The organism is Pseudomonas sp. GL-B-19, from assembly GCF_019956415.1.
Taxonomy (GTDB): Bacteria; Pseudomonadota; Gammaproteobacteria; order Pseudomonadales; family Pseudomonadaceae; genus Aquipseudomonas.
This window is the reverse complement of sequence record NZ_JAHBDK010000012.1, coordinates 1-55,903: the sequence shown is the minus strand read 5'-3', so window position 1 is coordinate 55,903 and position 55,903 is coordinate 1. Positions and strand designations below refer to the sequence as shown.

At 57.4% G+C, this 55,903-nt stretch carries 58 protein-coding genes and 4 tRNA genes; 11 read left to right on the top strand and 51 right to left on the bottom strand.

Annotated features, from left to right (window positions below; translation table 11 throughout):
* The first annotated feature begins 146 nt into the window (after nt 1-146).
* A complete protein-coding gene (locus KGB06_RS01950) occupies nt 147-893 on the top strand; it encodes a hypothetical protein (RefSeq protein WP_223511510.1) in 747 nt (248 codons plus the stop codon).
* A 582-nt stretch (nt 894-1,475) separates the two neighbouring features.
* Here KGB06_RS01950 and KGB06_RS01945 read toward each other — a convergent pair.
* On the bottom strand, nt 1,476-1,646 hold the full coding sequence (locus tag KGB06_RS01945) for a hypothetical protein (RefSeq protein ID WP_223511508.1): 171 nt from the start codon (nt 1,644-1,646) through the stop codon (nt 1,476-1,478).
* 177 nt (nt 1,647-1,823) lie between these two features.
* Here KGB06_RS01945 and KGB06_RS01940 point away from each other — a divergent pair, with 177 nt between their 5' ends.
* On the top strand, nt 1,824-2,405 hold the full coding sequence (locus KGB06_RS01940; RefSeq protein ID WP_223511507.1) for a hypothetical protein: 582 nt from the start codon (nt 1,824-1,826) through the stop codon (nt 2,403-2,405).
* 717 nt (nt 2,406-3,122) lie between these two features.
* Here the strand turns inward: KGB06_RS01940 and KGB06_RS01935 are convergent.
* Nucleotides 3,123-3,578 carry a hypothetical protein gene (locus KGB06_RS01935; protein ID WP_223511505.1) on the bottom strand — a complete coding sequence of 152 codons (456 nt, stop codon included), beginning with the start codon at nt 3,576-3,578 and terminating at the stop codon, nt 3,123-3,125.
* 366 nt (nt 3,579-3,944) lie between these two features.
* Between KGB06_RS01935 and KGB06_RS01930 the strand changes: the two genes are divergently transcribed.
* Nucleotides 3,945-4,508: a hypothetical protein gene (locus KGB06_RS01930; protein ID WP_223511503.1), complete on the top strand. Its 564-nt coding sequence runs from the start codon at nt 3,945-3,947 to the stop codon at nt 4,506-4,508.
* 4 nt (nt 4,509-4,512) lie between these two features.
* Here the strand turns inward: KGB06_RS01930 and KGB06_RS01925 are convergent, their stop codons facing one another.
* From KGB06_RS01925 to KGB06_RS01820, 22 genes are all read right to left on the bottom strand, one after another.
* The gene (locus tag KGB06_RS01925) at nt 4,513-4,938 is read right to left on the bottom strand and encodes a cell wall hydrolase (protein WP_223511501.1); all 426 of its coding nucleotides are present in this window, start codon (nt 4,936-4,938) and stop codon (nt 4,513-4,515) included.
* Nucleotides 4,939-4,997: 59 nt separating this feature from the next.
* On the bottom strand, nt 4,998-5,609 hold the full coding sequence (locus KGB06_RS01920) for a hypothetical protein (protein WP_223511499.1): 612 nt from the start codon (nt 5,607-5,609) through the stop codon (nt 4,998-5,000).
* 37 nt (nt 5,610-5,646) lie between these two features.
* Complete coding sequence (locus KGB06_RS01915) at nt 5,647-6,348, bottom strand: acyltransferase (protein WP_223511497.1); 702 nt, start codon at nt 6,346-6,348, stop codon at nt 5,647-5,649.
* Nucleotides 6,349-6,474: 126 nt separating this feature from the next.
* Nucleotides 6,475-8,397: a terminase large subunit gene (locus KGB06_RS01910; RefSeq protein WP_263288130.1), complete on the bottom strand. Its 1,923-nt coding sequence runs from the start codon at nt 8,395-8,397 to the stop codon at nt 6,475-6,477.
* Nucleotides 8,397-8,882, bottom strand: coding sequence for a phage terminase small subunit P27 family (locus KGB06_RS01905; RefSeq protein ID WP_223511495.1), 486 nt, complete (start codon nt 8,880-8,882; stop codon nt 8,397-8,399). Before KGB06_RS01905 ends, KGB06_RS01910 begins: the two co-directional genes overlap by 1 nt.
* Before the next feature lie 159 nt (nt 8,883-9,041).
* A complete protein-coding gene (locus KGB06_RS01900) occupies nt 9,042-9,416 on the bottom strand; it encodes an HNH endonuclease signature motif containing protein (protein WP_223511493.1) in 375 nt (124 codons plus the stop codon).
* Nucleotides 9,407-9,598 carry a hypothetical protein gene (locus KGB06_RS01895; protein ID WP_223511491.1) on the bottom strand — a complete coding sequence of 64 codons (192 nt, stop codon included), beginning with the start codon at nt 9,596-9,598 and terminating at the stop codon, nt 9,407-9,409. The genes KGB06_RS01900 and KGB06_RS01895 overlap by 10 nt, the downstream gene beginning before the upstream one ends.
* Nucleotides 9,599-10,037: 439 nt before the next feature.
* Nucleotides 10,038-10,271, bottom strand: a complete 234-nt coding sequence (locus KGB06_RS01890) for a hypothetical protein (protein ID WP_223511490.1) — start codon at nt 10,269-10,271, stop codon at nt 10,038-10,040.
* A 68-nt stretch (nt 10,272-10,339) separates the two neighbouring features.
* The gene (locus KGB06_RS01885) at nt 10,340-10,528 is read right to left on the bottom strand and encodes a hypothetical protein (RefSeq protein ID WP_223511488.1); all 189 of its coding nucleotides are present in this window, start codon (nt 10,526-10,528) and stop codon (nt 10,340-10,342) included.
* Nucleotides 10,525-10,719 (bottom strand): hypothetical protein, encoded by a 195-nt coding sequence (locus KGB06_RS01880; protein WP_223511486.1) that lies wholly within the window; start codon nt 10,717-10,719, stop codon nt 10,525-10,527. Before KGB06_RS01880 ends, KGB06_RS01885 begins: the two co-directional genes overlap by 4 nt.
* Nucleotides 10,720-10,722: 3 nt before the next feature.
* Nucleotides 10,723-11,055: a phage holin, lambda family gene (locus tag KGB06_RS01875; protein WP_223511484.1), complete on the bottom strand. Its 333-nt coding sequence runs from the start codon at nt 11,053-11,055 to the stop codon at nt 10,723-10,725.
* A 140-nt stretch (nt 11,056-11,195) separates the two neighbouring features.
* Nucleotides 11,196-12,158, bottom strand: coding sequence for a hypothetical protein (locus tag KGB06_RS01870; RefSeq protein ID WP_223511483.1), 963 nt, complete (start codon nt 12,156-12,158; stop codon nt 11,196-11,198).
* Nucleotides 12,159-12,341: 183 nt separating this feature from the next.
* Nucleotides 12,342-12,905, bottom strand: a complete 564-nt coding sequence (locus KGB06_RS01865) for a hypothetical protein (RefSeq protein ID WP_223511481.1) — start codon at nt 12,903-12,905, stop codon at nt 12,342-12,344.
* A gap of 9 nt (nt 12,906-12,914) precedes the next feature.
* Entirely contained in the window at nt 12,915-13,235 is a 321-nt protein-coding gene (locus tag KGB06_RS01860) for a hypothetical protein (protein WP_223511480.1), read from the bottom strand.
* Between the two features lie 4 nt (nt 13,236-13,239).
* Nucleotides 13,240-14,520 carry a tyrosine-type recombinase/integrase gene (locus KGB06_RS01855; RefSeq protein WP_223511479.1) on the bottom strand — a complete coding sequence of 427 codons (1,281 nt, stop codon included), beginning with the start codon at nt 14,518-14,520 and terminating at the stop codon, nt 13,240-13,242.
* Nucleotides 14,517-14,948, bottom strand: coding sequence for a VRR-NUC domain-containing protein (locus KGB06_RS01850; protein ID WP_223511478.1), 432 nt, complete (start codon nt 14,946-14,948; stop codon nt 14,517-14,519). The genes KGB06_RS01855 and KGB06_RS01850 overlap by 4 nt, the downstream gene beginning before the upstream one ends.
* Nucleotides 14,945-15,148, bottom strand: coding sequence for a hypothetical protein (locus KGB06_RS01845; protein WP_223511477.1), 204 nt, complete (start codon nt 15,146-15,148; stop codon nt 14,945-14,947). The genes KGB06_RS01850 and KGB06_RS01845 overlap by 4 nt, the downstream gene beginning before the upstream one ends.
* Nucleotides 15,141-15,842 carry a replication protein P gene (locus tag KGB06_RS01840; protein WP_223511476.1) on the bottom strand — a complete coding sequence of 234 codons (702 nt, stop codon included), beginning with the start codon at nt 15,840-15,842 and terminating at the stop codon, nt 15,141-15,143. Before KGB06_RS01840 ends, KGB06_RS01845 begins: the two co-directional genes overlap by 8 nt.
* Nucleotides 15,839-16,618 (bottom strand): helix-turn-helix domain-containing protein, encoded by a 780-nt coding sequence (locus KGB06_RS01835; protein WP_223511640.1) that lies wholly within the window; start codon nt 16,616-16,618, stop codon nt 15,839-15,841. The genes KGB06_RS01840 and KGB06_RS01835 overlap by 4 nt, the downstream gene beginning before the upstream one ends.
* A gap of 11 nt (nt 16,619-16,629) precedes the next feature.
* Nucleotides 16,630-17,292, bottom strand: coding sequence for a Rha family transcriptional regulator (locus tag KGB06_RS01830; RefSeq protein WP_223511639.1), 663 nt, complete (start codon nt 17,290-17,292; stop codon nt 16,630-16,632).
* Between the two features lie 152 nt (nt 17,293-17,444).
* The gene (locus tag KGB06_RS01825) at nt 17,445-17,867 is read right to left on the bottom strand and encodes a phage regulatory CII family protein (protein WP_223511638.1); all 423 of its coding nucleotides are present in this window, start codon (nt 17,865-17,867) and stop codon (nt 17,445-17,447) included.
* A 77-nt stretch (nt 17,868-17,944) separates the two neighbouring features.
* Nucleotides 17,945-18,154 (bottom strand): transcriptional regulator, encoded by a 210-nt coding sequence (locus KGB06_RS01820; RefSeq protein WP_223511474.1) that lies wholly within the window; start codon nt 18,152-18,154, stop codon nt 17,945-17,947.
* Nucleotides 18,155-18,244: 90 nt separating this feature from the next.
* Here KGB06_RS01820 and KGB06_RS01815 point away from each other — a divergent pair, with 90 nt between their 5' ends.
* The 4 genes from KGB06_RS01815 to KGB06_RS01800 all read left to right on the top strand — a co-directional run bounded on the left by KGB06_RS01815 (nt 18,245) and on the right by KGB06_RS01800 (nt 21,552).
* Nucleotides 18,245-18,985: an XRE family transcriptional regulator gene (locus KGB06_RS01815; protein WP_223511473.1), complete on the top strand. Its 741-nt coding sequence runs from the start codon at nt 18,245-18,247 to the stop codon at nt 18,983-18,985.
* 426 nt (nt 18,986-19,411) lie between these two features.
* Nucleotides 19,412-20,146, top strand: coding sequence for a hypothetical protein (locus KGB06_RS01810; protein ID WP_223511472.1), 735 nt, complete (start codon nt 19,412-19,414; stop codon nt 20,144-20,146).
* Nucleotides 20,147-20,182: 36 nt separating this feature from the next.
* Nucleotides 20,183-20,416 carry a hypothetical protein gene (locus KGB06_RS01805; protein WP_223511471.1) on the top strand — a complete coding sequence of 78 codons (234 nt, stop codon included), beginning with the start codon at nt 20,183-20,185 and terminating at the stop codon, nt 20,414-20,416.
* Nucleotides 20,416-21,552 carry a tyrosine-type recombinase/integrase gene (locus KGB06_RS01800; protein WP_223511470.1) on the top strand — a complete coding sequence of 379 codons (1,137 nt, stop codon included), beginning with the start codon at nt 20,416-20,418 and terminating at the stop codon, nt 21,550-21,552. Before KGB06_RS01805 ends, KGB06_RS01800 begins: the two co-directional genes overlap by 1 nt.
* A gap of 109 nt (nt 21,553-21,661) precedes the next feature.
* On the opposite strand, the gene KGB06_RS01795 is transcribed toward KGB06_RS01800, so the two are convergent.
* A tRNA-Val gene (locus KGB06_RS01795) sits at nt 21,662-21,738 on the bottom strand.
* 183 nt (nt 21,739-21,921) lie between these two features.
* Between KGB06_RS01795 and KGB06_RS01790 the strand changes: the two genes are divergently transcribed.
* Complete coding sequence (locus KGB06_RS01790) at nt 21,922-23,205, top strand: NAD(P)/FAD-dependent oxidoreductase (RefSeq protein WP_223511469.1); 1,284 nt, start codon at nt 21,922-21,924, stop codon at nt 23,203-23,205.
* A gap of 183 nt (nt 23,206-23,388) precedes the next feature.
* On the opposite strand, the gene KGB06_RS01785 is transcribed toward KGB06_RS01790, so the two are convergent.
* The 23 genes from KGB06_RS01785 to leuC form a co-directional block, all read right to left on the bottom strand.
* Entirely contained in the window at nt 23,389-24,360 is a 972-nt protein-coding gene (locus tag KGB06_RS01785; RefSeq protein WP_223511468.1) for an XdhC family protein, read from the bottom strand.
* Between the two features lies 1 nt (nt 24,361).
* Nucleotides 24,362-25,597, bottom strand: a complete 1,236-nt coding sequence (locus KGB06_RS01780; RefSeq protein WP_223511467.1) for a c-type cytochrome — start codon at nt 25,595-25,597, stop codon at nt 24,362-24,364.
* A gap of 2 nt (nt 25,598-25,599) precedes the next feature.
* A complete protein-coding gene (locus KGB06_RS01775; protein ID WP_223511466.1) occupies nt 25,600-26,139 on the bottom strand; it encodes a (2Fe-2S)-binding protein in 540 nt (179 codons plus the stop codon).
* On the bottom strand, nt 26,132-28,963 hold the full coding sequence (locus KGB06_RS01770; RefSeq protein ID WP_223511464.1) for a xanthine dehydrogenase family protein molybdopterin-binding subunit: 2,832 nt from the start codon (nt 28,961-28,963) through the stop codon (nt 26,132-26,134). The genes KGB06_RS01775 and KGB06_RS01770 overlap by 8 nt, the downstream gene beginning before the upstream one ends.
* Nucleotides 28,964-29,436: 473 nt before the next feature.
* Nucleotides 29,437-29,513, bottom strand: a tRNA-Asp gene (locus KGB06_RS01765).
* A 92-nt stretch (nt 29,514-29,605) separates the two neighbouring features.
* Nucleotides 29,606-29,682 (bottom strand) — tRNA-Asp (locus tag KGB06_RS01760).
* 55 nt (nt 29,683-29,737) lie between these two features.
* Nucleotides 29,738-29,813 (bottom strand) — tRNA-Val (locus KGB06_RS01755).
* A 247-nt stretch (nt 29,814-30,060) separates the two neighbouring features.
* Nucleotides 30,061-30,837 (bottom strand): SDR family oxidoreductase, encoded by a 777-nt coding sequence (locus tag KGB06_RS01750; protein ID WP_223511462.1) that lies wholly within the window; start codon nt 30,835-30,837, stop codon nt 30,061-30,063.
* Nucleotides 30,834-32,045 (bottom strand): O-succinylhomoserine sulfhydrylase, encoded by a 1,212-nt coding sequence (locus tag KGB06_RS01745; RefSeq protein WP_223511460.1) that lies wholly within the window; start codon nt 32,043-32,045, stop codon nt 30,834-30,836. Before KGB06_RS01745 ends, KGB06_RS01750 begins: the two co-directional genes overlap by 4 nt.
* A 164-nt stretch (nt 32,046-32,209) precedes the next feature.
* Nucleotides 32,210-33,715, bottom strand: a complete 1,506-nt coding sequence (gene purF / locus KGB06_RS01740; protein ID WP_007935163.1) for an amidophosphoribosyltransferase — start codon at nt 33,713-33,715, stop codon at nt 32,210-32,212.
* A 41-nt stretch (nt 33,716-33,756) separates the two neighbouring features.
* Complete coding sequence (locus KGB06_RS01735; protein WP_046026887.1) at nt 33,757-34,317, bottom strand: CvpA family protein; 561 nt, start codon at nt 34,315-34,317, stop codon at nt 33,757-33,759.
* 99 nt (nt 34,318-34,416) lie between these two features.
* Entirely contained in the window at nt 34,417-35,076 is a 660-nt protein-coding gene (locus tag KGB06_RS01730) for an SPOR domain-containing protein (RefSeq protein ID WP_223511459.1), read from the bottom strand.
* On the bottom strand, nt 35,060-36,367 hold the full coding sequence (gene folC, locus KGB06_RS01725) for a bifunctional tetrahydrofolate synthase/dihydrofolate synthase (RefSeq protein WP_223511457.1): 1,308 nt from the start codon (nt 36,365-36,367) through the stop codon (nt 35,060-35,062). The genes KGB06_RS01730 and folC overlap by 17 nt, the downstream gene beginning before the upstream one ends.
* Complete coding sequence (gene accD / locus KGB06_RS01720) at nt 36,364-37,284, bottom strand: acetyl-CoA carboxylase, carboxyltransferase subunit beta (RefSeq protein ID WP_223511456.1); 921 nt, start codon at nt 37,282-37,284, stop codon at nt 36,364-36,366. Before accD ends, folC begins: the two co-directional genes overlap by 4 nt.
* A 177-nt stretch (nt 37,285-37,461) precedes the next feature.
* Nucleotides 37,462-38,085, bottom strand: a complete 624-nt coding sequence (locus KGB06_RS01715) for a phosphoribosylanthranilate isomerase (protein ID WP_223511455.1) — start codon at nt 38,083-38,085, stop codon at nt 37,462-37,464.
* Nucleotides 38,086-38,148: 63 nt separating this feature from the next.
* On the bottom strand, nt 38,149-38,973 hold the full coding sequence (gene truA / locus KGB06_RS01710) for a tRNA pseudouridine(38-40) synthase TruA (RefSeq protein WP_223511637.1): 825 nt from the start codon (nt 38,971-38,973) through the stop codon (nt 38,149-38,151).
* A gap of 299 nt (nt 38,974-39,272) precedes the next feature.
* Nucleotides 39,273-41,882 (bottom strand): FimV/HubP family polar landmark protein, encoded by a 2,610-nt coding sequence (locus KGB06_RS01705; protein WP_223511454.1) that lies wholly within the window; start codon nt 41,880-41,882, stop codon nt 39,273-39,275.
* Nucleotides 41,883-42,090: 208 nt separating this feature from the next.
* The gene (locus tag KGB06_RS01700; protein ID WP_223511453.1) at nt 42,091-43,101 is read right to left on the bottom strand and encodes an aspartate-semialdehyde dehydrogenase; all 1,011 of its coding nucleotides are present in this window, start codon (nt 43,099-43,101) and stop codon (nt 42,091-42,093) included.
* Between the two features lie 240 nt (nt 43,102-43,341).
* Nucleotides 43,342-44,454, bottom strand: a complete 1,113-nt coding sequence (asd, locus tag KGB06_RS01695; protein WP_007944112.1) for an aspartate-semialdehyde dehydrogenase — start codon at nt 44,452-44,454, stop codon at nt 43,342-43,344.
* Between the two features lie 68 nt (nt 44,455-44,522).
* Nucleotides 44,523-45,605 carry a 3-isopropylmalate dehydrogenase gene (gene leuB / locus KGB06_RS01690; RefSeq protein ID WP_123434394.1) on the bottom strand — a complete coding sequence of 361 codons (1,083 nt, stop codon included), beginning with the start codon at nt 45,603-45,605 and terminating at the stop codon, nt 44,523-44,525.
* A gap of 65 nt (nt 45,606-45,670) precedes the next feature.
* Nucleotides 45,671-46,438 carry a class I SAM-dependent methyltransferase gene (locus tag KGB06_RS01685; protein ID WP_223511452.1) on the bottom strand — a complete coding sequence of 256 codons (768 nt, stop codon included), beginning with the start codon at nt 46,436-46,438 and terminating at the stop codon, nt 45,671-45,673.
* Nucleotides 46,439-46,575: 137 nt separating this feature from the next.
* Nucleotides 46,576-47,220, bottom strand: coding sequence for a 3-isopropylmalate dehydratase small subunit (leuD, locus tag KGB06_RS01680; RefSeq protein ID WP_007944116.1), 645 nt, complete (start codon nt 47,218-47,220; stop codon nt 46,576-46,578).
* Between the two features lie 11 nt (nt 47,221-47,231).
* Complete coding sequence (gene leuC / locus KGB06_RS01675; protein WP_223511451.1) at nt 47,232-48,650, bottom strand: 3-isopropylmalate dehydratase large subunit; 1,419 nt, start codon at nt 48,648-48,650, stop codon at nt 47,232-47,234.
* Nucleotides 48,651-48,798: 148 nt separating this feature from the next.
* Between leuC and KGB06_RS01670 the strand changes: the two genes are divergently transcribed.
* Both KGB06_RS01670 and KGB06_RS01665 read left to right on the top strand, forming a co-directional pair.
* Nucleotides 48,799-49,689, top strand: coding sequence for a LysR family transcriptional regulator (locus KGB06_RS01670; RefSeq protein WP_223511450.1), 891 nt, complete (start codon nt 48,799-48,801; stop codon nt 49,687-49,689).
* 69 nt (nt 49,690-49,758) lie between these two features.
* On the top strand, nt 49,759-53,052 hold the full coding sequence (locus tag KGB06_RS01665; RefSeq protein WP_223511449.1) for an EAL domain-containing protein: 3,294 nt from the start codon (nt 49,759-49,761) through the stop codon (nt 53,050-53,052).
* A 62-nt stretch (nt 53,053-53,114) separates the two neighbouring features.
* On the opposite strand, the gene KGB06_RS29960 is transcribed toward KGB06_RS01665, so the two are convergent.
* Nucleotides 53,115-53,486 (bottom strand): DUF6124 family protein, encoded by a 372-nt coding sequence (locus KGB06_RS29960; protein WP_223511447.1) that lies wholly within the window; start codon nt 53,484-53,486, stop codon nt 53,115-53,117.
* A gap of 230 nt (nt 53,487-53,716) precedes the next feature.
* The gene (locus KGB06_RS01655; RefSeq protein ID WP_223511445.1) at nt 53,717-54,286 is read right to left on the bottom strand and encodes a DUF4174 domain-containing protein; all 570 of its coding nucleotides are present in this window, start codon (nt 54,284-54,286) and stop codon (nt 53,717-53,719) included.
* A 180-nt stretch (nt 54,287-54,466) separates the two neighbouring features.
* Here KGB06_RS01655 and KGB06_RS01650 point away from each other — a divergent pair, with 180 nt between their 5' ends.
* The gene (locus KGB06_RS01650; protein WP_223511444.1) at nt 54,467-54,835 is read left to right on the top strand and encodes a VOC family protein; all 369 of its coding nucleotides are present in this window, start codon (nt 54,467-54,469) and stop codon (nt 54,833-54,835) included.
* Nucleotides 54,836-54,855: 20 nt separating this feature from the next.
* On the opposite strand, the gene KGB06_RS01645 is transcribed toward KGB06_RS01650, so the two are convergent.
* On the bottom strand, nt 54,856-55,641 hold the full coding sequence (locus KGB06_RS01645; RefSeq protein ID WP_223511443.1) for a sulfite exporter TauE/SafE family protein: 786 nt from the start codon (nt 55,639-55,641) through the stop codon (nt 54,856-54,858).
* Nucleotides 55,642-55,903 lie beyond the last annotated feature (262 nt).

Here is a 55,903-nt window from a genome sequence, read left to right as displayed (position 1 = left end):
AGACATTAAGAGATGGAGGCGAAAATAGAAGTCCCGAAGCGAAAAATACACCACCCCCTCCCAATAACTGGTTCAACACTAGAAAACGGCTATCGTTGTATGTATCGGCCCACTCTGGACCAATAGTGTTCTGATGGAGAGTTTCTATGAACAGAAGGAATTTTACTGCAGCGGTCACCACCCTTCTTGCGGGAATCGCACCAACAACTTCTAGCGCTGCTACTCTTACAGATCCGATTTTTGCATTTGGCTTACTGGGAAGCTACAGCGTACTCGAATTCTCCGGACACAGAAGCTCCAACACCGAGCACATGCCGGAAGGAGGACTATTTCTCAACTACGGTAACAAAATGACGGCCCAGGCCGGCTTTGTTTGTCATGCAGAAATCAGTGGGCAATACTCTGAAAAACAAGATCAAAAAGTAAAGGACGGCCAAGCTGACTTGGATCTTGGCTGGAGGATTGCTTTGAATTCACGCAATTTTATAGATTTTTTGCTGGGCGGTGGATACAAATGGAATCGATTTGAACCTGACTCTAACAAATACAACATTGATCTCACCAACCGCACTTCTTTCGCTAAAGCAACTGCAGGCTACAATCATCAATTCAGCACTACAATCGTGCGTATTGAAGCGGGAATTCGAAAGGGAATAAATGGTGATGCGCAACTAAAACTCCATGGGGTCAGTAGCGAGACTCTGGATCTAAAAAACAGCACCAATCCTTTTATTGAGCTGAGTTTCCTGTTTAATCCGCACGAATCGATTCCGGTTGTAGCATCACTATACTTCAACCGGTTCAATTATGACCTGGATGGGCAATTTGCAGCGACCGCCTTCGACAAACAAACCAGGGATGAGTATGGCGTAAAATTAGGTATCGCCTTTTAACGCTTGGAAATCACCTGAAAAACAGACAGTTCAAGTCCCCTCGTCCGGCGTCCTGCCGACCGAACACCACTCCATCCAAATCATTTTTTCGACTAATACGCTTTCTTCGTCCACGGAGAATTAGTGCGTGCCAAATTCATACCTGCCCCCCTCCTTGCTGCTCCAGATGATCGAAAACGAACTCGCGCTCTTCAAGATGACGCTCGCGGTGCTCATGGCGCCCGAGTGAATCAGTTTTAACGGCCACCATTAGCGGGAGGCCCTAGCCTCTTCTAAGGGAAAAAACCCGTCATATAGGGCGCGCCCCTACAGACAGCAGTTTGCCTAGCTGGCTTAAATCACTCACCAGCAAGGACGCATCTCAACCCCACACTCGCACCACTAAAGGCAGCCGAGTACGATGCGTTATCTAATCTTTATCCTCATAGCCATGATCGTTGTCACCCTTGGGGTAGCGCTGTATGGCTGGTATAGCCACCTGCGAGATGACGAAGACTACACATATTCGCCCGAAAATCCTGTCAATTTAACTCCTGCACGTACGACTGGCATGCCACCAGCAGCCGGGCCGCGACAGCGAGATCACGCCGGCGCCGCCGAGTCCTTCGCCGACAACTTCAGCCGATCCGGATGGCCATTGACCCCACCGTTGATTCGCCGAGCGATGAATTTGTCGGCATCGGCCGAGGTGTTCAGCCCCTTGGCGGCCCAGAACCAGGCGGCCGACAGGCAGGCATACTGCAGCGGCTCCAAAAGCTCCGGCTGAGCAGGTTGTCGGTGAGTGTCTGCGTTCACCGCTGGTGTCGCTGTACCTGATCCACTACACCCTCCTACCTGTAACAATCCCTCCCCCATCCGTGCCAATGCCAGGGTGCCACTTTTCCACTGCTATGCTGATAACACCTGTTTCCTACACTAGAGACGAGCAGCATGGCAGCAGAAGGCAAGCGATCCCCGATCACTTTCAAGGCTATGGCCTACTCGGCCGGAGGCTTCCTTGTCGTTTGGGCTGTCACAAAGCTGCTCGACACTTACTTCGACCTGACATTGCTGGCAGATACCAAGAGCTGGCTGCTACGTGTTTGGGATTGGCTTTTGCTGGAAACGCCGATGCCGAATTGGTCGCTACTGATGATTATCGCGGCTTTAATCAGCACTCTGTCTGTAGCGATTTACTACACCCGCACCACTGACGGAGCTTACGGCGAGTTACATGAGATAGAGCGAAAAGTTTACAAAAAAAACAACCCTCAGTTTCCACAACTGACAGATAACCAAACGCTACTGATGGAAGCTTTAGCCTATCATGCAAACTTCAGAAAAATTGCAAATTTAGACTCGGTTTGCAAACTTGTCTCACTCAGCACGCAGGAAGTTGAAGCCGGCCTAAAGCAACTCGAAGCTAAACGCCTTGTGAAGCGAAGTGCGACACGAGGTACGTTTGGCTCCACCACTTTTTCACTTACCTTGGCAGGCAAGGATTATGCATTAGAGCGATTTGAGCTAACGTAGTAAAGACACACGAGACGCGGCCTAGAGGCAAGAGTAACTTAATTCACCCTGTGGGCGACATGATTCACCTTTTCACAAGATCAAGTGGACCCATGTGCGTGATGTCTACGGGTGCGAACTGACTAGTGATAGCTATCGAGGGATTTGCGAGCGAAACGAAGAAAACGGGACGGCGAAGGGATTAGATTGGAGTGACAAAAGGCGGGATGCGATGAGCAGTACAATTGAGCAGTACAAATCTGAAAATAAAAAGCCCCGTAACCCATTGAATTACAGGATTTTTAGAATAATGACGAAGGGATAGGGATTCGAACCCTTACTTCCCACGCTCACCAAAACCTCTCGACAACACAACTTCCCCTGCAACAAGAAGAATCCCAGCTCAGGACAGGTCTTATAGGCATTCACATTGCCCAGTGTGAACGAACCCTATATTTTGTAAACGTTCTGCTAGAAATCCAAAGCACAAAAAAGGGCTCACCTTTCGGTGAGCCCTTCTAGACCGCCCAGCAGAGCGGATTTTGTTTGGTAGGCGCGATTGGACTCGAACCAACGACCCCCACCATGTCAAGGTGACCCCGAAACCGACACAACCAATTGATTCGTAAGGGAAAATAGGTGATTTTCATGGGATTCAAAACCGCCACTTCACCCTATAAGAATCAATAACTTAGCGTTGTATATTCCTACAGTAGTAACCCTCTCACGGCAGATAGGTCAGGGCGCGCAAGGACCAGAACCGACGGTGTCCGATTCTTCGTTAGAAAACCTGACAGTCACTAGCTGCTTGGGCATATCTAACGTGAACGTTTTTCTTCCCAAAACTATGGTTGCAATTTCTCCTGCCACAGAAGCAAGCCTCATTTCGTTAGCCTGAGACAAACTAAAAGTGTCAATAGGTTTACCCGCATCCACAGAATCGAGATCAAGCTCTGACGCCACACAGCGGCCGGTATCCATCGCGCAATCGATGACCCAATACTCCCTATAAGCATGAGGAGAGTCATTAGCTCGTGTTCCCTTAGGCGTTTCCACCATCTCTAAAACCGTTCTGATATTCAACGATTCGCTGCCTATCATGCAGAAAGGTACTGCCTCAATTTTTCTCGGTTCTGCCAAGACCCCTGTAGCAGCAAACAGCCCAAGTGCAGCAATGATCAGTTTCGTTCGCATTGGATCGACCCTGGATTTTCTGAATAGTCTAGCTATCCGCAACGGACCGACACGCCACTAATGCAGCAGTACTATTGGGAATGACCTACAGGCCCTGCGTTTCAACGGTATGTATTGTCGATTGTCTAAAACGCTAACCCGACATAGGCGCCTTTCGGGCCAATGAAACCGAGCAAGGTCGAGGTAGTTTTAGACGGCATTTCCCCCTTCACGGCGTTTCCGCTGATCGAACACAATCCCCCTATCGCAGTAGTGAATCACGCTGGTATTCTCGCCGCCACGTTTGCCAGGCATTAAGGGATGCAGGCGAAAATAGAAGTCCCGGGGCCGCGAACCTTCGGGGCTTTGCATTTCAGGACCCTGCTCATGAAGGGCGCGACATTTAATTATGACGTCAACATGGGGTTGAGCGGGGAATCAGCCTTTGAATTCAAGCGTAGATTCCCAAAGGTTCCCCGCATTACTCCGCCCTTCCCCGAAAAATTGGCCCAAGAATTGGCCCAGACCTCTCCGGCGTTCTGCCACCCGAAAACCACTCCCCGTCGCCTCACTCTCGCGGAAATGTCTCGCCTCGATTACTGTATATATAAACAGCACGCGCAAGGCCTGAGCATGGACTCCTACGAAATCGAAGACACCAGTGACTGGCTCGGCAGCCCGACCAGGCTGGAAACCGTAAAGCATTACGCAAGCATGCTGGAAGAGGACCTTCAGGCGTTGAAACGGGAACTCCGTGCAGCGAAGGAAAATATTACGGGCCTCGTTGAAGTGAACGACCAGCTATCGGCGGACCTGACGAAAGCTCGCACCTGGCTGGCAAACCGTGAAGCTGAAACCACGGTACAGCTGGGCGAGATTCAACGCCTCACCTTCATTAATGATCAGCTTGAAAAGCAGGTTCGAGCGCTATCAATAAAAGGTACAGCATGACCTTCTACGGCACATCCTTAAAGAAGACGTGGTGACCGAGCTTAAACGTCTGCTTGGCCCTGTTGGTCCACGTCGGCGGCTTGGACATGGTGGTCGCGTAATAGTGCGTGGCGCCATCGGTAGGATCTGCCACCTTGTCATCGATCACCTGGTCAGCAGCGATCCGCGCCTGAGCCAGCTCGCGGAATGGAATCGGCTTGGCGCCACTCAGGCAGGCGAAGTTCGGGTCGTTCTTGTTCCAGCAGCTGAACTGGTACGGCTTCTGGCAAACGCCGGCATAGCCCTCGCCCCACCAGGATTTGGCTTTGCCATCGTTCACGCGGTTGCGGATCGTCCAGGCTACGGCGATCTGGCCGGCCAAAGATTCGCCGCGGGCCTCGCCCCATAGCGTTCGGGCGAGGATGTCGCGGTCGCTTTCTGTTTGAGTCATTACTTTTCTCCAGGCGTAAAAAAACCCGCACTTGGCGGGCTTAAACAAATTCAAATAAACTATATCTTTTCAAAACTTATCGTTGACACAAAAGCACAATCTTCAGAAAAATTAAAGCCATCTCCAAAACCAAGCTCTTTCCTCACCAGCCTCCGGTAGTGATTCAATTTTACCGTTGGTGATGTTGTGTCATTTTCGCAAGGAAACATAAGACTTACAAATGTGTTCACCAGCTCAGCGGAATCACACGTAAGCAACAACTTGCTGTGACATTGCCGGACATCGTTTATTGATGAATATTGTTTTGCTGCAGGAGGCTTTCCAAATTCAACCAACACGCTGCTGAAATACCCATCAAGCACGACCAAAGAACCCAATAAAGCTTCGTGCTTCAGCTTAAATTTCGTTTCAGCAATCATCCAGTCCTTTTGCATCTCTGCCTTGACTGCCTCCACCAGCCTTGTTAACTCCTGAATGTCCTCTTTGCTTGCAGTATTCTGCGCTTTGCTAGCAAGGTAAGGAGCTACAAACGCGATAATAGCAAAAACTATGGCTACGAGAAAAATCTGCCCATAGCTAAGTCCAGCAAGTATAGGAAATGCTTGCGAAATAGCACTCACCAACTCTTTCTCATCCACGCCATACACCCCATAAAATAAATCAAGCGGCAATCATGGCGCCGCATGCCACATCGCATAGCTACTGGATCTATCCAGCGTCACTCTCAGGGTCATCATCCACCGTTAAATTCCAATACGGTGTTAATGGGATAGCATCAGGGTCCTCCTTATAAAAAGGTGGTGCCAAGGTAAGATGCGGCCGCTCCCAAGCAATATTTCTGCGAACCACCTTTGCAGGTACCCCCGCAACTACGCAATTGTTTGGAAACCGCCCTTTAACAATACTACCTATCCCAACAACACAGCCCTCTTTAAGAACTGTCCCACCTAAAATCTTTGAGGATGCACCAAGCCAAACGTGATTTTTGACGACAATATCTTTCGGAAAATTTATTCTTTTCCGACTAACCACATCAAATATAGGATGCCCGTCATCAGACCTTATTTCTACTGCTCCGGCAATCATAACGTCATTACCAATGCTAACACTTGATCGCTCGGCAGTTGAAATATACGCAGGGGACGTACAGGTCACTCCCGCGCCAATCTTTACATTACAATCAAGACCGACACGAATAGTTCCGCTAAAGTGATTTTTTCCTATAATACAAGTACCATTATCGCAATCAAATAAAACCACCACATTACTAGGAACTGCTTCTCGATGGATTTCCAGCTTGTTGTTATTGCCCTTAAAAACAACCTTAATGCCAGAGTTGAAAGTGCTAGACGAGAGAATCACATTGCCTTTATCGTCCTGATAATGTCCTATCTTCGTTAACACCGTCAACTTTTTACCCCCGCATATAAAATTAAAACTTATGAAGCATCACACATAGTATATCCTCCCACGCATCTCGCTACTACCTTCATCGCTAAAAACCCTGAACACGCCAAGCGCTATGATAGTTGCTAGTTACACAGCAATCCCTAAGCGCGTCATGCGCTTGCGCATCACCGCTGCCACCTCATTGATCTCCGAATCCGTCAGATAGGCAGAGTAGATTGCTGCTGCGGAAATATCGGATTCGCCGCTGTAATCGACGGTCGCGCCTCCGATTCGGAAAAGCGCGTCGACCAACGGACGCTGTGTAATATCGGTGCCTTCCAAGCTGATGCCGTTGGTGATGTCGAAAATTTTGGTCTTGGCACCAGTCTTGGTTCGCATACACAGGATGCGCCACGAGGTATGTGCTCCGCCCACGATGTTTACAAACTCGAGGTTATAGCTGCCTAAAGTGGACCGAGAGGCGCCAGCCGATACTACTTGGTTGGCACGCAGAAAAATGCTCGTTCCGCCCGACGTACCCGGAAGAGAGGGTGTCATCGAGTTACCGCGAAATGAGGAGATCGCCGCCTCCAACTCCTTCATGGCGTCGGACATGTTGGTGTAGTTCTGAGTGATGGTGATCGGATTGAAGCCTTCGTCGTCGAGGTCGTGGCTAAGGCCAGTCGCGCCGTGCGGGTCGATCGGGCTCTCCCGCACTGGGGCCTGGTGATTGGCTTCTTTGGTGTCTTCGAGGATCTCGCGGTAATCAATCTCGGCGCCGTCGGTGATTTCCAGATGCTTGGAGTTGATCCAGGCCTGGAACCGTTCGGACATACGCTTGTTGTCGCTGTTGTATGCGGTGTCGTAGGGAACCCAGAACTTTGGCCCGACACTGTAGTAGTGCGTTTTTCCATCGATCACACGCCAGAACAGGCGCGCCCGGGAGTTCATGTCCAGCTTGCGCGCCAAGTCGAAGCCCGCGATCCACTCCTGCCCCTCGAACTGTTCCAGGGTAAGCGTGGTGTCTTCGCAAGATTTCCAGTCTTCCATGTTGAAGAAACCGGATTTCGCGCTCACCCAGAGGTTGAGGTGCTTCGTTTTAAACGTGTTGGTGAAGCGGGCTGATCGGATCGCCCTCGCCTGCTGGCTTTCCAAGTAATCCTGGAATACCGAAACCCCGTGGTTCGGGTTGGCCTTTGCCAGCATGTTCGGGTCGGTCCAATCGTCGCCGTCGTCAAGCGTCCAAATCCAACCGAACAATTCGTCGTCAGGGACGGTGCCCTCCAGCATCTCAATGACCTGGCGACGCTTGTCGTAGCACGGGCCTTCAATGTCGGCGCCGGCGGTGGTGATGATGAACATCAGCGGCTGGCGACGTGCACCCATGCCGGTCAGCATGGTGTCGTACTGGGCTGACGTCGGGTGTTCGTGGTATTCGTCGACGATCGCGCAGCTGGGGGATGCACCGTCGCCCGGGTTGCCGATCAGAGGCTCAAAGCGACTGAAGTCGGACGGGATGTTCATGTTTGAGGCGTTGACCTCGATGCCGGCTGCCTCGATGAGATGCGGTGACTTGCTGACCATCAGTTTCGCGGGACGGAAAACCTCCCATGCTTGTTTCTCGGTAGTCGCACCTGAGTACACCTCGGCGCCGAACTCGCCGTCAGCAACGAACATACTGATGCCCACGCCGCCGGCGACAACGGATTTACCGTTCTTGCGGGGCACTTCCCAGTAGCTCTCTCGGAACCGGCGGTGCCCGCCCTTCTTCTTCACCCAGCCGAAGGTAACGGCCAGGCCGAAAAGCTGCCATGGCTCCAGGGTGATGAGCTGACGCTTGAACGCCCACTCACCCTTGGTGTGCGGCAACAGCTGGATCAGCTTGAGCTTTTTCTCGGCTTTGACTGGATCGAACTTGAAACGAAAGCCGCGTTTGCGGCTGGCGGCCAAATCGTCGAAATGCCGTTGCACTGCCTGATGAATGTATCGGCACGCCGGCACCTTGCCGCGCAGCACGGAACGGCCCCACGCCATCGCCTTATCGACATTGGCGTGCAGAGCTTTGGTCATCAGGAACTCAGTAGTTTGGCGAATTCGTTGGTGGATGATTGCTTGTTACCGCCGATGATTCGCGTCCGGCTGGCTGGGTCGAGTCCCAGCAGCGAGCCGAAGGTGACCAACTGGCGCATGGATTCATTCGCTGCGGTGAGTGCAGGGTTCTTCATCGGGCTGCCCTGGGAAGACTCGACAACAATGCCGAACTTCTGGACGGCTTCTTCGGACATTCGCCACTTGTCATAGGCGGTGCAGAACGCCTCGACGTTGTGCAGATCGGTCAGCGCAACAACTTTTTCCCGAAGTAATTCAGGGATAAGCATCTTCCACATGGTGGCGGCGCGATCGCTCAACCACTCCGGCGGATCAATATTTCTGACGGTCGTGAACTGGGGCTCATCATTGTTGAGCGCCCGCTTTCCGGGGTTCCCAGCAAGTTTTTTCTGCGCCGTCGGCTTGGGTTTGCGACCACGGCCGGCGACCGTGGCGGTGCCTCCCATCGCGCAACTCCTGAATTTTTAATTTCGCGGGTGTAAGAAAACGATTGAGGGCGCGGTCTAGAAGCCAAAAGGTCTAGACTTTCGACCCTCCCCCTCCCCAAGCCCTGAAACCGTCATTTTCGGCTGATTTTTTCTGTTTTTTTGAGGATTTTTTGCATTTCAGCGCCGCACATTGCCAAACCCACCATCCTCGGCCGCCGTCTTGGCCGAGTGGCACGGGCCGCACAGGCTCTGCCAGTTGGTCTTGTCCCAGAACAGAGCCATGTCGCTCTTGTGCGGAACGATGTGATCGACATCGGTAGCCACGACCACCAGGCCACGAGCAGAGCAATGACGACACAGCGGGTACTTGGCAAGGAACCCAGCACGGGCTTGTTGCCACTTGTAGTTGTAGTGGCGCTTGGTGCTGCTCTCCCTTGGCTTGGCTCGGGCCGCGCTCTTCAGTAGGCGAGCATGGTCATCGCAATAGCGAGGGTTGCGGGTGAGTGCGTTGCAGCCTTGAGCATTGCACGGCTTCTTCGGCCTTAGCGGCATGGCGAGCCATCCATGTAGGTCAACGGCATCGCGTCGGGGTCTTGCTCAGTCTGGTCCTCTGCCAGCGCTTGGATCAGTAGACCCTGTTGTTTCACCATCTGCTCGAGGAGTGCTGTCTGCTTCTTCTGCTCGGTCAGCATCTGGCTCAGCTGGTTTGTTAAATAGTTCAGTTGCTCGTTCATATCCAACCCTCAACCATTTCTTGGTCCAGTCACGCCGGGCAACGCATCCACTACAAGTCATCACTCGTCCCCCTAATTCCTCGCCCGAGAGCCAGCGACCGTGTAGGAGACCGTCAGCTTGACCGACCCGGCAGGCTCGTTCATTGCCTCCCAGTGAGGTTGCTTGGTTGTCATGGGTGTACTCAGATGTTTGAAATGGTGGCGTGGCTACGGATACTGGCGGGGATTAATTCAACGAAGGAGTCAGAGCTATGACGGAAAACTGATTCATTCCCCGCAGGTTAAGGATTAACGTAGTGGTTTGAGGCAAAGGTTTAGGCGAATCCTCAGAGCCGATCCCCTTTGGCCACACTTGTTTTCATATGGTGGCGAACGGGAGATTGCTTCGACCTACCTTGCGGCACTCTCATTCAAGTGCTCACATGACAAACCGACTTTCTTAGCTTTGAGCATCACGCACGGTCACCCTCACTCCCGTAGCCACAATCTCGTACTCAGTCTCAGAAATCTTTTTCACGTCACCACCAGATTGCATTTCGAAATGTTTCAGGCCTTCATGTCGAACCATGCCGTGTGACGAGCGCTCAATGGTCTCGTCCTGATAAATGTTAATCACGTACTCCACGTTATCCGTGCCAACCCCAACTATTCTCCCAACATATTTATCTGCCATGTCCGAACTCCTTGCGTGAAATCTCAAAGTAGCTGGTACTGACAGATCAATCCAGAGCATTGAACAGTTCAGCTCACCATGATGTTGGTCTGTACTTGGGCGTGCCCGTGCAAGAGAGATACGACCAAACCCTGAGGTAAGCCGGCATTCTTGGCTGTGTCGACCGCTTTGGCGATGACGCTATCCAGATCAGCGATGGCCTTGTTGATGGCTGGGCTCAGTGGCAATGCGTGATGTAACCGAGTGACGCTGCTCATTTGGCCAACTTCGGCTGAAGGATCACCCGAGCAACCATCACCAGGAAGCCCAGCACGCCATAGGCCACCGGTGGCAGCACGGGTTGCAGTTGCGGCATCAGCTGCTCAGCGATACCCAACACAGCAATAGCGCCGCCCGCCTGAACGCTGGTCATGCTCAGCGCTTGTTTCCAGTTGTCGATCAGTTGCATGGGTCACTCCTGCCGCTTGGGCAATTTGAAGTCGGTAAATCGGTCAGCCAAGGCGGCAACCTTCTTCACGCCGAGGGTGCCGATACATGCGCCGACGGCAGCTGCAAGGCTCGATGGGAGGTTGAAGTATTCAAGCAGCGGGAATGCCCCGGCGGTGATCGCGCCACACAGGCACGACTCAAGCAGGGCCTGTCGCCGGCCGCCTCCACCGTAGATGACACGCAAGAAGGCGATCCAGCACGACAGCGCAGCGGCATAGAACATTGGGGCGTGCTGGCTGAGCCAGGCCATGACAATGAGCCAGGTCTCTGGGTTCTTCTCTGGCATATGTGACATCCGGCATCCTCCCTTGCGGGGAGCAGAAAAAAAAAGCCCGCTCAAAGGCGGGCTACGATTCAACATTAAAATAATTGTTTCGACTTTTATGAATCTTTAACCGTGAAAAAGGCAAAATATATAGACCCTGTCACCTAGCGCTAACCTACTACAACGTACTTAGTCATTCTTGCCTCGTCATACTCATACAAAGCAACCTCCGTCTTAAATGGCAACCTTGTTCTTGAGGCAACAACATCCTTCATTGATACAGCATTTACTGTCTTACTAGAAGGTCCAAACATCAAAGCCAAATGAAACACAAACCTAGACTTATCCTCATCATTCAAGGTGTCCCAGAATTTTTTAGCATCTGCAAACTTATCTTCCACCTCATCTATAAAAGCTGGCCTATCAGCAGATACTTCTACAAAACTAACAACACATATACTGGATGACTCAATAACTGCATCAAACCTAATATTTGGCAACTGTTTAGGCTCAACATTTATTTCGAACCGGCCACCTAAAAGATACGCAAGGTCCCGGACCACTTTGCTTTTTCTAGAGAAATCTTCCTTAATGATATCCCCCAGAGTTTTTCTGGGAGACACCTTGGATTGCCGTGCCTCAACGGGAGAGGTCGTCTCTCCCACTGAATCAATTACTTTATCAACTGGCTCCTTAGGCAGCTCTTGACTTGGCTCTTCACGTAGAGGCGCCTCTACAACTTGCTCATCATTCTGAGCACCTGCTTCATTTTTATCTGAGACTGGTATAGCGCTCATATCTGGATAGAGAGTGCTCACATCGACAGACAAGAACTCACCATGCCGATTAAAATTAGCATCCATGAAGCTCTTATCCTCCTTAAAGTCAGAAGGAGCATAAAGCACATGATGTTTTTTCCAAAGCATAAGAAAAAACAAAGCAACCAAAAAACATGGAAAACTCATTAAAAACCAAACATACCTACCTTGAATGCTCACATCAAGAAACGGCAAAACTACCGTTCCACTTACTTCTGCTATACCTGCAAACATAGCAATCACGGTTAATGGGTTTTTGATGTGTCCAATTTTATCTAGCATCTGCAATCCCAGCATGCGGTAGCACTGAGCCATCAGTATGCCGTATCCCTACCAATGAACCTAGCAGCCCGTCTAAAAACCGACCAGCTCGCGATATTTCTTCCCAATCGCTTCAGAAACGAAAAAGCCCAGCAGATGGCTGGGCTTTGTAAGTCGTCTCTCATAACGCGCAAGATCGACATGATGGGGTCAAATTACGATCATTCCGCCACTACGTCAAGCAGCATCAATAAAGATTTCTTCCCGGTCGAATATCTCTGTCGTACGGATTACTGCGGCCTCTTCCAACGACTCAAGGCGCTTGGCAATGCCAGTCTTCCAGCGACGGCGCGTTGACTCTGGCTTGCCCTCTACATCCCAGGTGTTCATGTCGTAAAACTCGGCCGGTAGCACGATCATGTCGGTGGAGCGCTTGCCGGTCTGGACACCCTTCAGCTTGGGGATGGCCCAGGCAGTGAGCGCCTTGTAGATGAACAGTTGTGGCGCTGGGGAAACCATGCGGGCCACCAGGCGGCCGATGGCGGCAACTTTGTTGGCCTTGTGTGTCGAGTACTTGGCGACCAGCACATCCCACTGGGCCGGTTCCAGCTGACGGTGCAGCAGCGCATAGAGGCAGCAGTCATAGTCGAACTTGTCGCGCACGGACAGCGAACTGCCGGTACCACCTTGGCGAAGGCCAGCGTCGATCAGCCTCTGCCACGACTGCTTGGTGCTGTTGTCGATGTTGTCGGCGGCCAGTACTCGAACCAGTGTGCCCATTACGTCTTTATAGATGCCCATGGTTTCCCCTCAATCCCCGGTGAAGTTGGTGCCGCCGGCGCCGCGGCGGTTATTCCGTTCGTACTGCGAAGCCGGATCAGACATCTGCGGCTCGCGCTTCAATAGTTCAACTTGGTGTTCGGCGGCCTGGAGCCGGATGCTCAGCTGGGTTACCAGCACCTCCAGCGGCAGCGCATCGCCGGTATCTGCCGACACCCAGCCGGAGGCGTTGCACTGGACGCAGGCCAATTCGTGAAAGACGCCCTTCACAACCGCCTTGCCCCGGCAGATTGAGCACTGAGCCAGGTCGAGCTGATCAGCGCTAAAGGCGGGGCCATGCTGTTTTTTCATCGTTTTAAACCTCGCCTATGGTTGTTTCTTGAATAGCCTCGAAAGCCTTGTGTTCCGTGGCTTCCAGCGCATTACCAGAATCTCCCGATCTAACGCCGGTCAATCCGTGAATACGTTTGAAGCCGCGACTGTCTAGCAAGTGGTGCCACTGTGTTAAGGCATCACGCTTGCGACTCATCACATCGGACTGGATGTACACCTTCACGTTGTGCCCCATGGCGTGGTTGATCAGGAGCTCACCAATCAGATGGTCGATGCCGATGTCTGCCCAGCCGGTACGGGCCACCTTCCGCAGGTCGTGACTGGTCCACTCGCCCTGACCCAGGCGCGTGAATACAGCGCACGCCTGACCTTCGCTCAATGCCTTGCCATTACGGGATGGAAACAGGAACTGACCGTCGTAGCCGTTCGCCCGCTGGGTTTCGCGATAACCGATTAGCATCTGCCGTACCTGGTCGGTCAGCGGCAAATGGTGCTCGACGCCGGTCTTGGTGTTCTCGGCCGGAATGAACCACTCCCGCTCAGAAAGGCTGATATGCGACCACTGGGTCTGCCGGGTCTCACCAATGCGGGTGCCGTGGCACAGCATCATCAGGGCGAGCATGGCGTCAGCAGGCGTGCTGGTCATGGCATCCCGCAGCAGGATAATCAGGTCCTGAAGCTGGGTGACCCGCAACCGTGACGGCTTCACACCCACCTTGGCCTTGGAGAAGTCGCTGAACTTGACGTCCTTCATCGGGTTGGCCGAGATCAGCCGAAGCTTGAACGCCTGGCGGAATGCCAAGGCAAGCAGCTGGAACGCGGAGCGCACGTAGTCAATGCCGATGGCCTCCTGCGCAGGCCACATGAACTGATCGTCCAGGGTGGCCTTGTCAATTGAGGCCAGCGGCACGGCACCTAGGAGCGGCTTTAGGTGGCACTTGATCAGCGATGCGCCGGTCTTTTTGCGCTTGCTCGACAGGCTACGATCCCGGGCCATCCGGTCGGCGTACCAGTCCAGCAGCTCACCGGCTAGGACCCACTTCGAAAGGTTTGAACCGGCACCGGCATCGAGCCGCAGACGAATCGCCGGCAGTGCTGCTACGACCTGCTTGGCATTGAGGTCTGGGAAGCTGCCGACGAGGTTCCATTTCCCCTTGCGCACCAGGTACCACGAAGCCCGGGTTCGGGCTCGGGTGAAACGCAGGTAGAGGCCACGGTTCTCGATGTCGCGCAGATCCCGCACGTCACCGACAGCCTGTCGCTTGATCTCGGCATCAGTGATCTTGACCGCGGCGCTACTCATGCTGCCACCACGGTAGGTGGCATGCGAAGGTACGCGCGGATCTGCTCCATCGCGTCGAAGTGTCCGCGACACACCACCGCCAGATACCCCTGGTCATTGAGCTTGCGAATGCGTTCGTGCTGACTCGGTGAGATCGGGGCATCGTTCGGCGGCGTGGCCTTGAACTCGATGTACAAGCCGAAGTAGCCACCGCGAGCCATGGTCAGCACCAGATCGGGAATACCGGCGACCACGCCCTGCTCTTTCAGCTTCATCGCCACAAGTACGTGCCGGTGACCGCCGTTGGGGACGTGATAAATCAGGTCGGCTACATCTGGCATACGGATTCGCAGCTCTGTCATCAACGCGGCCTGCTCCTGCCCTTCACGGTCGACTGACTTGGCGCGGATGGCCTTCTGGTTAAACAGCCTAGGTTTGGCGGGGGTCATACTTTTTCTCCGGTAAATCGGTCGATCACTTCAAAGGTGCTCGGCCACATCAGGTTGCCGAATTTCTCGGCAATCGATTGGTGCTCGAACAGCGCGACCGCGCGATCGGGTTTGTCGGTGAGGTCCCACTTGTAGCCGCAGCTGTGCACGGCAAAGCGGTACTCGGCGGGATTGGTCGGCGCAAGTCGGGAATCAGACACGGGCAACACCTCCCGAGCGCATTGCACGGAGAGCGGCCAACGCTTGATTGCCAACCTCGGGGGTACGTTCAGCAGCCGGTGCAGCCAACTCAGCTACCGGAACTGGGCCGAGCTGCTCGCCCATCCAAACTTTGCGAACCTGTTCCAAATACCGCTTCTCGAAGCTGATCAAACCCAGCTCTCGGCTAAGCAGTGGCAGGCTGTTAAACCCAGCAGCGGCGGTTGCGTGGTAGACGGCCGGGTGAAACCACTTCGCAACGCCGTGCATCGTTGGGTGGCAGTTACGCAGGGCCTGTTTGTATGCCGTCTCCACGTTCGGCAGAGGTGGGTTGAGCATTTCCGGCGTAGGCACGCAACCTTGAATGAACTTGCCGACGCTCGGGATGAAATCGGAAGGTTCGGCGCGGCAGCGGATCAGGCCGATAGCAATCTGCTCCTGGGTGCAGATGCCGTTTTCGATGAACGCTTGTAACCAGGTGGCTTTCGATTCCTTGTAGGCCTTCGCGTCCGGCCAAGCCTGACGCCATGCGGTGCGGATCGAACGCAGCTGGCGGAACAGCTGGTTGATCACCTTGCCGGTTTCGTGGGCCTGATCCTGCTGGGCCTGCACCGAAACTTCGGTGGTCGCGTCGATGAATTCGCCGTGGCGAACCTTGGTCACTGCCTGTGCCGCTACCGTGGAAACTGCTCTCATTTCGCCCCCCCATTCATCCATTCGGTGTTTTCGTCGTCGTACTCATCCGCAGCGGCACTCGATGCGGTTCCTGCTGCCTTGACGCGCTCACGTTTGACCCAGGCGACCAAGCGGAAGCACCAGCCAGCAGCGCTGTCGACGGTGGAAGGCTTGGCTACGAAGAAACCCTTGAACCCTGCGAGAAGTTCGACAGTGACCGAGTCGTCAGGAAAGCCAGCGATGGTGAGTTGATCAGCCAACGCCTTATCACTTGGCGCCCAGGTGGTGAACATGGCGAAGCGTTGGCGATCATCGGCGGCGAGGGCCTGACGATCCTGCTCGGCGATAACTTCGGAAATCTCGCGCTGCTGCTCTCCGGTTACTTGATGGATAATTGATGTATTGGGTGCAGTGGCTGCACCCCGTTCTGTCGTAGGCTGCACCCCGTTCTGTTGTGAGTTGCACCCCGCGGCGCCATCTGCACCCCGTTTTGTACGGGGTGCAGGATTTGCACCCCGCAATAGTTGAAGGTCGTAAACGACTGGCCGGCGGTCGTGACGGTCGATATGCACGGCGGCAATGGCCTGATTGCCCTTCTGGATCAAACCGGACTTCTCCAGATCGTCCAACTTGTAGCGCACGGTGCGCTCAGACAGCCCGGTGTCTTGAGCCAACGTAGAGGCGGATGGAAAGGCGCCAGCACCGTTCGAACCGGCGTAGTTGGCAAGGCACAACAGCACGTGACGTGCGCTTGAATCTTTCAGGGATTCTGTGGGCAGAGAGAGCGCCCATGACATTGCTTGAACACTCACAGCGAGGCTCCGATATTGATTTCAGCCAAACGGGCAAGACCTTTCGGCGTGACCAATGGATCGAAGGCTGCGCGCTCAACGCCGGTTTCAGGATCAGCCTTCAAGGAAGTGATTTTGTGGATCATGTAGCCGGACGTGATACGCGGCTGGTAGGCAGTCCACCGGCCTGAGCCTTGGCGCCGAAAAATCCAGCGGTACTGTTCCAGCCAGGCGAAGAGCTTCGACGGCTGGACTTGCAGATGCTTGGCGGCGTCAGTGATGCAGATCGCACCGCCGGCAGCAGCCAGGCGCTTGATGGCTGCGACTTTCGGCTCTTGATCGATAATTACCAATCTAAGCGACTGGTTGTCTCGGGCCTGATCGGCAGCTGCTTGCAACGCCTCGGCGTATGTGGCCGGGATTTGGAACTGGCCCGCTTGGGCTTCGAGTTCCTGCCAGCGGTCGATGATCCGAGCGCGCAGCTCAACGCTGTAACCCGATACGACCACGAGAGTGTCTCGCTGAGAAAGCAAGAACTCGCGGTAGACCTGGCCGTTCTGCGGGTGGACATAGGGGGTGTCGTTTGAAGAAACGACACCCTTGGAAACGTAGCCACGGATGGTTTTCAGGACATTGTCGTGCGTGCTGCCGGTCAGCTCGGCAATCTCGCGTGACGACATGGTGTGACGCGATACGTTTTGCGAATGCCCTAAAAGTGTCGCGACATGGCTGGTATTGCCGGGGGTGATCTGGTTGTGCATAATCATCTCCACAAAGTTTTGCCGCTGTTGAAAAAGCCGACCTCGTACGTCGGCTTTTTTGTGTCTGGAATTCAGGCAGCCTTGAGGGATTCGCGCAGAACTTGCAGCGCATCGATCGCTTCAAGAATGGCCTTCTCGCCTTGGGCTTTTTCGTGCTGACTGATGTGGTTGTCCTCGGCAGCATCAAAGATCAGCCGGCCAACATCTCCGCACTCAGCCGAAAGCTGCCCAAGCGCAACCATCAATGGCTTTACCGCAGGCTTTTCCCGCGCAATCAGGTCGAAACCGAACTGATCAGCCAGCGTCACCAATGGGCGCATGTCACCGGTGTGCAGCAGGATCCCGAACAGATGCTCGATAGTCAGATGGTGCGCAGCGTTGTCCGGGTTCGAACGCTGAAGCAGGCTCACGTGCGCCATGCACATTTTTCCGGCCAGCTCCTCTGCCCCGCTTTCTTTGATTGTGGTGTGACAAGCCCTCAAGAAATCTTCCATTCGTAAAACCTCAAATTTGTTTCCGTGGTGACCTAGTCGGCGCGATGGCAATCTTCAGTTGCACCAAGCAATCTTGTTCAAGCGGCTTTTGAAGAAAGGCTGGGGCGAAGGTCGGCAGCCTTGATTTTTCCGCCTGTGAGGCGCTCGGCACGCAATGCCACTTCAGCTGAGCAGCCATGAAGCCCACGGATCCAGCCGCTTACGGAGCCCTGTTTCACTTTCAGCGCCTTCGCTGTTTTCGCTTGAGATCCGAAATGAGCTACGAGCTTTTTAAATGTCGCGTTCATAAAACTCCGACCGGCATAAAGGTATTCCTTTACTCTAAACAAAGGTATACCTTTTTGCAAACATAAAGGCTGGCCTATAAATTGTCTGGTATGGAACTCAAAGACAGATTGAAACAAGCCCGGAAAAACGCAGGCCTTACCCAAGCCCAACTCGCGGAGCTGGCGGGTATCAAGCAATCGTCTATCTCGGAAATTGAACGCGGTCTTTCGCGCACTAGCGGCCACCTTGTGAAGCTGGCTCAAATTTGCGAGGTCGATCCTATTTGGCTTGCCGAGGGATATGCCGCTGCTCACGAGCGCATAAAAGGCGGCTACAAAATTCAAGCCCAACCGAACGCTGAGTTATTGGGAGATCTGTCCGTTTGGGATCATGAAGACCCACTGGACGAAGATGATTGCGAAGTGCCCTATTACGACCAGGTGGAGTTCTCCGGTGGCGACGGTATGACCGAGGTCATTGAGATTACTGATCGGAAGCTACGCTTTAGTAATGCCACGCTACGCTCCGCCGGGGTCGATTGTAAAAGCGCAGCGTGCGCCAGGGTTCATGGGCGCAGCATGGAAAGATTGATCCTTCACGGGGCAGCTATAGGTTTTGATAGATCTGACACTTCAATTATTGACGGAGAGATCTATGCCTTTAACCATGGCGGCATGCTACGAGTGAAGTACCTTTATCGCCTTCCAGCCGGCGCAATTCGAATTCGAAGTGAAAACACAGAAGACTATCCGGACGAGATCATGGGCTCTGAAGAATTCCGGGAAGAAGTGAAAATGTTGGGTCGAGTATTTTGGTGGTCCACTGTCCGCCGCTCGCCACGCAAAATCTGAATTTAACGCGATCCAGCACGGCCCCTCTAGCGAGGGGCTTTTTTTTGTCTGCGGAATGACAAAAAGGCATCCCAATATCAAAACCTAACAACTAAAGGCATGCCTGTTGACACAAAATAAAGGTAAGCCTATATTTTACTCAAGCCGAAACAACTACGGCCAGCAGCGAAAGCCGCGCCGCTCTTTAAAAGTCAGCGCAACAAACAACAGACCGCATTGCCTCTACCGGCGACCGGCGAGCAGACAGGCCCGAAAGCCTGCCAACGACAGGAACAACCTGGACGGCTGCTCGATGGTGAAGCGCCAGAACCGTGTGAATGACCCGGCAAGCAATGCGCCCCGCCCCCTCCGGCGGCAATAGGACGGACAGCATCACTGAAGCACCTTCTTGCGAGGGTGCTTTGGGATGACCAAGAGGAAAGGCACATGACCAAAGATTCAGTGGCAGCAATGGACCCAGAGTCCAAGCGATGCGTGCTCATTGGAAGGGGCGACGCGGAATACCTGAAAGAGCTTTTTGATATGGGTCTGATTCTGGTGCCGGTCGAACGGGCCGGCGCAGTAAAGGCGCTGCATGAGCGCCATCCAGATATCTTTCAGCTCAACAGCGATGCGAGCACTCACTCCTACCCAGCGATCCTGCCTCCTGAAGTGAGTACTCGGATAGAGGCGGCGGTCGTAGCCGTTACACACCAAGGCAATATCGGGCTCGCTACCAGGCTCGTCCTGATGCATCCAAGCACTGATCTGGATAGAGCCAGCTGCACCAAGTACGCAACGATCGTGCTCAGCCGTCTAACAGCTGCCTTCCTAGAATATTTGCCTCCCGAGCGGTCTGCCCTGATCCAGCAAGAACTAGCTGAATATGCGCGTACCGCCATGGACGACAAGATCAAAGCAGCCGAAGCACAACCGAAACGCACCGTTTGGCGTGTCTGTCGCGGCGGGGTCTGCGTCGCCAACTACCGGGAAGACCAGTACGAGGCGGCCGCTGACCACCTGCTTCGAATCTACAAGGAGCGCTTCATGCCTGAGGCAGCGGAGTGGCTCAAGAAGCCTTACGGCTACCTGACTTTTGAGCGCCAGCTGCCCAGCATCACACCGGAGTTGGTCAGCCCGTTTGAATACGACACCGAGTGGTTCCCCGCCAAAACCGAATAACCACCTTCTGCCGCCACGCGCGCATGGAGCATCATCATGGCAAAAGTTCTGGCCCAAATTACGGTCAAGTTGCCGCGCCTCATGGAGGCAGGCGAATACAGAAAGCTACGGTACGTCGGCGGAAAGCCGAGCCTGCAACAATTGAAAAAATGGATTGAGGAAGGCGAAGTGATTGGAGAGGTAAAAGGTGGGATGTATTTCGTTGACGTTCAGGCGGCAATAATGGGCTCAAGTGACCCATTGCTGGCCAAGATGCTGGAGATAGGCTGATGGCTGCCCGGCCACGCACGCTTCAAAACAGAAAGTTGCCGCCAAACCTTTACCCGAACGGTAAGTATTGGCGGTACCGAAACCCCGTCACCGGCGTGATGACCAGCATCAACCGACCTCTAGAGGAAGCGATCAAACTGGCCAGGGCGGCAAACCTGAAGTTCGCGGAGCTAGTGGTGGACGACGGCTCGCTGCTGGCGGTCCTGACCGGGGATCGATTGCCGATAGTGAGCAACCTGCTGAAACGCTTCGAAGAAGAGTGGTTGCCGGACAGAACCTACGCCGCACGCACTCTGGAAGAAATCAAATTCAAGCTCGAGCGGTACCGGCAGGACTTGGGTGATCGGTTGATCGGGCAACTAGACGTCTTGTCCATGGCCGAATACCTCGACCAGTTCAGCAACAATGCCTACACGAAGCACCGCGGTCTTTGGGTTCAGATCTTCGCCTTCGCCGTGGCCAAGGGCTTGGCCGAGCGCAACAACGCCGAACTGACGTTGGTAAAGAAAGAAGCCGAGAAGAAGCGCCAACGGCACACGCTCGAAGGGCTGACGACGATCATCGACGCTGTAACCACGCCGCCTTGGCTTAAGCGTGCAATCCGCCTGGCCCTCGCCAGCCTTCAGCGCCGCGAAGACATCGTCACCTGGTTGAAGTCGGCCGTCGACATGGACAAGAACACGTTGACGGTGTCGCCCGGTAAGACTCAGGGATATGACAACCCGGTCCACCTGAAGATCACGATGGGGGCCGCGCTACGTGAGGTTGTCGGAGAGTGCTTGCGGTCGCCGCTGGTTTCGCCTTACCTGATCCACTACAAGCCAAAGGCCCGCCGCCGGGAGCAGATCGACGCCAAAGATCACTGGACGTCGGTCACGCCGGATTATTTGACCAAGGAGTTCAGCAAGGCCAGGGACGCGGCGCACGCCTACGACCAGGTGCCGGCCGGCGAGCGCCCCACTTTTCACGAAATCCGCGCTTTGGGGGCATGGCTGTATGAACAGCAGAAATTCCCACAGGAGTACATTCAAGCGTTGATGGGTCATGCGGACGAGAAGATGACGAAGCACTATCAGGAGGGGCACGGCGAGAAGAAGATCGAATACGTGGTGGTGGGCGCCGAGTTGGTGTTTTGAGGTGGGAGTTTTGCAAAAGTTTTGCAAAAGTTTTGCAAATCGCAGACAACAAAAAAGGGCCCACCTTTCGGTGAGCCCTTCTAGACCGCCCAGCAGAGCGGATTTTGTTTGGTAGGCGCGATTGGACTCGAACCAACGACCCCCACCATGTCAAGGTGGTGCTCTAACCAACTGAGCTACGTGCCTGCTGTGAGGCGGCATTCTACGGAATTCCGGAGGGGTGTCAACACCTTTTTTCGAGCTAACCCTATGAATATGCAAAATATTTAATTTTGCGGTTACGAAGAAGATTTTCCGGTGGCTGGCGGTCGATTTTTAACTCGAGTAGGATCAATGCACTCGTAAAATATATTAAACAGAGGCTGCAGGATGGAGAACACTCCCTACCCAGAGTCCTATTACGCCGCATCGGCCAATGCGGTTCCGCCGCGGCCGGCCTTGCAGGGTGATGTAGAGACTGATGTCTGCGTGATCGGCGCCGGTTATACCGGTCTGTCCTCTGCCCTGTTTCTGCTGGAGAACGGTTTTAAGGTAACGGTTCTGGAAGCAGCCAAGGTAGGTTTTGGCGCGTCGGGCCGTAACGGTGGCCAGATCGTCAACAGCTATAGCCGCGATATCGATGTGATCGAGCGTAGCGTCGGTCCCAAGCAGGCTCAGTTGTTGGGGCAAATGGCGTTCGAGGGTGGGCGGATTATTCGTGAGCGGGTCGCCAAATATAATATCCAGTGCGACTTGAAGGACGGTGGTGTGTTCGCGGCCATCACTGCCAAGCAGATGGGCCATCTCGAATCCCAGAAACGCCTGTGGGAACGCTTCGGTCATACGCAGCTTGAGCTGATGGATCAACGCCGAATCCGTGAGGTCGTGAATTGTGATCAGTACGTCGGTGGCATGCTCGACATGAGTGGCGGGCACATTCATCCCCTCAACCTGGCGCTGGGCGAAGCGGCGGCCGTGGAGTCGCTGGGCGGCACCATTTATGAACAGTCGCCAGCAGTGCGCATCGAGCGTGGCGCAAATCCGGTGGTGCATACGCCACAGGGCAAGGTCAGGGCCAAATTCATCATCATCGCCGGCAACGCCTACTTGGGCAACCTGGTGCCGGAACTGGCGGCCAAGTCGATGCCCTGCGGGACTCAAGTCATCACCACCGCATCGTTGGGCGACGAATTGGCGAACAACCTGCTGCCGCAGGATTACTGCGTCGAGGACTGCAATTACTTACTCGACTACTACCGCCTGACGAGCGACAAGCGCCTGATCTTTGGCGGCGGTGTGGTGTATGGCGCGCGGGATCCGGCGAACATTGAGGCGATCATTCGGCCGAAGATGCTCAAGGCGTTCCCACAGCTTAAGGACGTGAAAATTGACTACGCCTGGACCGGTAATTTCCTGCTGACCCTGTCGCGCCTTCCGCAAGTCGGGCGACTGGGTGACAACATTTACTATTCCCAGGGTTGCAGTGGTCATGGCGTGACGTACACGCATTTGGCGGGCAAAGTATTGGCCGAGGCGCTGCGAGGTCAGGCCGAGCGTTTCGACGCGTTTGCCGACCTGCCCCACTACCCGTTCCCCGGCGGACAATTGTTACGCACACCGTTCGCGGCGTTGGGTGCCTGGTATTACGGGCTACGGGACAAGTTCGGATACTGATAAAAAAGGGGCCGCTGAATGCGGCCCCTTTTTTGTATCAGCTTGGGAAGTCAGCCCCCCCCAGTGGGAGCGAGCCTGCTCCGAGCGGCGCTCCGACGATAGCGGCAGGTCAGCCAACGCAGGTATCAATTGGATGACCTCATCGCGGGCAAGCCCGGCTCCTACAGGGTTCAGCGCATGGTTTCAAAGTCGATCCCGCGCGATGCCGCTACGTATTCGCAGAATGTCGGCGAGTACGGCGAGGGCGATTTCAGAAGGCGTCTTGCTGCCCAGGTTCAAACCGATGGGCGCATGAATCCGCGCCAGCTCCGCCTCCCCCAAACCACCAATCCTGCGCAACCGCTCGAAGCGCTTTTGCGACGTCTGCAGGGAGCCCATCACGCCGATATAAAACGCCTCAGTGCGCACTGCTTCCATCATCGCCAGGTCATCAATGCGCGGATCGTGAGTCAACGCCACCACCGCTGTATCGCTGTGGCAGCCACCGTCAGCAATGAACACTGAGGGCAGCTGACGACGAATCTCGACGTTTTCCAGCACCACGCCTTCCAGCACCTCGTCACGCGGGTCGCACAGAATCACTTCGAAACCCAGCCCGACGGCAAACTCTGCACACGCCTGAGCAACCGAGGAATACCCCGCCAGCAGCAACCGCTGGGCCGCGCCGATCCGCACGCGCACCCGATCGATCTCACGTTCGATTCGCACACCCTGCTCACGATCATCGAACAGACTCCGCGCACCGCTGGACAGATCGACCTCGCGGATCAGCCGACGTTGGCCCAACAGCGCCGACTCCAGCTCCCGTAGATGCGCCTGTACCTCGCAAACCGGTTCAAGCTTCTCAACCAGCACATCGAGCACGCCGCCGCAGGGCAGACTCACCCGGGAACGCGGATCGTCGCCCTCGCCATAACGAACAACGCTGACCGCTTCGAGAAACGCACCCTCGGCGACTCGTTCGAGAAAATCCTCCTCAACACAGCCACCCGACAGCGATCCGATCCAATGCCCGTCGGCGTTTACCGCCAGCAGCGAACCCGGCGCACGAGGCGCCGAGCCGTAGGTGGCGAGCACCGTGCAGAGCCAGAGGCGCTGGCCGGCCGTTGACCACTCCAGCGCCCGGCGCACCACTTGCAGATCGAGATGCTGCATGTCAGTGCGCCTTGTGCTCAAGCGGCGGCGCATCGGCACGCAACGTTTGCACAGCGTTGACCGCCAGATCACCCGGCTGACCACCCCAGCTCTGACGCAAGTAGTTCAGCAGATCCGTGAGTTGCTCGTGACTGAGCTTCTCAGCGAAACCTGGCATCGACTGCATGTGTTCGAACCCGGCAAATTTCTGCTCACCGATACCGTCATCAATCACCCGCACCAGGTTGCGCGGATCTTCCAGGCGCAGCGTGGTATTGCCGCGCATGGCCACAGCAATGTGCGGCTTGCCGTCACCACCAACCTCATGGCAACCGGCGCAGACGTTCAGGTATTCCTGACGGCCACGCTGGGCACTTGCAGTGAGCTTGTCGAACGGCACGTCAGTCAGCACCTTCGCCGCCGGCGGTTGATCGCCAAGCAGGTAGGTCGCCATCGCCGCCAGATCCGGATCAGTCAGGCCCTGGGTGCTGTTGTGGAACACCGGGAACATCTCGTTGAACATCGTGCCCTGAGCGCTCATGCCGTGCTTGAGGAATGAGCTCAGGTCTTGATGGTTCCAGCCGCGAGCCGCCAGGTCATCGGCCAACAGGCCAGGCGCCAGATAGCCATTGAGCACGCCGCCGGTCAGGCGCTTGTCCTGTTGCATCGCACCCGGCAAACCGCGTGGGGTGTGGCATTCGCCGCAATGACCGAGCACATCAACCATGTACTGGCCACGCTTGAAGGCTTCGCTTTTGCCCTCGGTAGGCGTCAGCTTTACATCCTTGCCATAAAGCATGTTCCAGCCCATCAGGCCCAGACGCACGTTGAACGGAAAGCTCAGGCTGGTGGCCGGTGCTGCACGCTCAATTGGCTCGAACGTTTTCAGGTACGCGTGAATCGCGTCGGAGTCGTCGCGCGGTATCAGGTGATACGAGGTGTACGGCATTGCCGGGTACAGGTTGGCGCCATCACGGCGCTTGCCTTCGGTGAGTGCAGCGAAGAATTCTTCATCGGTGTAGAGGCCGATGCCGTGCTCTTTGCTCGGGGTGATGTTGGTGCCGTAGATTGTGCCAAACGGCGAGACAATCGGCAGACCACCTGCGTACGGCGCGCCACCCGGCGCGGTGTGGCAAGCCATGCAGTCTGCGGCACGGGCGAGGTATTTGCCGCGCTTGACCTGATCGTCGGCGTGAGCCAGCAATACCGGCGCACTCAAACCAACCGCCAATGCCAGGCGGGAAAGTAGCTGCTTCATGCTTAACCCTCCTTGACCAGGCCGAGATCGGTCAGCACATTGCGCGTCGCGCTGTAGTAGCGCACGTAGCCAGTGCAACGGCAGATGTGGTGTCCGAGGCTGTCCTCGATGACTTTTTCCAGCTGGCTTTTGACGATGGGCTGACGTTGCAGCTTTTCCACCAACACGGTCGCGGCATTTACGAAACCCGGCGCGCAGTAGCTGCACTGGAAGGCGAATTCGTCGACGAAGCGCTGCTGGATCGGGTTCAGCTCAGTGACTTTGCCCTGCTCGTCGCGTTTCGCATGGCCTTCGATGGTGCGTACTTTTTTGCCTTCAAAGTAATGCGCCCCGGTGATGCAGGTGCGCACTTCTTCGCTGGTGCCGTCCGGGTTATCGACGATCACCACGCACGCATGGCAAATACCCTGTCCGCAACCCAAACGCGAGCCAGTGAGGTTTTTGTATTCGTGCAGGTAATCGATCATCGGCAGGTCATCAGGGATGTCCACCGGGCCGACGGTTTGACCGTTGAGGGTCAGTTGGAGCGGACGGTTAGCCATTGAGGGCCTCCTTGATGCGTGCAGAAGTGATAGGCAGGTCGCGGACCCGTTTGCCGATGGCGTGTGCCACAGCGTTACCGATGGCACCGACCACCGGGATCATCACCACTTCGGCAATGCCCTTCGATGGATCGCTTGGCGACAGCGGCGGCAGGATTTCAGACGTCTGCTTCCAGACCGCCACATGACGCGCCATCGGCAGGCGGTAACGGTTGAAGTTCCAGTCACCCTCCCCCGGCCCGCCTTCGTACAGCGGCATCTCTTCCATCAACGCATGACCAATGCCCATGGCGATTCCGCCTTCGACCTGGCCCTTGACCAGCTCTTCCACCAGCACCCGACCGCACTCAACCCATGAATGATGGTTGAGCACTTGCACTTCGGCCGAGCCTTTGTTGACTTTCAGTTCCACCAGCGTCGCGACCGGGCTGTAGTAAGTCACTGCCGCGTTGTTCAGCTGAGTGTCGGGGTAATGCACGTTCTGGCGATCCAGCAGATGGAAACCTGCGCTGTTCATCTGCGCCTTTTTCACGCTCGGAGCGCCGTCGCCGTACTTGACCGCCAGGCCATCGAGCGGCAGACGTTCGCGCACGCCATCGATGCTGAACTCGGCATCGGCCCAGCTCCAACGGTTGAAACCGTGCACGGTTGCGCCAGTGACCAGGCCACGCTCGTGGGCGTGCTTGGCCAGTTGCTCAAAGCTCAGTGGCTGCATGCCGTTGGCGGTGAGTTTGCCGTCGACCCAATGCGCATCTTCGCGACGCACCACATAAGGGTTGGCCGCACCACCATAAGGACCCTGACTCCAGATCTGCATCGCTGCCGGCCACAAGCCGTGGTTGAACAGCACGCGCGCCGCTTCACGGGTGGCGTGGCTGAAGTAATAAGCCGAGTTGGTGGCCGACGAGGCCGAGGCGATCTTGCCGACCCAGCGCGGGTTACGCAGCAAACTGTCTTGCTCGGCCTGACTCATGATGTAAGGGTTGCCGCCGCTGATCAGCTGCAACTCCTTCCATTCGGTCTCGCCGGTCTTCACTTCGGTCGCCGCAACACCGAGGAAATCGGCCACGACCAGAGCTTGAGAAGTGGACATGCCGGTGCCGATTTCGATACCGATGTGGCGTAGGGTGACGTGCCCTTGCGCGGTGAACTCGATGCTGGCCATCGGCGCTTCAGAACCCGTGCCGAAGTCTTTCTGACAGATGGCGAAACCGACGCCGTACCAGTTGTCCGGATCCTGCGCTTCGCGTTGCTTTTTGATCGCGTCGCGGTTTTTCCAGACGTCGTGAACGGCAGCCTTGTCGAGAATCTCGTGCAAGCGCAAAGCACCCGCCGGCACCGCGCCCTGGGTATTTTTCATACCCGAGACCATAGCGTTTTTCTTGCGCAGATCGATGGCGTCGATGCCGAGGCGATCGGCAATTTCGTCGACCATCATTTCGGTGGACGCCATGCTTTGCAGTGTGCCGTAACCCCGCATCGAGCCGGCTTCAACGGCGCGGGAATGATAGGCCGTGACCTGCAAATCGTTCTGCGGCATGTAGTAGATCGACTGCGCCGCCGTGGCGCCAACCGCCGCCACCGACGCGCTGTAGTTCACTCGCCCGCCGCCGTCGACGCTCATGTCGGCGCGGAAAATCTTGAAGCTGTGATCGTTCTTGTCCACCGCCAACTGGTAGTGGATGTCAAACGGGTGACGCTTGATGCCGCTCTGAAACTGCTCGTACCGGTCGTTGGCCAGACGCACCGGAACGCCCGCGCCGTACAACGCCGCGAGGGCTGCGTAGTAGACGAAAATATTGTGGTCTTTGGAGCCGTAGCCGACGGTGTAACCCGGGTGCATGTTCAGGTGCGCCAGGCCGAAACGCGACGGGGCGATCATTTTCGCGGTTTCAGTCGCGGCTTCCAGTGGGCACTGAGTGGCCACGACGAAATGCAGGGTCTTGGTTGCAGGGTCGTACCAGCCGTTGCCGTTGTCCGGCTCCAACGCGGCCGGCTCAATCGATGGCGTCTTGTAGCGCTCGTCGAATACCAGCCAGTTGTCAGGCGGCGTGTCGATCTGCTGCTTCATGCGATCAGCGTAGAACAAACCGCGCTCGGTCAGATTGCCGTGCAGGTTCGGCTGGGAATTCCACACCGGGCGACGGTTGCGCAGCATCGGGAACAGGATCGAGTCCTTGAGGCTGGCAAATTCGTCCTCGTCCGCCGAGGTCGCCCCGCCCACGCGCACATAGCGGAAGCTGCCGTAGGGATCGCGTTCGTAGAACGGCGCTATATCACCGTAGCGGATTGCTTTGTCATTGAATTTGAGCTTGGCCTTGGCCTGCCGGAAACGCTCGAAGTCGTTCCAGATCAGGATCGCCACGGGGTGACCGATGAACATTGGCACTTTGCCTTCCGGCAGCAGCGGATCTGGCGCGTGCTCTTCCGGGAAGACGATGCCGTCTTTCTCCAGGTCGGCAGCGGTGACGATGCGGTCAGGCTGCAACTCGGTGCCGAGCCACGACAGGTCCATGCCCGCGTAGATGCGGTCGGCCTTGATGGTTTTCAGCAGCATGGCGTGGCCTTGCTGCTGCGGCCAGCCCGGCATGTCCTTGGCGCGGATGTCGCGGGCAAAGACTTTGCTGCCGCAGACTTTCGACAAGGCATCGTTGCGCGAGCGCGCCTTGCCGTTGTTGCCGAGCCATTGCTCGGACGGCACGGTCACGCTGTTTTCCATCAAGGCTGCCAGCGCCTGGCTGCTCAATGGCGTGAGCGTCACGCTCACACCCGCTACCAGCCCGCCCTGAAGGAACGAGCGCCGGGATATATCACGGTTGGACATGGATCATCCTCTGGGCGGTTAGGGACCCGCCCTTTTGATTATGTACTGGAAATCTCGAGTCGTGCAGAAACCCTTATTGACGAAACAAAGGGCTGAAATGACATTGCAAAGCTGACCGAAAGGTTAAGTTTATAGGCTTATGCGCTTGCGGCAAACAGCCCAATACAAAAAACTGACCGGAGAATTAAAATATTGTGATTTTTTTATTACAAGAATTGATGAGGTCAGCAGTTGTGAGGCCAAGGCCAACCCTGCCAGACGTCGTCGTCGCGAAAGACCTACAGAAGGTCAAGGAGAAAGGTAGGCAGAAAGCCCCGGCAAGGGAGAATAAAAGAGAAGGAAAAGCCAAATTTCAGACACAAAAAACCCCAGTCTTTCGACCAGGGTCTTTGCTATCGACTCGAAGTAAACACTGGCATAACCAGCGGCTTTCTTCGTAGCTCCAAGGCGTTCAGTGGGCCTTGTAGCAGATATGGCGCAGCGGACGGGACTCGAACCCGCGACCCCCGGCGTGACAGGCCGGTATTCTAACCGACTGAACTACCGCTGCGTATCGCTTTGGACTTTCGTCCAAGTAACTCGTCTGATTGAAAACTCAGAAGCTTTTCAATCTCGAAGCAGATAAATCTGATCCGGAAAATATGGCGCAGCGGACGGGACTCGAACCCGCGACCCCCGGCGTGACAGGCCGGTATTCTAACCGACTGAACTACCGCTGCGCGTCGGTGGAGGCTTTTTACAGCTTCCATCTTGCTTTCGCAAGACTCTCGGAAGTGGTGGGTGATGACGGGATCGAACCGCCGACATTCTGCTTGTAAGGCAGACGCTCTCCCAGCTGAGCTAATCACCCGTTTGCATCTCCGAGGCCGCGAAATTTACGCAGGTACCGAACCTAAGTCAATAGCAGGATTGAAGTTTTTCTGAAAAAGACAAAATCGTGTCAATCCAGACAACTGCCAGACAGCTTTCGCGAGCAGGCTCGCTCCCACATTAGAAATGCATCCTCCCTGAAGATACGCGAACTACTGTGGGAGCGAGCCTGCTCGCGAAGAGGCCGGCACATCCAACATCAACCTGTAGTAGCCACTGCTTTAGGGCTATTCGCTGTAAATCATCTTCTTGGTCATGCCACCATCGACCACGAATTCCTGACCCGTGACAAAACCGGCATTCTTCGACAGCAACCACGCTACCATCGCCGCGACATCTTCGACCGTCCCTACCCTGCCCGCCGGATGCTGGGCATGATCGGCATCCGTCAGCGGCTCGGCACGCCGCACAGAAGGGTCTCGCGTGTCGATCCAGCCAGGGCTGACCGCATTCACACGTATTTCCGGCCCAAGACTGATCGCCAATGCGTGAGTCAGCGCTAACAAGCCGCCCTTGCTCGCCGCGTAAGCCTCTGTGTCGGGCTCCGACTGCCCGGCGCGGGTCGAGGCCAGGTTGACGATCGCGCCGCTGTGCGCGCGCAGGTACGGCGCACAGTGTTTGGCCAACAGCATTGGCCCACTGAGGTTCACCGCCAAGACGCGGTTCCAGTAGGCCAGATCGAGGCTTTCCAGCGTAATGTTGTGCGGATCTGCCACCGCCGCGTTGCACACCAGCGCATCCAGGCGCCCGAACTGGCCCAGCACCTCGGCGACGCCCAACGCCACCTGCCCTTCATTCGAGACATCCATGGCGATAAACCAGGCATTGTCGCCCAGCACCTTCGCCACTTTCGAACCGCGCACCCGATCCAGATCGCTCAGCACCACCTGCCAGCCTTCGCTGATCAACCAGGCCGAAATCCCCAACCCAATGCCGCGCGCCGCACCGGTGACCAGTGCAACACGGCCATTGGACCCGATTTTCGGCGAAGGCAACTCGATCACAAGGCCGCCAACCCGCGCGCCAGGTCGGCTTGCAGGTCAGCCACGTCTTCCAGGCCGACCGCAATGCGGATCAGGCTGTCACGAATGCCCGCCGCTTCACGCTCTTGCGGCGCCAAACGGCCGTGGGAGGTGGTGCTCGGGTGGGTGATGGTGGTCTTGGTATCACCGAGGTTGGCCGTGATCGAAATCAGGCGGGTCGCATCGATAAAGCGCCAGGCGCCCTCTTTGCCACCCTTGACCTCGAAACTGACCACCGCGCCGAAACCTTTCTGCTGGCGCTGAGCCAGTTCGTGCTGTGGATGGCTTTTCAGGCCGGCGTAATGGACTTTCTCGATGCCGTCCTGCTGCTCCAGCCACTCAGCCAGTTGCTGGGCGTTGGCGCAATGCGCCTTCATCCGCAGGTTCAGGGTTTCAAGGCCCTTGAGGAAAATCCAGGCGTTGAACGGGCTGAGGGTTGGTCCGGCGGTGCGCAGGAAACCGACCACTTCTTTCATTTGCTCGCTACGACCGGCCACGACACCACCCATGCAACGGCCCTGGCCATCGATGAACTTGGTTGCCGAGTGCACGACAATGTCCGCCCCCATTGTCAGCGGCTGCTGCAATGCCGGGGTGCAGAAGCAGTTGTCGACCACCAGCATCGCGCCTTTGACGTGAGCAATTTCCGCCAGCGCGGCGATGTCCACCAGCTCTGCCAGCGGGTTCGATGGCGACTCGACAAAAAGCAATTTGGTGTTGGATTTGATCGCCGCATCCCAACCGGACAAGTCCGCCAGGGGTACGTAATCGACTTCGATGCCGAAGCGCTTGAAGTACTTTTCGAACAGGCTGATGGTCGAACCGAACACGCTGCGAGAAACCAACACATGGTCCCCGGCGCTGCACAAGCTCATCACCACCGCCATGATCGCGGCCATGCCGGTGGCAGTGGCCACGGCTTGCTCGGCACTTTCCAGGGCGGCAATGCGCTCTTCGAATGCACGCACGGTCGGGTTGGTGTAGCGCGAGTAGACGTTGCCCGGCACTTCACCGGCAAAGCGTGCCGCCGCGTCGGCAGCGGTACGGAATACGTAGCTGGAGGTGAAGAACATCGGATCACCGTGTTCGCCTTCCGGCGTGCGGTGCTGACCGGCGCGTACGGCCAGGGTATCGAACGCTACGCCTTCGAGGTCGCTGTCCAGCCGACCGGCATCCCAATCCTGACTCATGTTCTCACTCCTTGCCTTATTCGGTAGTAGATACGAAACCGGCCTTGAGGAGAGACACCTATGTAGGAGCTGGCTTGCCAGCGAAGTGGGCATCACATTCAACATCTTCGTTGCCTGTGATACTGCCTTCGCTGGCAAGCCAGCTCCTACAGGCCGGTAGAGATTTAGTTGTTGTACAGATCGATGATCGCACTGACTGCCTGCGTCTTGACCTTGGAGGCATCATTACGTGCCTGCTCGATCTTGTTCAGGTAAGCCTCGTCGACGTCGCCGGTGACGTATTGGCCATCGAACACCGCGCAATCGAACTTGTCGATCTTGATCTTGCCGCCACCGACCGCTTCGATCAAGTCAGGCAAGTCCTGATAGATCAACCAGTCAGCGCCGATCAGGTCAGCAACGTCCTGGGTCGAACGGTTGTGGGCGATCAGTTCGTGGGCGCTCGGCATGTCGATGCCGTAGACGTTCGGGTAGCGAACGGCCGGTGCGGCGGAGCAGAAGTAGACGTTTTTGGCGCCGGCTTCGCGGGCCATCTGGATGATCTGCTTGCAGGTCGTGCCGCGAACGATCGAGTCGTCCACCAGCATGACGTTCTTGCCACGGAATTCCAGCTCGATCGCGTTGAGCTTCTGGCGAACGGATTTTTTCCGTGCGGCCTGGCCCGGCATGATGAAGGTCCGGCCAATGTAGCGGTTCTTCACGAAGCCTTCGCGGAACTTGACGCCCAAGTGGTTCGCCAGCTCCAGGGCCGCGGTGCGGCTGGTATCCGGGATCGGGATGACCACGTCGATGTCGTGATCCGGACGCTCGCGCAGGATCTTCTCGGCGAGCTTCTCACCCATGCGCAGACGGGCCTTGTAGACCGAAACACCGTCGATGATCGAGTCTGGACGCGCCAGGTAGACGTGTTCGAAGATGCACGGGGTCAGGGACGGGTTGGTCGCGCACTGACGGGTGTGCAGCTTGCCGTCTTCAGTGATGTAGACCGCTTCGCCCGGCGCCAGGTCGCGAATCAGGGTGAAACCGAGTACGTCCAGGGAGACACTTTCGGAGGCGATCATGTACTCGACGCCTTCGTCGGTGTGACGCTGACCGAAGACAATCGGGCGGATGCCGTGCGGGTCACGGAAACCGACGATGCCGTAACCGGTCACCATCGCTACGACTGCGTAGCCACCGACGCAACGGTTGTGCACGTCAGTAACAGCGGCGAAAACGTCTTCTTCGGTTGGCTGCAACTTGCCGCGCTGGGCCAGTTCGTGAGCGAACACGTTCAGCAGGACTTCCGAATCGGAGTTGGTGTTGACGTGGCGCAGGTCAGATTCGTAAATCTCCTTGGCCAGCTGTTCAACGTTGGTCAGGTTACCGTTGTGCGCCAACGTGATGCCGTAAGGCGAGTTGACGTAAAACGGTTGAGCTTCGGCCGAGGTCGAGCTGCCCGCGGTCGGGTAACGCACATGGCCAATGCCCATGTGGCCGACCAGGCGCTGCATGTGACGCTGATGGAACACGTCACGCACCAGGCCATTATCCTTGCGCAGGAATAACCGGCCATCATGGCTGGTCACGATACCGGCAGCGTCCTGGCCGCGGTGCTGGAGGACGGTTAGCGCGTCATACAGCGCCTGATTGACGTTCGACTTACCGACGATACCGACGATGCCACACATGCGACGCAACCCCTACTTAATGGATCTGAACTGAACAACACTCACTGAGGCGTTTTGGCCATTGGCAAGAGTTGCTCCTTGAACGGTATCTCAGCGGGTACGCTGATACCGCTGGCAAGCCACTGACTGCTCCACCCGAGAATCAGGTTTTTGGACCAGTCTGCGACCAATAGAAATTTTGGCACGAGCTGTGACTCTTTCCACCACCCGTCCTGCTGTACCGGCCCCAGGCTCAACAGCCCGACCGCCACGACCACCAGCAGCACGCCACGCGCGGCGCCGAAGGCCATGCCGAGGAATCGATCGGTCCCGGAAAGCCCGGTGACGCGAACCAATTCGCCGATAAGATAATTGATCATTGCGCCTACGATTAACGTGGCGACAAACATGATGGCACAGCCCGTGATCACACGAGCCGACGGCGTTTGGATATATCCGGCGAGGTACTCGGACAATGAACCACCGAACATCCAGGCAACGGCTCCTGCAATGATCCAGGTCACCAGCGACAGCGCTTCTTTGACGAAGCCGCGGCTCAGACTGATCAATGCGGAGATGGCGACGATTGCAACGATCGCCCAGTCAACCCAGGTAAATGGCACAGTGCAGCCTACAGACGGATAAGGCGGCGCATTTTAGCAGAGCCCATGCTGATCGGTAAGCGGCGATTGTCAGTGCATTTCAAATCGGAGCGATAGTTTTTAACCGCGTTCGGGCTGGAAGCGCACGACAAAACCCTTGAGGTTATGTTGGCGGCTCAACAAATCGCGCAGACGATCGGCTTCGGCACGCTCGATCAGCGGCCCGACGAACACCCGATTCTTGCCATCGGCCGAGCGGATATAGGCGTTATAGCCTTGGCTGCGCAGGGTTTTTTGCAATTTTTCCGCGCTTTCGCGATTCGACAGGCTGGCCACTTGAATCGACCAGCTGACCGACAGGCCATTGGCATCGATGCGACTTTGAGTGGTATCCGGCCTGGTCGGTGCAGCTGCGATAGGCTGAGCGGGCGGCGTCGAAGCCTTGGCGGCTGGCACAGGTGCCGGGACGGTCGGTTTGGCGACAGGTACCGGAGCCACAGGGGCCGTCGTTGCAGCGGGCGTCGACGGCGCTTCCTGCTGAGCGATTTCATCATCGCTAGGCACAGGCTCTTGAGGCAGTGCCTGCGGCTCAGGCACCGCTACTGGCTCGACCTGCACTTGCGGCAGCTCCGGTGCATGCGGCATCGCCGGCGCATCGACTGTCACCTGACGCTGCTCATCCTGACGGGAAAACAGCATCGGCAGGAAAATCACCGCCAGCGCCACCAGCACCAGCGCGCCGACCATGCGTTGTTTGTAGGCCTTATCCAGCAATGCCATTTGCCGCTTCCTCCGTGGAGCGCCGGGCCAACCATTCAAGGGCCTCGGCGACACAATAAAATGATCCGAACAACAGTATCTCGTCGTCGCTCGTCGCCAGCGCGCTCTGCCCTTCCAGGGCTGCCGCCACGCTGTCATAGGACGTTACCGACGCGCCAAGGTTCTGCAACGCAGCCTGCAAATCGGCAACCGGGCGCGCACGCGGCGAGTCCAGCGGCGCGACAGCCCAATGCTGGACACTAGCACTCAATTCACCGACAACACCATCCAGATCCTTGTCAGCCAGCAAACCGAACACTGCCAGACGCTTGCCGGTCGGCGGTCGACTGGCCAAGCGGCGAGCCAGGTACTCGGCGGCATGAGGGTTATGCCCCACATCCAGTAACAGGTTCAGGCGCTTGCCCTGCCAGTCGAACTGACGGCGGTCGAGACGACCCACCACCCGCGTCGATTTCAGCGCTTCAATAATCTGTGCGTCCACCCAAGGCAAACCGAGCAGCAGATAGGCCTGCAGGGCCAATGCGGCGTTTTCCATAGGCAGATCGAGCAACGGCAAATCGTACAACTCGACCGCTCGCCCTTGAGCGTCGAGCCCGCGCCATTGCCAGTTGTGATCAGTCACGCCGAGGTCGAAATCGCGACCACGCAGGAAAAACGGGCAAGCCAGCTCTCGCGCCTTGTCCAGCAGAGGTTGTGGAGGATTCAAATCACCACAGAGCGCAGGCGCTCCCTGACGGAAGATGCCGGCCTTCTCGAAGGCTACAGACTCACGGGTATCACCCAGATAATCCGCATGGTCGACGCCGATGCTGGTGACCAGCGCCATGTCGGCATCCACCACATTGACCGTATCCAGACGCCCGCCAAGGCCGACTTCCAGCACCACGGCATCGAGACCGGCCTGTTGAAACAGCCAGAACGCCGCCAGGGTGCCCATTTCGAAATACGTCAGGGACGTGTCGCCACGACCGGCCTCGACTGCGGCGAACGCTTTGCACAGCTCGGCATCCGCGGCTTCGACGCCGTTGACCTGCACCCGTTCGTTGTAACGCAGCAGGTGCGGAGAGTTGTAGACACCAACGCTCAGGCCCTGCGCCCGCAGCAACGAGGCCACGAATGCGCAGGTCGAACCCTTGCCGTTGGTGCCTGTGACCGTAATCACCCTAGGCGCCGGCTTACCCAGCCCCATGCGAGACGCTACCTGCTGCGAACGCTCCAGGCCCATGTCGATGGCCGAAGGGTGCAACTGCTCAAGGTAGGCGAGCCACTCGCCAAGGGTGCGCTCAGTCATACGTTCGCAGGTACCGGCGGAACCACGATTGGTTCGATTGGCGCAGCGACGAATTTCGGCGTCGGCAGACCCATCATTTGCGCCAGCAGGTTGCCCAGACGCGGACGCAGTTCCTGACGGTGAATGATCATGTCGATGGCACCGTGCTCCAGCAGGAATTCACTGCGCTGGAAGCCTTCCGGCAGTTTTTCACGCACGGTTTGCTCGATCACACGTGGGCCAGCGAAGCCGATCAGGGCTTTTGGCTCACCGACGATGACATCACCGAGCATCGCCAGGCTGGCGGAAACGCCGCCGTAGACCGGGTCGGTCAGCACCGAAATAAACGGAATACCTTCTTCACGCAGACGCGCCAGTACCGCCGAGGTCTTGGCCATTTGCATCAGGGAGATCAGGGCTTCCTGCATCCGCGCGCCACCGGAAGCGGCAAAGCAGATCATCGGGCATTTGTTTTCCAGCGCGTAGTTGGCGGCGCGAACAAAACGCTCACCAACGATGGCGCCCATCGAACCACCCATGAAGGAGAATTCGAACGCAGACACCACCACCGGCATACCCAGCAAGGTGCCGCTCATGGAAATCAGTGCATCTTTTTCGCCGGTCTGCTTCTGGGCAGCGGTCAGGCGATCCTTGTACTTTTTGCCGTCACGGAATTTCAGACGGTCAACCGGCTCCAGGTCCGCGCCCAGTTCGGCACGGCCTTCAGCGTCGAGGAAGATGTCAATGCGGGCGCGGGCGCCGATGCGCATGTGGTGGTTGCACTTCGGGCAAACATCCAGGGTCTTTTCCAGCTCCGGACGGTACAGCACAGCCTCGCAAGATGGGCATTTGTGCCACAGACCTTCAGGCACCGAGCTCTTCTTGACCTCGGAACGCATGATCGAAGGGATCAGTTTGTCTACTAACCAGTTGCTCATGCTTTCTTTCTCCAGTACCGGCGGCCCGAACGCTCTGGTTCGCAGCCCCGCGTATGCCCTTGAGCTAAATTCATATGTGTGGCGATGATTGGTCGGGTGGCCGGGTCAGCGAAAGCGACCTGCGTACAACCCATAAATCCTCAGCCATGCCTGTGGACGGCGGCAGTCTGCCAGCCGTCACATCAAGGTACGTACCGCTTTGATGAATGCCTGAATCTTTGCATGATCCTTGATGCCCTTGCTTGCTTCTACCCCACCGCTGACGTCCACGGCGTAAGGCCGGACCCGGGTAATCGCCCCAGCGACGTTTTCGGGGGTCAAACCGCCCGCCAGAATGATCGGCTTGCTCAAGCCTTGCGGTATCAGGGACCAGTCGAATGCCTCACCAGTTCCACCCGGTACACCTTCAACGTAGGCGTCGAGCAGGATACCGCTGGCGCTGGGGAACGCATCGCAGGCTGCCGCGATGTCGTCACCCGCCTTGACCCGTAGCGCCTTGATGTACGGCCGGTGCCAGCCTTCACACTCGGCGGCCGTTTCGTCGCCATGGAACTGCAACAGATCCAGCGGCACGGCATCGAGCAGCTCGCCCAGCTCGCAACGACTGGCATTGACGAACAAACCCACGGTGGTGACGAAAGGCGGCAGCGCCTTGATGATGTCGCGCGCCTGCTGAAACGTCACAGCCCGGGGGCTTTTGGCGTAAAACACAAACCCGATGGCATCGGCCCCGGCCTCGACCGCCGCCAACGCATCTTCTATGCGGGTGATCCCGCAAATCTTGCTGCGAACGGCAGACATGTCGATAAATCCTCAGGGTAAATCCGGGAAAGTCCCGGATGGTAACAAATGCATTCGAGGGCGTCAGCCGTCAAGTTCCGTGAAACCGGTCAGGAAGTGTGGGCCAATGTAACGTTCGGGCAATTGGAACTCATCACGGTACTCGACCTGCACCAGATACAGGCCGAACGGATGCGCCGTCACCCCGCCGGAACGGCGAATGCGGCTTTCCAACACCTCCTTCATCCACTCCACCGGGCGCTCGCCGGTACCGATGGTCATCAGCACGCCCGCAATGTTGCGCACCATGTGGTGCAGGAACGCACTGGCGCGGATGTCCAGCACGATCATCTTGCCGTGACGCGTGACTCGCAGGTGATGCAATTCCTTGATCGGCGACTTGGCCTGACACTGCCCGGCGCGGAACGCACTGAAATCATGCGTACCCACCAAGTACTGCGCCGCTTCAGCCATGCGTTCAACGTCCAGCGGGCGGTGATTCCAGGTGATTTCTTCGTTGAGGTGCGCCGGCCGGATCTGATCGTTGTAGATCACGTAGCGGTAGCGCCGGGCAATAGCCTTGAAACGCGCATGAAAATGCGCCGGCATGACCTTGGCCCAGCTGACACTGACGTCGTGCGGCAAATTGATATTGGCACCCATGACCCAGGCCTTCATCGAACGCTCGACCTGAGTGTCGAAATGCACCACCTGACCGCACGCATGCACACCAGCGTCCGTTCGTCCGGCGCACAGCAGCGACACCGGTGAGTCGGCGACTTTGGACAAGGCTTTCTCAAGGGTTTCCTGCACAGTGAGCACGCCGCTGGCCTGGCGTTGCCAGCCACGATAGCGCGAGCCTTTGTATTCAACGCCCAATGCGATCCGGAAAAAGCCATCGGCCGCCATTTCGGCAGCCGGATTATCTATATTTGCCAAGGGGTGACAGCCTGCTGATGTGCGCAAAGGCGGGCATTATAAGGCCGCTGGAGCGGGACGCCAGAGGCGTATGTCTTTTGTTAATTGGCCTCAACATCCATGTCAAATGTGATGGACTCTTCGCGAGCAGGCTCGCTTCCACATTGAAATGCATACCCTGTGGGAGCAGCCTGCTCGCGAAAGCAATAGCCCCAACACCGCCGGCTCATCGCGAAAACAAAAACGGCAGCCTAAATGGGCTGCCGTTTTCTTTACTCCTGCCTGATCACTCAAGCCAGACGCGAAAGCATTTCCCTGGCTTCGCTCTTCTGCCCGGCATCACCCTCGGTCACCACCTCATTGAGGATGTCCCGTGCGCCGTCGTTGTCGCCCATGTCGATGTAGGCCTGGGCCAGATCGAGCTTGGTAGCGACTTCATCCGTACCAGAGAGGAAGTCGAAGTCCGGCTCGTCAGCCGCCGAAGCCATGGCGTCTTCTGCGGTAAAGCTCGGTTCGCCAATGCTCTGGGACAGACGATCCAGCTCGTCATTGACGTCATCCAGCTCAGCTTCAAAAGCGTCCGGAATCTCAGTGGCGCGAGGCTCGGCCGGGGTCACGTCCATTTCATCAGCCAGCGACAGGTCAAAATCGGCAGGCAGCTCCAGATCGTCCTGCGGCACTTCAGGCACGACAGGCAAATCCTTCACGCCTTCGTCCAGATCCAGCAGGAAGTCGTCTTCGGCGAGAATGGCCGGCGACGGATCTGCGCCCAGATCCATGTCCAGATCGAAGTCCGACAGGTCGTCGAGGTTTTCCTTGATGTCGGTTTGCTGCTGCAATACCGATTCAAAGCTCAAATCGTCATCCAGCGGAAACTCGTCCAGCTCAGTCGATGCGTCTGCTTCTGGCGCAACCACAGCCGGTGAAGCGACTTCCAGGTCGTCCAGGCTCAAGTCGAAAGCGCTGTCGAAGTCGTCATCGACGGGTGCCGGGGCTTGCGGCTCGTCCAGCAGCAAGTCTTTGACGTACTGAGCGTCCAGCTCTGCGGCGATAGCCGCTGCGGCCAGACCACTTGCGGCGACCACGGCCATAGCCGGGAAGCGCGATTTAAGTTTTTCGACCTGGGCAAAGTTGTCGCCGTTGGCGACCAGCTGGCGCTCCTGACCAACGAACGCATCACGATCGCCCTGCTGACCGTAAACCTCCATCAGTTTCAAACGCAGCTCACTGCGTTGCGGTTCTTGCTTGATGCCGTCTTCCAGCAACGCGGCAGCCTGGTTCAGGCGACCGGCAGTGATGTGCGACTGCGCCTTGCTCAGCACATCGTCATCAGGCTCGGCTGCAGGCGACACCAGCGGTGCAGCTATTGGCGCAGTTACTACAACCGGCGCAATCACTGGTGCTGGCGCAGGTGCCGGGGTCGGCGCAGTGGCGAATTTTGCGCTCGGTGGCGGAACTTCCAGACCGTCGAAACTGCTATCCGACAGGTCGCTGTCAAAGGACAAATCCTGCCCTTCTGACAAGGCACGGGCCATGCGCAGGTGTTTATCGGCTTCTTGCTGAGCTTTGCGGCGACGTGCCAGCAACAGCAGCAAGAGCGCGAGAACCACCGCACCGCCACCGATCAGTCCCAACAGCACCGGGTTGGACAGCAGCTCGTTGAATTTCTGGTTGTCGGAGAGAGCCGGTGCCGGCTCGGTTGTCGGTTCGGCAGGAGCGGCAGCTGCTTCTGGCGCAGGTGCTGCCGGAGTCGGTGCTACGTCAGCCGGAGCCGTCGTTGGGTCAGCTGCCAACTCAGCCGATATGGCCGGAGCAGCCGTTGCAGCAGGTGCACCCGCCGCACCTTCGGCCTGCAACTTGGCCAATTGATTGTTCTTCAGCTCGAGCAGGCGTTGCAGCTTGTCCACCTGACTTTGCAGATCAGTCATGCGGCTTTTCAGTTCAGCGTTGTCACGACGCGTCGTGTCGAGGCTTTCCTGGGTCACGGCCAGCTTGTTGCTCAGATTCTTGGCATCGCCCGCAGCGCCTTTGCCACCCGCCTTGCCGGATTCGGCCGAGACCAGGCTCAGCTTGTCCTTGGAGTCTTGTGCAGTACCGGCGTCAGCACTACCACGCTTGGTGGCATCGAGTTGTTGCTGGCCGGTGCCGGGTTTCGCCACATAACGACGACCCTGGCGCCACGCGGTGTTTTGCGCGGCTACTTCAGCGATTGCCTTGGGGTGTGGCAGGCTGGTGGTTTGTGCCTGATCCGGCAGGCGCAGCACCTGACCGGTTTTCAGGCGGTTGATGTTGCCGTCGATAAAGGCATCCGGGTTCAACGCCTGGATGGCCAGCATGGTTTGCTGAATCGAGCCACCGTTGCGCGCCTTCGCGGCGATTTCCCACAGGGTGTCGCGCGGCGAGGTGGTGTGTTGAGTCGGTTTAGTCGCACCGGTCACCGGGGCGGTGACGGTTTGAGTCGGCGCTGGCTGCGTAGCCGCATCAACAGTCTGCGGCGAGAATTTGGACGGATCGAGCAGCACGCTGTAATCGCGCAGCAGCCGACCGTTTGGCCACATCACTTGAACGAGGAATTTCACCATCGGTTCGGACAGGGGTTTGCTGGAAGTCACACGCAGGATGCTTCTACCACTGGCGTTGAGCACCGGTGTGAAGGTCAGGTCATTGAGAAATGCCTGGCGGTCGACACCGGCCGCGGCGAAGTCTTCGGGCGAGGCCAGGCTCGGCACCACTTCGGCAACCGTAAGGTCCTTGACGTCAAGCAGCTCGATTTCCGCCACCAAGGGTTGGTTCAGCGTCGACTTCAGGGTCAATTCCCCGAGCCCGAGGGCATGTGCCATGCCGGAGGACAGCGCCGAGGCGGCCGCAATTGCTAACACCAGTTTGCGAACTTGAACCATAGCCTCATCCTTTGTTTAAACATTCCTCGGCCAGCGAGAAGGTCTTGATAGTCGCTGCCGTCAGGCATTGCGCGCGGCGTCGACGTGTCATCGCGCGCGATCATTTCTTGCATGCTCCGCAAAGCCCCGCAAGGTGGCTTTCCTTTAGCACCGCGGCCAAGCATAGCGCCCGGTTAGAATCATTCTGCAAATTGTTGCCAAGTATCTTTTACAGCAGGTCTTTTATCAACAATTCAGCCACCTGCACAGCATTCAGCGCGGCGCCTTTGCGTACGTTATCTGACGTCAGCCACACATTAAGTTCCGACAGGTCGTCGATACCGCTGCGAACCCGACCGACGTACACCACGTCTTGCCCCACCGCATCGCCCACTGCGGTCGGGTAATCGCCGGCCTCGACCAGCTCGATACCGGGCGCATCTTCCAGCGCCGCGTTGACTTTCGCCAGGTCGACAGCACTCGCTGACTGCAAGGTCACACTGAAGCTATCGCCAAAAAACACCGGGGCTTGAATGCAAGTAACGGAAATCTTTAATGACGGCAGCGCCAACACCTGCCGCAACTCACGCACCATGCGTTTTTCCAGCAGCGTATGGCCTTGCTCATCCGGCTTGCCGACCTGAGCCAGCAGGTTGAAGGCCATTTGCCGATCGAAGAACGTCGGCTCCAGCGGACGCACATTCAGCAGCTCGGCGGTTTGCCGGGCCAGTTCCGTCACCGCTTCGCGCCCTTGGGCGGAGACCGCCAGGCTGGCGGTCACGTTGACCCGCTGCAGGTCGATCACCCCAAGCAACGGCGCCAGCACTACGGCCAGGGTGGTGGCCGACGGGCTGGGGCTGCTGACCTGGAATGGCTTTTTCAAGCCAGCCAACACCTCGGCATTGGCTTCCGGTACCACTTGCGGCGCCTGATCGACCGGCAAAGCGCCAGACAGGTCGATCAACGAGCAACCGGCGGCGCTAGCGCGCGACGCAAAACTGAGAGTCACCGCAGGGCCAGCCGCGAAAAACACCAACTGGACTTTGCTGAAATCGAACTCATCGACTTCCCGCACCCGCACATTCTTGCCGCGAAACGGCACCGAATGACCGGCCGATTCGCTGCTCGCCAGCAGGTGCAGGTTGCCGACCGGAAAGTCGCGTTCTTCAAGAATCTGCACCAGCGTTTCGCCGACAGTACCGGTGGCGCCGATCACGGCGATATCAAAGGACTGGCTCATGGTTCTACCTCAGGCGAAACGGGGGGAGCGGCACTTTACCGGGTGGGTGGCGTGCAGGCAATTTCTGCCGGGGATTTGTGGTGTCTGTGCCGGCCTCATCGCGAGCAAGCTCGGCTCGTACAGGATCGGTGTCGCACTTGTAGGAGCCGAGCTTGCTCGCGATGGCGGCTTAACAGACCCCCAACAACCAAAAAACCCGCACCTCTTTCAAGGCACGGGTTCTTTTATTGCTTCAATCGATCAACGCTCAAGCAGGATCCGCAGCATGCGACGCAGCGGTTCGGCCGCGCCCCACAGCAGTTGGTCGCCGACGGTGAAGGCACCGACGAATTGCGAACCCATGTTCAGCTTGCGCAGACGGCCAACCGGCACGTTCAGGGTGCCGGTGACCTTGGTAGGGCTCAGCTCCTGCATGCTGATGTCGCGGTTGTTCGGCACCAGCTTGACCCAAGGGTTGTGCTGGCTGATCAGCCCTTCGATGTCGGCGATCGGCACGTCTTTGTTCAGTTTGATGGTCAGCGCCTGGCTGTGGCAGCGCATGGCGCCGATGCGCACGCAGATGCCGTCAACCGGGATCGGGCTCTTGAAGCGACCGAGGATCTTGTTGGTCTCGGCCTGGGCCTTCCACTCTTCGCGGCTTTGACCGTTCGGCAGTTCCTTGTCGATCCACGGGATCAGGCTGCCGGCCAGCGGTACGCCGAAGTTTTCGGTCGGGTACGCTTCGCTGCGCATGGCTTCGGCCACACGACGGTCGATGTCGAGGATGGCGCTGGCCGGGTCAGCCAGTTGATCCGCGACAGCAGCGTGGGTCGCGCCCATTTGCTTGATCAGTTCACGCATGTTCTGCGCGCCGGCACCGGAGGCCGCCTGATAAGTCATGGCGCTCATCCACTCGACCAGACCGGCTTCAAACAGACCGCCCAGGCCCATCAGCATCAGGCTGACGGTGCAGTTGCCACCGATGTAGTTCTTGGTGCCCGCATCCAGTTGCTGGTCGATGACCTTGCGGTTGACCGGGTCCAGGACGATGACCGCGTCATCCTGCATGCGCAGGCTGGAAGCGGCGTCGATCCAGTAACCCTGCCAGCCGGCTTCGCGCAGCTTGGGGAATACTTCGCTGGTGTAGTCGCCACCCTGGCAGGTCAGAATCACGTCGAGGGTTTTCAGCTCTTCAATGCTGTAAGCGTCCTTGAGCGGAGCAATGTCCTTGCCCACGGACGGGCCTTGGCCACCGACATTGGAAGTGGTGAAAAACACCGGCTCAATAAGATCGAAATCCTGCTCTTCCAGCATCCGCTGCATGAGCACGGAACCGACCATACCGCGCCAACCGATCAGACCTACACGTTTCATCGCAACTACACCTTCTTAAAAAGTGGGCCGCTGCTTTCGAAGTTGAAAGTGGCAGCGGGCCCGAGAGATTACAGATTCCGCAGCGCGGCGACTACTGCGTCGCCCATTTCTTGCGTACCGACTTTAGTGCAACCTGCCGACCAAATGTCGCCCGTGCGCAGGCCTTGGTCCAGCACCAGGCTCACGGCTTTCTCGATGGCATCGGCCGCAGCCTGCTGGTTGAAGCTGTAACGCAGCATCATCGACACCGACAAAATGGTCGCCAACGGGTTGGCGATGCCCTTGCCGGCGATGTCCGGCGCCGAACCGTGGCACGGCTCGTACATGCCCTTGTTGTTGGTGTCCAGGGACGCCGACGGCAGCATGCCGATGGAACCGGTGAGCATCGAGGCCTGGTCGGACAGGATGTCGCCGAACATGTTGTCAGTGACGATCACGTCGAACTGCTTCGGCGCACGCACCAGTTGCATGGCGGCGTTGTCGACATACATGTGGCTCAGTTCGACTTGCGGGTAATCCTTGGCCACTTCCTCGACGATTTCACGCCACAGCTGGCTGGACGCCAGCACGTTGGCCTTGTCCACCGAGCACAGTTTCTTGCCGCGGACCATGGCCATGTCGAAACCGACGCGGGCGATGCGGCGGATTTCGCTTTCGCTGTACGGCAGGGTGTCGTAGGACTGACGCTCGCCGTTTTCCAGGGTACGGGTGCCGCGTGGCGCGCCGAAGTAGATACCGCCGGTCAGTTCGCGAACGATCAGGATGTCCAGGCCGGCCACGATTTCCGGCTTCAGGCTCGAAGCCTCGGCCAGTTGCGGGTACAGGATCGCCGGACGCAGGTTGCCGAACAGGCCCAGTTGCGCACGAATTTTCAGCAGACCGCGCTCAGGGCGGATGTCACGCTCAATGGTGTCCCATTTCGGGCCGCCCACGGCACCCAGCAACACAGCGTCGGCTGCGCGCGCACGCTCCAGGGTTTCGTCGGCCAATGGCACGCCGTGCTTGTCGATGGCCGCGCCGCCGATCACGTCGTGGCTCAGCTCGAAGCCCAAGCTGTACTTGTCGCTGGCCAACTCCAGCACCTTGACCGCTTCGGCCATGATTTCCGGGCCAATACCGTCACCCGGGAGAATCAGAATCTGCTTGCTCATGCTTTCCTCATGTCATCAGTCGGTGCGCCCAGGGGCGCACCCGGAAAAATTCTATCGTCCGGAGCTTATCGTTCTGCAATCAGTACCAGCACATCTGTACTGAACGAACCATCGGCCTCAATCTCGAAATATTCGCGTACTTCATTACCCATCGACTGCTGCAACTCGCGGATGGCAGCGCGCATCACTTCAGGTGTGCGCATGCGCTCAACCCACGAGGTGTACTCCAGACGCAGCCGTTGACGCGTGGTGCTGCGGGTATGCAACCCCGCTTCACTGACCTGACGCAACCACTCGCCGGCGGAATAATCGCGCACGTGACTAGTGTCGCGCAGCACTTCGACGCTTTGCAGGTAAGTGTCGAACAACGGACTACCCGGTGACAACACGTCGATGAACGCCGCCACGCCACCCGGTTTCAGCACCCGACGAACTTCCCGCAGAGCCAGGCCGAGATCGCTCCAATGGTGCGCCGAATATCGGCTGAACACGAAGTCGAACTCGCCATCGGCGAACGGCAGGCGCTCGGCGGCACCGAGGACCGTCGATACGTTGCTCAAGCCACGATCAACGGCAGCACCGGCAACCACATCGAGCATTTGCTGGGACAGGTCGTAGGCCACCACGTCCTTGACCAGCGAGGCCACATGAAAACTCACATGGCCGGCGCCGCAGCCCAGGTCCAATACCCGAGCATCGCCCTGCCCGGCCAGTTCGGCCTGTAGCAGTGCAAATTCGGTGCCTTGAGCGTGAACGGCGCTGCTCAGATAGGCCGAGGCCTGTTCACCGAATTGCTTTTGGACTACCTGGCTGTGCGGGGCGGTGCTGGTCATGGGGACTTCCTTTTTCAGGGTTTAGTCTTGTGTTGTCTGGGTGGGCCTCTTCGCTGGCAAGCCAGCTCCTACAGGAATTACGCTGTCCTGGTAGGAGCTGGCTTGCCAGCGAAAGCGGCATCACGCCTTACGCAAAATCAAGCGTCGCGAAACAACCACGGCTGGCTCGCCCGGTGCTTGGCCTCAAACGTCGCAATCGCCTCATGGTCCTGCAACGTCAGGCCGATATCGTCCAGACCGTTCAACAGGCAATGCTTGCGGAACGCATCAATCTCAAAGTTCAACACCTTGCCGTCCGGGCGCGTCACGGTCTGGGCTTGCAGATCAACCTGCAACTGGTAGCCAGGATTCGCTTCAACCTGCTGGAACAGCTCATCCACTTCAGCGTCGCTCAAGATGATCGGCAGCAAGCCGTTCTTGAAGCTGTTGTTGAAGAAGATGTCGGCGTAGCTCGGCGCGATAATGCTGCGGAAACCGTACTCTTCCAGCGCCCACGGCGCGTGTTCACGGCTGGAGCCGCAACCGAAGTTTTCACGAGCCAGCAAAACGCTGGCGCCTTGATAACGCTCGGCGTTGAGGACAAAGTCTTTGTTCAGCGGACGCTTGGAGTTGTCCTGATACGGTTGCCCCACATCCAGATAACGCCATTCATCGAACAGGTTCGGGCCAAAACCCGTGCGCTTGATCGACTTTAAAAACTGCTTCGGAATGATCTGATCGGTATCGACGTTGGCACGATCCAAAGGCGCGACAAGACCAGTGTGCTGGGTAAAAGCTTTCATGCTGCGCTCCTTCAGATCAATTCACGGACGTCGATGAAACGACCGTTTACAGCAGCGGCGGCGGCCATCGCCGGGCTGACAAGGTGAGTACGACCACCGGCGCCCTGACGGCCTTCGAAGTTGCGGTTGGAGGTCGAAGCGCAATGCTCGCCCGACTCCAAACGGTCCGGGTTCATCGCCAGACACATCGAGCACCCAGGCTCACGCCATTCAAAACCGGCTTCGAGGAAAATCTTGTCCAGACCTTCCGCTTCGGCCTGCGCCTTCACCAGACCCGAGCCCGGCACCACGATGGCCTGCTTGATGGTCGACGCTACTTTGCGGCCCTTGGCGATCACGGCGGCTGCGCGCAAGTCTTCGATCCGCGAGTTGGTGCAGGAGCCGATGAACACGCGATCCAGTTGAATGTCGGTGATCGCCTGATTGGCGGTCAAACCCATGTACTTCAAGGCGCGAACGATCGAATCGCGTTTGACCAGGTCCATTTCCTTCGCAGGGTCCGGAACGTTCTGATCGACAGCCAACACCATCTCAGGCGAGGTGCCCCAGCTGACTTGCGGCTTGATCTGGGTCGCATCGAGCTCAACGATGGTGTCGAACGTGGCGTCTTTATCCGACACCAGGTCTTTCCACGCTTCGACGGCCAAGTCCCATTCCGCGCCTTTCGGGGCGAATGGACGGCCCTTCACGTAGGCCACGGTTTTTTCGTCCGCTGCCACCAGACCAACGCGTGCGCCGGCCTCGATGGACATGTTGCAGATGGTCATGCGGCCTTCAACGGATAAGTCACGAATCGCGCTACCGGCGAATTCGATGGCATGGCCATTACCGCCAGCGGTGCCGATTTTGCCGATCACGGCAAGGACAATGTCCTTGGCTGTCACGCCGAACGGCAATTGGCCTTCGACCGACACCAGCATATTCTTCATTTTCTTGGCGACCAGGCACTGAGTGGCGAGCACGTGCTCGACCTCGGAGGTGCCGATACCGTGAGCCAGGGCACCGAACGCACCGTGGGTCGAGGTGTGGGAGTCGCCGCAGACCACGGTCATGCCCGGCAAAGTCGCGCCCTGCTCCGGGCCGATAACGTGGACGATGCCTTGGCGAATGTCGTTCATCTTGAATTCGACGATGCCGTATTCATCACAGTTGTCATCGAGGGTCTGAACCTGCAAACGCGAGACCTCGTCGACAATGGCTTCGATGCCGCCCTTGCGCTCTGGTGTGGTCGGTACGTTGTGGTCCGGGGTCGCGATGTTGGCATCGATTCGCCAAGGCTTGCGCCCGGCCAGACGCAGGCCTTCAAAGGCTTGCGGCGAGGTCACTTCGTGGATGATGTGACGATCGATATAAATCAGCGCCGAGCCATCGTCGCGCTGTTTGACCAAATGCGAATCCCAGAGCTTGTCGTAGAGCGTTTTGCCGGCCATCAGACGGTTTCCTCATCAGCTTGTTTCTATGCCCTGGGTCTTGAACGCTTCAATAACCCTTTGGCTTGTGAGGTCGATCCTAGGGGGTTACATTAAATAACTCAAATTCATATTTTTTATGCTTTGGATAACCAACTGGAATACAACAATGGATCTGGCCAACCTCAATGCCTTTATCGCGATTGCCGAGACCGGGAGCTTCTCCGGTGCAGGTGAACGGCTGCACCTGACTCAACCGGCGATCAGCAAGCGCATCGCCGGGCTGGAGCAGCAACTGAAGGTTCGGCTGTTTGATCGCCTGGGCCGTGAAGTCGGCCTGACCGAGGCTGGCCGCGCCCTGCTGCCTCGGGCTTATCAGATACTGAACGTGCTGGACGACACCCGGCGCGCCCTGACCAATCTGACCGGCGAAGTGTCCGGCCGTCTGACCCTGGCCACCAGTCACCATATCGGCCTGCACCGTTTGCCACCCTTATTAAGGGAGTTCACCCGGCGTTACCCTCAAGTGGCGCTGGATATTCAGTTCCTCGATTCGGAAGTGGCCTACGAAGAAATCCTCCATGGCCGCGCGGAGCTGGCAGTGATTACGTTGGCGCCGGAGCCGCACACGCTGGTCAAGGCGACGCCGGTGTGGGACGACCCGTTGGATTTCGTGGTTGCCCCGGAGCATTCGCTGATCAGCAACGGCCCGGTGAGTCTGGCAGATATCGCCCTGCACCCGGCGGTCTTCCCCGGCGGCAACACCTTTACTCATCACATCGTTCAGCGGCTGTTTGAGGCGCAAGGCCTGACACCGAACATCGCCATGAGCACCAATTATCTGGAAACGATCAAGATGATGGTCTCAATCGGCTTGGCCTGGAGCGTATTGCCGCGCACGATGCTGGATGAACAGGTTGCGCGAATACCCTTACCCGGCATACAACTGACTCGCAAGCTAGGCTATATCCTACACACCGAAAGGACGCTATCGAATGCAGCAAGGGCATTTATGGCTTTGCTGGATGCACAAATCGATCTGCCAGGGACTCAGGGCTAACGTGTACTACGCCTATAGAGCCGAAAAACTCTACGCTTAACGCCCATTTCCGCCCAAGGCCTGTTGCCAATGCCGAAATCTGTTGACCGAATCCCCTCGATGCCGCGCATTCAGGCACTTGACCCTAAACGGTCCGAGCTGAGCTGGCAAAGCGCGCCACAATTGCTCGCCGCCTTGAACGGCGCTCGGCTGGGTGCCTGGTGTTGGGACATCGAGCGCGGACAGATCAGCTGGTCACGGGGGACTCAGGCGCTGTTTGGTTTCGATCCGCATGTGCCATTGCCCGCAGACCTGCAATACCTCGATTTGGTGCCGCCGGAAGATCGCGCGAAAACCGTCCGGGCGTTTGATGCCGTGATTGCCGGCGCCCCCCTTGCACAAGCGATGCGCCACCGCATCCGCTGGCCCGATGGCAGCCTGCACTGGCTGGAAATCAGCGGCAGCCTGCTGCCGGACATGAACGGTCGGCCACGCATGATTGGTGTCATCCGCGAAATCACTCACCAGCGTCAGCGCGAACAAGCCCTGAGCAGCTCGGAAAAACGCTTCGCCACGCTGTTTCACCTGTGCCCGAACATGGTGTTGCTGACCCGCCTGGAAGACGGCCTGATCACCGAAGCCAACCAGTACTTTGAAAGCCTGTTCGGCTGGCCGGTGCAAAACGCGATAGGCCGCACCACGCTGGAACTGGGCCTTTGGGTGCACCCAGAGCAACGCGCCGAACTGGCCATGGCCACCAAGGCCAAAGGTGGGTTGATCAGCATGGAAGTACAGTTTCGTGCCAGCAACGGACAGATCCACAATGGCATCCTCAGTGCACAAAAGGTTGAACTCGAGGGCCAGCCGTATTTGCTGAGCACCTTCCTCGACACCACTGAACGCAAAATCGCCGAACAAGCCCTCAAGGACAGCCAGGAGCGTCTCGACCTCGCCCTGGATTCGGCGCAACTCGGCACCTGGGACTGGCACATTCCCAGCGGCATGCTCTACGGCTCGGCGCGGGCCGCGCAGTTGCACGGGCTGGAGGCCAAACCCTTCCATGAATCCTTCGACGATTTTTTCGAAGGTGTGCCGGGCGAAGATCGCGACACCATGCGCAACGCCTATCGCAGCCTGCGCGAAGGCCCGGCCGGCAATTATCAACTGACCTACCGTGTACAACTGCCGGACGGCAGTTCGCGCTACCTGGAAAGCCGCGCCCGCCTCTACCGCGATGAAAACGGCTTGCCGCTGCGCATGGCCGGCACCCTGCTGGACATCACCGATCAGGTAGAGCGCGAACAGCGACTGGTGGCTTCCGAAGAGAAATTCGCCACGCTGTTCCAGGTCAGCCCGGACCCGATTTGCGTGACAGACCAGGACACCGGCCAGTTCATCGAGATCAACTCCAGTTTCACCCAGACCTTTGGCTGGAGCGCCGCCGAAGTGATTGGCCACAGCGCCGACGAGATTGGCCTGTGGGACGCGGCGGCGAACAGCCCTCAACGGATCGAACAGATCATCCGTGAACAAGGGCTGGACAATGTCGACATCGTCGCCCAGCACAAGGACGGGCAATCCCTGACCTGCGTGATTTCCAGCCGCCAGATCAGTGTTGGCAACCAACCCTGCATCGTCACCACCTTGCGCGATATCTCCCACCAGCAACGCTCCGAAGCGGCGCTCAAGGCCAGTGAAGAGAAGTTCGCCAAGGCGTTCCACTCAAGCCCCGACGCCATCACCATTACCGAGCGCGATACCGGGCGTTATCTGGAGGTCAACGACGGTTTCTGCCGCCTGACCGGCTACCGCGCGCAAGAAGTGATCGGTCGTACGGTGTATGAAGTGGGCATTTGGGCCGAAGAGAAACAACGTTCCGCATTGCTGACCGAGCTGCAGATCAAGGGCCGTGTGCATCACCGGGAAATGCTCGGGCGCAATAAAGGCGGGGAGTTGCTGACCGTCGAAGTCTCGGTCGAGCCGATCACCCTCAACGAAACCGCCTGCCTGTTGCTGACGGCTCGCGACGTCAGCCTGCTGAAAAACGCCGAAGCGCAAATCCGTCACCTGGCCTACCACGACCCCCTGACCAACCTGCCCAACCGCGCCTTGCTGATGGACCGCCTGAGCCAGCAAATCGCCTTACTCAAGCGCCATAATCTGCGGGGTGCGTTGCTGTTCCTGGACCTCGATCACTTCAAGCACATCAACGACTCCCTCGGTCACCCGGTCGGCGATACGGTGCTGAAAATCATCACCGCGCGACTGGAAGCCAGCGTGCGCATGGAAGACACCGTGGCGCGGCTGGGCGGTGACGAATTTGTGGTGTTGCTCAGCGGTCTGGAAGGTTCGCGCAATGAAGTCAGCGCTGAGGTTCAAGAACAGGCCGACACGTTACGAGAACTGCTGTCGGAGCCGATGTTCCTCGATGGCCAGCGCCTGCAAGTGACACCAAGCATAGGCATCGCACTGATTCCGGACCATGGCTCGACCCCGACCGACCTGCTCAAACGCGCCGACATCGCGCTTTACCGCGCCAAGGACTCGGGTCGCAACACCTCGCAGATGTATCACAACGCCATGCAGAAGGCCGCCAGCGAACGCCTGCGCATGGAAACCGACCTGCGCCTGGCCCTTTCCCGGGGAGAATTTCATGTGCATTACCAACCTCAGGTCGACGCCCGGGGCAATCGCATTGTCGGCGCCGAAGCGCTGGTGCGCTGGGATCACCCGGAACTTGGCGCGCAATCCCCGACCGAGTTCATCAAGGTGCTGGAAGACAGCGGCCTGATTCTTGAAGTTGGCACCTGGATAATCGACGAAGCCTGCGGGGCCTTCAAACAGCTGGTCGCCAAAGGCCTGGTCAACCCGCTCAGCTTCAGCCTGTGCGTGAACATCAGCCCGAGGCAATTTCGTCAAACCGATTTCGTCGAGCGTATCGAACACTGCCTCACCAGCCACGGACTGCCCTGCTCGCTGCTGAAACTTGAAATCACTGAAGGCATCGTCATCCAGAACCTGGAAGACACCATCAACAAAATGCGCCGCCTGAAAAAACTCGGCGTGAGTTTCGCGATGGACGACTTCGGCACCGGCTACTCCTCACTGACCTACCTCAAGCGCTTGCCGGTCGACACCCTGAAAATCGATCAGTCATTCATTCGCGACGCTACTACCGATCCGAACGACGCCGAGATCATCCGCGCCATTGTCGCCATGGCTCGCAGCCTGGAGCTGAAAGTGATTGCCGAAGGGGTGGAAACGCCGGAGCAACTGGAGTTTTTGCAGGGGCTGGGTTGCGATTTTTATCAGGGGTATTTACACAGCCGGCCGTTGCCGGTGGAAGAGTTTCAAAAACTCCTCAAGCAACCCCGGCCCCTGTAGCAGCTGCAGGCGGCTAAAAATGGGTGACCCTTTGAGGTCGTCCATTTTCGTTGGATGCCTGCTTAATGCCGAGTCACTGGCTGGCCGGCAGACGCATCGTCACGCGAAGCAAGATTGTCCCGCACCTGAGTCACCAACAACTCGGCGACCATCGCCAACTGCTGAATCGAAAACACTTCACCGCGGTTCGGCCCTTCCAGTTTTGCGGCAAAATTCTCGAGCAGGGCATTCAGTGACGCGAGGGTTTCGCAGGCTTGTTTTAGCAGGGTCAGTGTGTCGACGCCGGGGGCAATGGCGAATATCTGCTGGGGCGAAGAAACACGCCTGGGGCGCTGCGTGACCGCCACTTTTGCGGTTTCGCACACCTTCGCGGGAGCGGGATGATCGGCATCGGTTGGGGTTTGCGGTTGTTGAGGTTTGCTTAACTTTTTCACAGGCGAGGCTCCTTTTTTCCACGGGTGTTTTCGTCCTTGGGTCCCTCAATATCGCGGACTTCCATAAAGGCTAGCGGTGCGCGCTGTAGGGCACCAGTTCATCAAGTGCTACACGACTTGAAGGAAATTTCCGAAGCCAATGAAGGCGGATACTTCACCGGCAAAAAAAATGGGTGATCGTGACAGTCGGGTATCGCTATAACTGATAACCACAGGGGTTCGGTGGAGTGTCAGTCATCCGGCATTTCCGGAACCTTGGCGGGTTTGCCCGATTTTCCATGCTTGGCAGCCTTGGTGCCTTGGGCATCTTTGACCGGATCGGCTACAACGGGGAGCGCTACCGTGGGCGCGGGGGCTTCTTTCTCTGCCGCTGGCAGGGCGTCAATGGTGTCGAAAATCTTCTTCAAATCGACCGACTTTGATTCATCCCCCGAGCTCTCAAGCTTCTTCTCGCCGTCCTTGCCGATCAGGATCACTTTGGGCAACGCCCCCGCACCGAGTTTCAGGGCGCGTATCAGTGCCATGGTGTCCTGCTGACCGAGATCCTTGCCGTCGAGTTGCCCGAACATGTTCAGCACGCTGTACACCCTGATATTGCGCTGGGCGATACCCTCCTTGTTAGCCGGATCGTTCAGCGACTTTTTCAGGCCCGCCCAGACCGGGTCGACGGTGCTGGGCGCAATGACAATCAGTGGCCGGAACCTGCCTTTATCCATGTCCAACGGTGAATCACTTTCGGCTGCGAGCAAGGGACCGGCGAAAGCCAGCAAGGTTGTCAGGGTCAAAAACCTGATGAGCATGCGCATCTCCTTTTGATAACCACGCTCTAATGATTGCGCATCGCGACGTTCGTTCCGGGTGACGCACCGCGAATGTGTTTCGCCTTGACCCAAGCTTAGGTCAGGGCGGTCATTGCGCAACAGGCTGGGCTAATCTCAAAGCTCCTGTCGATCCACCTGAATCGCCGTGAGGACTTCTCCATGAGCGCTCAGCTGAACCACACCATCGTCTGGTGTCGCAACAAGCAGATATCGGCGAATTTCCTCGCCGAACTCCTCGGCCTGCCCGCCCCCGAGCCTTTCGGCCCAATGCTGATCGTCAAGTTCGACAACGGCGTGTCGCTGGATTTCTACAACAACGAGCCGCCGATTGCGTCCCAGCACTATGCGTTCTTGATTGGTGAAGACGACTTCGACAAGGCCTTCGCGCGCCTGCAAGCACACGGCCAGCCGTGGTGGGCGGACCCGGGCAAGCAGAAGCCGAAGGAAATCAATGAATACGCCGGGGGACGGCGAGTGTACTTCGATGACCCGGACGGGCATCTGCTGGAGATATTCACCCGCGAGTGACACTGGCGAATCAGTGGGAATCAGAACGCCAGTTTGTAACCGATCATCACCAACATCGTCGCCAGGCAAGGACGCAGTACTTCATCGGAAATCTTGCCGGTCAAATGACTGCCCAACCAGATACCGGGTAGCGAACCGATCAGCAAGTAACCCAACACGTGCCAGTCCATGTTGCCCATGCTCGCATGGCCAAGCCCGGCGACCAGGGTCAGCGGTACGGCGTGGGCGATTTCCGTGCCGACAAGGCGACGGGTTGGCAGCAGCGGATACAGGATGAACAATGCCACGGTGCCAAGGGCGCCAGCACCGATGGACGTCAGCGCAACCATGGTGCCCAGCACCAGGCCGGTGATGACCGTCATCACGTTGAGGCGTTTGCCACTGGGGTTGTAGTTACCACCGGCACAATTGTGCGCAAACTCAAGCAGGCGCTTCTTGAAGAGAATCGCCAACGCCGTGGCGAACAGGACGAAGCCCAGCGCCTGTTTGATGATGGCATTCATCGTTTCTGGCGCGGTGTGCAAACTGCTCAGGAACCACAGCGTCAACGCCACGGCCGGCACGCTGCCAAGAGTCAGCCAACCCGTAATCGCCCAATCGATGTTGTTGTTTTTCCTGTGAACCAGCACGCCACTGGATTTGGTGATCGCCGCGTACAGCAGATCGGTACCGACCGCCGTCGCGGGGTTGATGCCGAACCACAGCAGAATCGGGGTCATCAACGACCCGCCACCAACGCCAGTCATGCCGACAATAAAGCCAACGACCAACCCGGCAATGACCAACCCGATGTTCACTAATTCCATTGATACGTCCACAAAGACCGCAGGAGAAATCTGGCCCGCAGCATAGCGATTTTTCTTATAACCACTTATATCGATGCGGACTATCGTTATATCCGAGATGTAACTACACCCCCCATTCCCCTGTAGGAGCGGAGCTGATCTGGTCCAGTAATTTTGGACATTGTTTTCGGTTCTCACGCCGCCATCTTTTCTGCCGCTACCGGCGAGTGGTAACCGTTGTAGCTGTGGCGCCTTACATTGTTGTAGCGCGCCACATATCGGT

What these genes read in the sequence shown, in the direction of transcription:
- KGB06_RS01890 (WP_223511490.1), bottom strand. Translation starts at nt 10,271, where the DNA reads ATGGCAGATAAATATGTTGGGAGAATAGTTGGGGTTGGCACGGATAAC.
- leuD (WP_007944116.1), bottom strand. Translation starts at nt 47,220, where the DNA reads ATGAAAGCTTTTACCCAGCACACTGGTCTTGTCGCGCCTTTGGATCGT.
- KGB06_RS01850 (WP_223511478.1), bottom strand. Translation starts at nt 14,948, where the DNA reads ATGACCCCCGCCAAACCTAGGCTGTTTAACCAGAAGGCCATCCGCGCC.
- KGB06_RS01650 (WP_223511444.1), top strand. Translation starts at nt 54,467, where the DNA reads ATGAGCGCTCAGCTGAACCACACCATCGTCTGGTGTCGCAACAAGCAG.
- KGB06_RS01745 (WP_223511460.1), bottom strand. Translation starts at nt 32,045, where the DNA reads ATGAGTCAGGATTGGGATGCCGGTCGGCTGGACAGCGACCTCGAAGGC.
- KGB06_RS01800 (WP_223511470.1), top strand. Translation starts at nt 20,416, where the DNA reads ATGGCTGCCCGGCCACGCACGCTTCAAAACAGAAAGTTGCCGCCAAAC.
- KGB06_RS01705 (WP_223511454.1), bottom strand. Translation starts at nt 41,882, where the DNA reads ATGGTTCAAGTTCGCAAACTGGTGTTAGCAATTGCGGCCGCCTCGGCG.
- KGB06_RS01910 (WP_263288130.1), bottom strand. Translation starts at nt 8,397, where the DNA reads ATGACCAAAGCTCTGCACGCCAATGTCGATAAGGCGATGGCGTGGGGC.
- KGB06_RS01885 (WP_223511488.1), bottom strand. Translation starts at nt 10,528, where the DNA reads ATGAGCAGCGTCACTCGGTTACATCACGCATTGCCACTGAGCCCAGCC.
- KGB06_RS01840 (WP_223511476.1), bottom strand. Translation starts at nt 15,842, where the DNA reads ATGAGAGCAGTTTCCACGGTAGCGGCACAGGCAGTGACCAAGGTTCGC.
- KGB06_RS01665 (WP_223511449.1), top strand. Translation starts at nt 49,759, where the DNA reads ATGCCGAAATCTGTTGACCGAATCCCCTCGATGCCGCGCATTCAGGCA.
- KGB06_RS01855 (WP_223511479.1), bottom strand. Translation starts at nt 14,520, where the DNA reads ATGAGTAGCGCCGCGGTCAAGATCACTGATGCCGAGATCAAGCGACAG.
- KGB06_RS01875 (WP_223511484.1), bottom strand. Translation starts at nt 11,055, where the DNA reads ATGTCACATATGCCAGAGAAGAACCCAGAGACCTGGCTCATTGTCATG.
- KGB06_RS01865 (WP_223511481.1), bottom strand. Translation starts at nt 12,905, where the DNA reads ATGGGCATCTATAAAGACGTAATGGGCACACTGGTTCGAGTACTGGCC.
- KGB06_RS01925 (WP_223511501.1), bottom strand. Translation starts at nt 4,938, where the DNA reads ATGACTCAAACAGAAAGCGACCGCGACATCCTCGCCCGAACGCTATGG.
- KGB06_RS01805 (WP_223511471.1), top strand. Translation starts at nt 20,183, where the DNA reads ATGGCAAAAGTTCTGGCCCAAATTACGGTCAAGTTGCCGCGCCTCATG.
- KGB06_RS01670 (WP_223511450.1), top strand. Translation starts at nt 48,799, where the DNA reads ATGGATCTGGCCAACCTCAATGCCTTTATCGCGATTGCCGAGACCGGG.
- KGB06_RS01730 (WP_223511459.1), bottom strand. Translation starts at nt 35,076, where the DNA reads ATGGCATTGCTGGATAAGGCCTACAAACAACGCATGGTCGGCGCGCTG.
- KGB06_RS01785 (WP_223511468.1), bottom strand. Translation starts at nt 24,360, where the DNA reads ATGCAGCATCTCGATCTGCAAGTGGTGCGCCGGGCGCTGGAGTGGTCA.
- KGB06_RS01825 (WP_223511638.1), bottom strand. Translation starts at nt 17,867, where the DNA reads ATGGAAGATTTCTTGAGGGCTTGTCACACCACAATCAAAGAAAGCGGG.
- KGB06_RS01820 (WP_223511474.1), bottom strand. Translation starts at nt 18,154, where the DNA reads ATGAACGCGACATTTAAAAAGCTCGTAGCTCATTTCGGATCTCAAGCG.
- KGB06_RS01870 (WP_223511483.1), bottom strand. Translation starts at nt 12,158, where the DNA reads ATGGCTCAGTGCTACCGCATGCTGGGATTGCAGATGCTAGATAAAATT.
- KGB06_RS01790 (WP_223511469.1), top strand. Translation starts at nt 21,922, where the DNA reads ATGGAGAACACTCCCTACCCAGAGTCCTATTACGCCGCATCGGCCAAT.
- KGB06_RS01860 (WP_223511480.1), bottom strand. Translation starts at nt 13,235, where the DNA reads ATGAAAAAACAGCATGGCCCCGCCTTTAGCGCTGATCAGCTCGACCTG.
- KGB06_RS01655 (WP_223511445.1), bottom strand. Translation starts at nt 54,286, where the DNA reads ATGCTCATCAGGTTTTTGACCCTGACAACCTTGCTGGCTTTCGCCGGT.
- KGB06_RS01950 (WP_223511510.1), top strand. Translation starts at nt 147, where the DNA reads ATGAACAGAAGGAATTTTACTGCAGCGGTCACCACCCTTCTTGCGGGA.
- KGB06_RS01835 (WP_223511640.1), bottom strand. Translation starts at nt 16,618, where the DNA reads ATGTCATGGGCGCTCTCTCTGCCCACAGAATCCCTGAAAGATTCAAGC.
- KGB06_RS01780 (WP_223511467.1), bottom strand. Translation starts at nt 25,597, where the DNA reads ATGAAGCAGCTACTTTCCCGCCTGGCATTGGCGGTTGGTTTGAGTGCG.
- leuB (WP_123434394.1), bottom strand. Translation starts at nt 45,605, where the DNA reads ATGAGCAAGCAGATTCTGATTCTCCCGGGTGACGGTATTGGCCCGGAA.
- KGB06_RS01905 (WP_223511495.1), bottom strand. Translation starts at nt 8,882, where the DNA reads ATGGGAGGCACCGCCACGGTCGCCGGCCGTGGTCGCAAACCCAAGCCG.
- asd (WP_007944112.1), bottom strand. Translation starts at nt 44,454, where the DNA reads ATGAAACGTGTAGGTCTGATCGGTTGGCGCGGTATGGTCGGTTCCGTG.
- KGB06_RS01645 (WP_223511443.1), bottom strand. Translation starts at nt 55,641, where the DNA reads ATGGAATTAGTGAACATCGGGTTGGTCATTGCCGGGTTGGTCGTTGGC.
- truA (WP_223511637.1), bottom strand. Translation starts at nt 38,973, where the DNA reads ATGGCGGCCGATGGCTTTTTCCGGATCGCATTGGGCGTTGAATACAAA.
- KGB06_RS01700 (WP_223511453.1), bottom strand. Translation starts at nt 43,101, where the DNA reads ATGAGCCAGTCCTTTGATATCGCCGTGATCGGCGCCACCGGTACTGTC.
- KGB06_RS01935 (WP_223511505.1), bottom strand. Translation starts at nt 3,578, where the DNA reads ATGCGAACGAAACTGATCATTGCTGCACTTGGGCTGTTTGCTGCTACA.
- KGB06_RS01815 (WP_223511473.1), top strand. Translation starts at nt 18,245, where the DNA reads ATGGAACTCAAAGACAGATTGAAACAAGCCCGGAAAAACGCAGGCCTT.
- KGB06_RS01685 (WP_223511452.1), bottom strand. Translation starts at nt 46,438, where the DNA reads ATGACCAGCACCGCCCCGCACAGCCAGGTAGTCCAAAAGCAATTCGGT.
- KGB06_RS01900 (WP_223511493.1), bottom strand. Translation starts at nt 9,416, where the DNA reads ATGCCGCTAAGGCCGAAGAAGCCGTGCAATGCTCAAGGCTGCAACGCA.
- KGB06_RS01775 (WP_223511466.1), bottom strand. Translation starts at nt 26,139, where the DNA reads ATGGCTAACCGTCCGCTCCAACTGACCCTCAACGGTCAAACCGTCGGC.
- purF (WP_007935163.1), bottom strand. Translation starts at nt 33,715, where the DNA reads ATGTGTGGCATCGTCGGTATCGTCGGTAAGTCGAACGTCAATCAGGCG.
- KGB06_RS01930 (WP_223511503.1), top strand. Translation starts at nt 3,945, where the DNA reads ATGAAGGGCGCGACATTTAATTATGACGTCAACATGGGGTTGAGCGGG.
- KGB06_RS01810 (WP_223511472.1), top strand. Translation starts at nt 19,412, where the DNA reads ATGACCAAAGATTCAGTGGCAGCAATGGACCCAGAGTCCAAGCGATGC.
- KGB06_RS01830 (WP_223511639.1), bottom strand. Translation starts at nt 17,292, where the DNA reads ATGTCGTCACGCGAGATTGCCGAGCTGACCGGCAGCACGCACGACAAT.
- KGB06_RS01940 (WP_223511507.1), top strand. Translation starts at nt 1,824, where the DNA reads ATGGCAGCAGAAGGCAAGCGATCCCCGATCACTTTCAAGGCTATGGCC.
- KGB06_RS01715 (WP_223511455.1), bottom strand. Translation starts at nt 38,085, where the DNA reads ATGTCTGCCGTTCGCAGCAAGATTTGCGGGATCACCCGCATAGAAGAT.
- KGB06_RS01770 (WP_223511464.1), bottom strand. Translation starts at nt 28,963, where the DNA reads ATGTCCAACCGTGATATATCCCGGCGCTCGTTCCTTCAGGGCGGGCTG.
- leuC (WP_223511451.1), bottom strand. Translation starts at nt 48,650, where the DNA reads ATGGCCGGCAAAACGCTCTACGACAAGCTCTGGGATTCGCATTTGGTC.
- folC (WP_223511457.1), bottom strand. Translation starts at nt 36,367, where the DNA reads ATGACTGAGCGCACCCTTGGCGAGTGGCTCGCCTACCTTGAGCAGTTG.
- KGB06_RS01880 (WP_223511486.1), bottom strand. Translation starts at nt 10,719, where the DNA reads ATGCAACTGATCGACAACTGGAAACAAGCGCTGAGCATGACCAGCGTT.
- accD (WP_223511456.1), bottom strand. Translation starts at nt 37,284, where the DNA reads ATGAGCAACTGGTTAGTAGACAAACTGATCCCTTCGATCATGCGTTCC.
- KGB06_RS01895 (WP_223511491.1), bottom strand. Translation starts at nt 9,598, where the DNA reads ATGAACGAGCAACTGAACTATTTAACAAACCAGCTGAGCCAGATGCTG.